Below are 46242 nucleotides of genomic sequence, written 5' to 3'. Positions count from 1 at the left end.
TCCGCAGCCGCCGTCCGCAAGCAATCCACCACTGAAGCACAATGCCGATTTCAAAGCCCCCAACAGGGCGGTCGCGCTAACCAGGTCATTTCGTCCTATGGTACGGCAATGGCTACACTAACTTTCTGGCACAGTGAAGAGTACATGTTTGTTCCCCTGCGGCTTACCTTGCTGACTTGTATCCCTCCGATCAGGTTATCGCGGGGTTCGCAGGGTCCATTGGCGAATGTAGTCTTGGCGACCATTCGGTTTCGCCAGCGATACCAACGGCCTAGGCGTTACTTCGGAGGGAATGCTGCCCGGAAGCGGCTGTTGTTGCGCAGTGCCTGAAACGCGGGTTCGCTGACGGGAGATTCCGGGTCACTGCCTCCCGCCGCAACCGCAGTCTGAATTGCCTGGATGCAGTCTTCGGCGGCCTGAGCCAGTTGGTCTTCCGGCGTGTCCGGCGCCGCTGCCAGAGCGGCATACCGGTGACCGCTGCTGATGGCCAGCCAGGACAGCAGTACCGGCTTCAGTGCCGCACTTTGACAGCTTTCGACGTCACTGCGCAGTTGCGGCAGGGCTTCGACAAACGCGGCCGAGTCGCCGTGATGTACGGCCTGCAGGTTTTCATACGCCCGGCGAGCACGATCAATGTCGGCGGCTGTTGCGTGAGTCGTCCCGTCGCTCACACCGGACAGAATGTCGATCAGTTCCCGAACGGTTCCGACAGCCGTCTGCAATTGAAAAGCGTCCTCAATCGGCTGCAGGTTCGACACGAAATTCGCCAGGCACTGCAAAGCGTCCGACGTGCGGCCTTCGCGCAGATTGATGCCGGCCAGAAGGTTCCAGCCGATCGCAATCTGCAGTCGCTGAACCGCGAGTTCCGGGCTGGATTCCACCGCGACGGAATAATGTTCGATGCTGCGCGCGGCCAGTTCCCGCGACCGTTCGAACTCCCCGGAGGCCATGACGTACTGAGCCAGACGCAACTGTGCCGACGCCAGCCGAAGTCGAAAACCAGGCCGTTCGGGTTCGGCGTCCACCAGCTTCTTCAGCCCGGCAACGGCTTTTTCCAGACCGCCGCGGGCTTCGGCATACTGCATGCGGGCGAATCGAATGTCTGCCAGGTCGCGAATCGTCTGGTAGTAGCGAGTGCGCTTCTGAACGTCTTCGGTGGTTTCGATGTCTTCCTGAGCCAGCAGCTCCAGAGCTCGCCCGAACAGCGGTTCCGCGGCGGTGCCCTCGCCCAGCCAAATGCACTGGCGAGCCGCATGACCTGCCAGGTCAATCACGAGTTCGCGCAGTGCCGGCTGCTGCGGATTGACGGCCAGCAGCGATTCCGCGTCGGCGAGCGCTGCCTGCGCCGTGGCGCGAGCGGAAGCGGCATCGTTCGTTCCGGCCTGAGCGGAAGCGCGGCGGTACATCGCCAGGCATCGAAGCCGCCTGAGTTCACCGTCGTCCGGATCGTGACTCAACAGGTCATCCAGAAGCCCGATCGCGTGACCGGCCGGTTCTTCGACGCGGTTGAACTCGGCCGTGCGTTCGAAGAAGTGCGCCAGATTGATGTAACACTGAGCCTGCGCGCGAACGGCTTGCGGACCGGTGACGGATTCCGCCAGCGAAATGGATTTCAGGTATTCGTCCTTCGCGTCGTCGTAGCGAGCCTGCTGAGTCAGGATGTACGCATAGCGGTTGCGAGCCGTCGCCATCGTCAGACGCGTGTCGTCCCGGTCACCTCCGTCGTCCATAATTTTCTGTAGTCCGTCGATCGCCGACAGCAGCACTTCTCCGCGCGCCGCGACGCTGGCTTCGCGTTTTTCGAGATCGTCGTAAACGCGATACACAAGATCGTTCATGGCGGCGATCGCGACATCGCGCTGGCGGCGTTCGCGGTCCAGCGACCTGTTTGTGGCGGTCAACGCGTCCGATACGCGGCGCTGTGACACGGTCGCCACGATCGCGGTCGAAATCAAAGCCAGCGCGACGGTCCCCAGCAAAGCCGCGATGACCGGATTTCGAACGCACCACTTGACAGCGCATTGCAGGCGACCAACCGGTCTGGCGATAAGCGGCTGTCCGTTTTGAAATCGGCGCAAGTCGCCGGCGAATTCGGCGGCCGTGTCGTATCGCCGCCGCGGATCCTTCTCCAGACACTTCGCGCACAGCGTTTCCAGATCACGCGGCAGGGCGGTGTTCAGTTCCCGCAAACGAGGAGCATCGTGGCGAATAATCTGATTCAAAACATCCCAGGTGGTGGCCGCCTGAAACGGCGGCCGGCCGCTGAGGCATTCGTAAAGGATCACTCCCAGCGCGTACACATCGCTGGCTGCGGTGGCCGGTTCGCCCCGCGCCTGCTCCGGCGACATGTACCGCGGCGTACCAACTACATGGCCGGTTGAACTCAGGCTGGAGTCGACGACGCGCGCCAGTCCGAAGTCTGTCACAAACGGCCGGCCGTGGCGGTTCAGCAGGATATTGGCTGGCTTCAGATCGCGATGAATGACCTGATGTTCGTTGGCGCACTGCACGGCGTCTGCAATCGGCAGCAGCAGATCCACCGCGCGATCAGTCAGCAGCGGGCCGTCGCGCAGCAGATCGGCCAGAGTCGGGCCGTCGATGAACTCCATCACAAGAAACGGAACACTGCCGGCCTGGCCAACCTGATGAATCGTCACGATCCGCGGATGCTGCAGCCGTGCCGCGGACTCCGCTTCACGCCGCAAACGGGCGACTTCGTCCGGGCTGGCGTGTCCGCCGCTGATGAGCATCTTCAAAGCCACATCGCGCTGCAGACGCAGATCGCGGGCTTTGTACACGACACCGCTGGCTCCGCGACCGGCCAGTTCCAGCAACTCGAACCCTTCGATGGAAGGCAGCGACGTCAGCGGCTGTTCACGCGCGCCGGCAGCGAACGCAGAACTCCGATGTCGATCGATGTCGATCGTGCTGACGTCGTGGAAATCCGCTTCCACCGTCGCGTCGGCCGCACCGGCGGTCAGAGCTGCATGCAGAGCAAACTGGCGTTCCAGGGACTCCCGGTATTGCGGAAATCGGTCGAGATACTCCGACGCTTCAGGCTCCTGGCCGGCTTCGTCGCGCAACACGAATTCGTGATAAATCAGGTCCAGCCGCAGCGAATCGTCGATGCCGGCGGCATATTCCGTCAGATACAGCTCCACGCCTCGCAGCGTTCCGTGAGCGGCGGAGCGGCGCTGATCTTCGGAAATCAGAATCGCCCGATCATCAGGGGACAGCGCGTCGAACTCCGGAATCACCTGGCGCAGATCCGGAGGCTGTCCGCTTTCCCAGGCGCGTTTCAGACGTTGCAGCAGGTTGTCCGTCATTGTGGAGAATCCTGAAGGCTTCGACCTGGGAAACGAAAATCGCCATGACATCCGGACACAAAAGCGCAAAGTTCCGATTTGTTCGGTTTGACGCAGCAGCACCGGAACGCGACTACGGAGGATCCGCCAGGCCAAGGTCCTCCCGGACGCGGTCCAGGGCGCGTTCCAGCTTCTTTCGCAGGGCGTCCGGGCTTCCGCCGAGTTCCTTCGCAATCATCGGCCACGACTGGCCCTGGCCCCGACGGTCGGCGAGATCTCTTTCGGTCGCGTCCAGGCGGTTGTGAATCTGAGCCAGCAGTTCACGGCCTGTCGCATCGGACAGCGGTCCGGGGTGAGGGTCGGGATGCGTCGCAAGTCCGCCCGCACCGCCAGTGTCGCGCCGAACATCGCGCCGCGCGGCCTGCTGATGCCGAGCCAGATCGGTGACGCGATTGCGAGTCATTGTCACCAGCATCGCCAGCAACTGTTCCGGGCGGTCCAGGTCCAGAGTGCCGCTGGCCGCGTGGACAAAAAACCGGCCAAACACCGACTGGCAGATGTCCATCGAATCCACAATCCGGCGCAGCTGAGGATCGGACAGACGTACGCGAGCCGCGCGACGAATCTCCGGCTCAAACAGTCGCACACATTCTGCTGCGGCGGACTGATCGCCGCTGCGAACGCGCTGAATCAGAGTGGAGAATTCAAGCCGGTCCAACATCGGAATCCAGTCCGGGAATACATCGGTGAATCGGAATTCGCGAAAAATCGTGCCGCAGCCGCAATTCGCCAATTCTGGCCGTTCACGTTGGTGAGGAGACGAGTCTACCGTGGCATCGAAGCGAAATCTTGCCATTTTCTGTCCGCACCATGTGTGCGCCGACGTTTTTGACGGAGGTCAGTCTCAATCAACAAAGGGGCCAGATGTGAAATCGCGAAATCCGAATGTCCGCGGGGTGCTCGCCGAACTGTTCCGAAACTGCTTTGCAAAGAATGCCGTTATCGGCCGTCGTCCTACTGATAGTCGTCGCAGATCACTGCGGCGGAAAGCCCGCACGACCGGGCGTGTCAGTTTCACCGCTGCCCCTGCCGTTGAATCGCTCGAAAACCGCACTCTGCTGGCGACGATTACCTGGAACACCGATGCGAACGGCTTCTGGGACGATGCGGCCAACTGGGATCTCGGACGCGAGCCGGTTTCGAGCGACGAAGTCATCATTGATCGCGGTGCGGCGAATCCGGTCGTCACGGTGAGGACAGCGACTGGGCGATTTTTTCAAGTGGCCAGCGAAGAAACGATCGTCATCGAAGCCAGTGGCGGCCTCGGCACCAGTGATTCGACGTTCAACGGACTGGTGCAGATCAACGGCGGTTCGCTGTTTGTTGAAGGCGGCGGCACGGTGACGCTGAACGATGTCGAATGGTCGGGTGGCAACATTGGCGGCGCGGGGACCGGCGGCGGCTCGTACACGCTCAACGGGACGATGACGGTTTCCGGCAGCGACGGCAAGTCGATCGGCGGCGGCCTCACGAACAACGGCACGGTCAACATCACCGGCAACGGCAATTTGATCGTCAGCACGACGATCAACAACGAAGCCGGTGCGGTGTGGGACTTCCAGAGCGACGCGGATTTCGTCACCTCGACGATGACGTTCAACAACCGCGGCATGCTGCGCAAGAGTGGCGGGACCGGTGAAACGACACTCGCATCGACGACCAGCACACAGGTCAACCATTTTGGCGGCACGGTCGAAGTCACGAGCGGCAGGCTGTCGCTGGCTAGAGCAGGTGCCAACGTCAACAATGTGCCCAGCACCGGTGCGACGTTTGTCGCCGGTGCCGGTGCGGTGCTCGACCTGAGCGGCGGTGCACACTCGCTGTTCTATGCCGGCACGTTCACGGGCAGCGGCGACGGCCGCGTCGAACTCTCCGCCGGAACACTCGACACCCGCAGCGACGGCGGCGTGACGTTCAACTTTCCGGACGGCCTGCTTCACTGGACCGGCGGCTCGATTGTGACCGACGCTCCCGGCGGTGACTTCTTCACGAACATCGGTTTCGTGACGCTCAGCGGTGACGGTCACAAGGCTCTCAGCAGCAATGGTACGTTCGTGAACGATGGCACGGTCTTCGTCGACGGTGGTGGAACGTTCGGCGGCGGCATCGTCGACAACAACGCCGGAGCCGTCTGGGATTTCCGCAGCGACGCCGACTTCGCTGTTGCGACAACAACCTTCAACAATCGCGGCACGCTGCGAAAGTCCGGCGGGACGGATGTGTCGACGATGAACGTGGCGGTGAATTCGCAGGTGAATCATCTGGGCGGCACCGTCGATGTCAGCAGCGGAACGCTCGCGCTGGCGGGGTCGGATCGCAACCATGTCGCGGAACACGGCGCGACATTCACCGTCGCAACCGGAGCCGTGCTCGATCTGACCGGCGGCAACACGTCGGCGTACTTCACCGGTTTGACGACCGGCACTGGTGCGGGCCGCGTGGAACTGTCGAGCGGCACACTGCGCACCGATCGACTTAATGGCGGCGATGCGACGTTCGACTTTTCCGACGGCCTGTTTCACTGGACCGGCGGTGCGATCGTCAGCACGGCCGCCGATCCGTTCATCAATGTCGGCTCGATGACGCTTTCCGGCGGCGATCAGAAGACGCTCAGCAACGGCTATCTTGTCAACGAAGGCACACTGCGGCATCGCGATTCGGGAGTCTTCAGCGGCGGCATCGCGGCAACGATCGACAACCGCGCGGGCGGTGTGTGGGACTTCGAAACAGACACAACGACGGACCGCCTGCGACTCGTCAACGCCGGAACCGTCCGCAAGTCCGGCGGTACGAGTGAATCGCTGCTGGGCGGAACGAACTCCGGTCTGGCAATGGTCGGCGGTACGATCGAAGCCCAGTCAGGGCGGCTGCAGATTGCGGGAGTCCAGAACGTGTTCGGCTTCGAAAGCACCGGCGGGCACTTCATCGCCTCAGCCGGTGCCGTCGTCGAATTCGCCCCGGCGAACATCACGCTGGGCGGCACGTACACCGGTTCCGGTGCCGGCCGAGTGGAACTCACGACGTTCATTGGCGGCAATACCGTGAATCCCGCGCGGCTGGATTTCCCCGAAGGTATGTTTCACTGGATCGGCAACGACAGCACGAATTCATTCGGCTCGATCATCAACGACGGTTTCGTCACGATCGATGGTCCGGAAGCCGTCCGCGCGCGGGCCGACATTCGCAACTACGGAACTGTGATTCAGTCGGACGGCAGTCACTTCACGCTGCTGCAGACGGTGAATATCGTCAATCAGGGAACGTGGGATCTGCGGGGCGACGCGGATCTGGAAATCGTCGACTTCAGCAATCTTGGTTCGACGTTCTATAACTTCGGAACGCTGCAGAAGTCGGCCGGACTGGGCACGTCGCGGCTGTTCGCTCGGTATTCGGCGACGTCGTTTCTCAGCAATCTCGGCACGGTGGATGTGCAGTCGGGAACACTGGACATCGACCTGCGTACGAAGCAGTTCGACGTGGCGATTGGCGACGACATGCTGCACGGCGGCACGTGGCGAGCCGGTCCGTTTGCGACGCTGCGGCTCCTGGACAGTACCGGATCCGTGCCCGACATCACGTCCAGCGCCGCTCACATCATTCTGGACGGAACGGCGTCTGCGTTTCCCAACATCAATGCGCTGGCGGTCAATTCGGGAGTCTTCGAGCTGCAGAACGGCCGCGACTTTTCCACCGCCGGCAACTTCACCAACGGAGCGGAGCGGTTTGATCTTCCGGTCGACGAGGTCTTCATCCGCAACGATTTGCGTTTGATTGCCCTGGCGGTCGACGAAGCCAGCGGCAACCTGTATTCCATCCGAGCAGGTCAGGACATTCGCCGATTCACTCCGGAAGGCGTCGAGATTCTTCCCGCGCTGCCACGACCCGATGCACAGCCGGATTCGTTTTCCGACTTGGACGCAACACCCGTCGCGCTGAATGTCGGAGGGACGAGTATTCCTGCCGGAAGTCTGATCTACATCAGCGGTCAGGTCGCACCGCCCATTGTCTACGCTCTTGACAGCACAACCGGAGCCGAACTCGCCACGGTAACCCTGGCAACCGTTTCTGCAGCCACGCCCGGCGTCGCGGTGCATCCGACCCGCGGGACGCTGTATGTGCTCAACCAAACAGGCGACATCCACGAAGTGAATCCGGCCACGGGAGCAACACTGGCCACGTTCTCCATCAACCCGAGTGGCAATCCCGGCTTCAGTCTGAACTGGGGCGACGTCGACGTCATCGGTTCGACTGGAAACCTGCTCGTCGCCGGCTCGAACGTGGAGTTCCTCCGCGAACTGACCGCCACCGGCGAATTCGTGCGAGACATCGACCTGTCGCATTCCGGGATCAGCAGCACCGCCGCGCGACTTTCGCCGGCCGCTCTGGCCTACAACGATGCAACCGGCGAACTGTGGGTTCAGAACGAAAGCTCGACGATCGCTCGTCTGTCATCGATCGACTTCGGCACGTTCGGCACGACAACGCTCGGCCCCGGCAGCACGCTCACCGTCAACGGCGACTTCACCGACGCCAGCCCGAACACCGTCAACATCCAGATCGGCGGCCGTCCGGCCAGCGGAGACTTTGGCAACCTGGACATCACCGGCGCCGCGGATTTCACTTCCGGCCGAATCAACGTGGAACTCGCGAACGGCTTCGGCCCGACGGAAGGCGATCAGTACGAAGTCATCACCTACGCCTCCCGCACCGGCGACATCGGCCAGTTCAGCGGTCTCGCCCCGTTCTTCAGCGCCGCGGTGAATCCGACCAACGTCCTTCTGAACGGCGAGATGACGGCGCTGTCCGGCGACCTGGCCGTTGACGTCACGGGTTTCACGTTGCCGGCGACAGCGATGCCGGGTGAAGAATTCACACTGTCTTACATCGTCAACAATCTGAGTTCGAACGCCCTGAGCGGTACCTGGACCGACTCGGTTTATCTCTCTGACGATACAACCTTTGACGCCGACGACGTGCTTGTCGCCCGCGGTGATCATGTCGGAGGAATCGCCGGAAACGGTTCGTACACGGAATCCGTGACAGCAACGTTTCCCGGCGTCGACGTCGGCGACTGGTTCGTGTTCGTCGTGGCCGACAGCCGCGGTTCTGTAAGCGACACCGACCGCACCAACAATCGCGGCGTGTCGTCTTCCGCGATTGAATCCACCGTGCCGCTGCTGCCGTTCGATACGCTGGTTTCCAACACCGTTGCGAATGGTCAGGACGTTTATTATCGCGTTGACGTTCCCGACGGTCGTGGCGACCTTCGATTCGATCTGTCGTTCGAGCAAGACGAACAGGCCGAAGTGTTCGTCAGTCGAGCTGTCCTGCCGACTCGATCGATCTTCGACTTCACCGCGTCGAATCTGCTCGAACTCAATCGCACAATTACAGTCCCGGCGGCGCAGGCGGAAAGCTACTACGTTCTGATCCACGGACGCGAAGGCACTGGAGGCGGAACCGGGTTTGACATCAAGGTGCATCGCGTCGAGTTTTCCGTCGATTCAATCACGCCAGCCCACGGTGCGAATTCCGGGCAGGCCAGCACGCTGATTTCCGGCGCCGGATTTACCGATTCCGCCGTCGTGACACTGCGTTCCGCGACCGGGTCCGTTGTTGCCACGGCGACTGTCGTGCAGAACGATCCGAATCACTTGTTTGCGACGTTCGATCTCGTTGGGATCGATCCCGGTACTTACGACATGCATGTTGCCGACGGCTCGTCGTCCGGTTCGCAATCGGCGGCGTACGAAGTTGTCGTGGGCAATCCGGGCGATCTGCAGGTTCGCCTCGTGACGCCCGGCAGCCTGCGCGGCGGCCGACTGTACACCGGCTACTTCGAATACACGAACATCGGCGACACGGATCTGGTTTCGCCAATCATCACGATCACCAGCACGCAGCCGCTGACGCTTGATCTGCACGGTGATCCATCGACGAATGTCCTGCGACAACTGGCCATCAGTCCCGCTGGAACCACCGGACCGGCCGGAATTCTGGCTCCCGGGCAAACGGTCCGTGTGCCGTTCCGTTTCCGCGGCGCGGACATGACGATCGAAGCGACATCGATGAGTTCCGACATCGCGGAACCGATGGACTGGGACGCCCTGCGAGCTGAGATTCGCCCGGCATCGGCGGATGCCGCCTGGGACGCAGCCTTCGACGGCGAATTCGTCTCCGCCGGTTCGACGATCGGTGACTACGTCCGACGTCTCTCGGAAGGAGCCACGCTGTACCGACTTCGCAACGGCATTGGCGAAGCGGACTTGAACAGTCTTATGACGTTCATCCTCACCGAAGGCATCACCGACCAGCAGACCAGCCTGCAGGCACAGGTCGCGCTGGATGAACCGAACCGTCCGGCAAGCGGTGTTCTCGCGCGAGCCGTCAATGATGTCACCGGCGAAACGTTTGCCGCTCGCGCTGCAGACGACGGGCTGCTGCGCTGGATCAATCTTCCCGACGGCAACTATTCGGTTCACTTCGAAGAAGTCCTGCCGCCCGAGAACCTGACGTCGGTCGAAGTCACTTCGATTGCCGTTGCAGACCTCGGCCTGCTGGTCACGCGCACAGGCGGTGGCATCATCGGCCGTGTCGCCATCGATGACAGCGTGCCGATGCCCGGTGCCGATGAGGCACTGACCGTCACGGCCGCACATGCTGACGGAACACGCTACACGGCCTTCGTTGACGAACGCGGCGTTTACGAATTCGCAGGCCTGCCCGACGGCCGGTATCTGCTTGAATTCAGCACGGACACTGCGATTCCAACAACCGCCGTCGTGGACGTTGTCGCCGGTGCCGTCGCCGGGCTCATCGATCTTGCAACGACCAGCGGAGGAACCGTCAGCGGCACGACGCTCGATGCGACGACCAGTCAGCCTGTCGCCGATGTGACGGTAATCGTCGATTCGCTCGACGGCAACGTTCGCACCGTCCGTTCGGACGAAAACGGGTTCTACTCGATTGAAGGCGTCACTTCGGGGACCGTGACCGTGATCGCTCGAATTACAGGCGCCGCCGAAACTCGCATCGACAACGTTGCCGTCATGCAGAATGTGACAACGGCGAACGTCAATCTGCCGATCGATTTCAGCACGCTGGGCACCGTCACCGGCACCGTCACTGCCGGCGGACAGCCCGTCGCCAACGCGGGCGTCGATCTCGAGATTTCCGCCACGATCATCATCGCCGGCACAACGGACGAGAACGGCCAGTTCACGATTCCGGGCGTCGAACCGGGAACGTACGACATAGTTGTCACAGCGCTCGGATTCGCGGAAGCGACGACATCGATCGCGGTTGCTGCGAATTCCACAACGACACAGGACGTTTCGCTCGATCCCGTCGCCTCCGTTCAGGGGACGGTGACTCAGACCGGCATCAACGCATTCAATCCGCTGCCCGACCTGCCGCTGGTGCTCGTGAATCCGGCCGGCGACTTTGTTCTTCACTACACCGATGCCGATGGGCGGTTTGAAGTGGATCGGCTCTCTCCGGGCAACTACTCACTGATGTTGCCCGACGGCTCGCACCGCCACGACTTCACGGTAACCGGCAACACCGACGAGATCGCGATCGACTTCGAAATCTCAGCCGGTGCTGTGCTCGGTCAGGTCTTCGACACAAACGGCACATCGGCGCTGGAAGGCGTCCGAGTCTCGCTGCTCGCCGATGGACAGGTCGTCGCGACGAGCATCACGGACAGTGTCGGGTTGTATGTGTTCCCGCTGGTCAGTCCCGGTACATACGCTCTGAGATTTTTCAGCGAAGCAGCTTCGATCGCGCGGCAGAACGATGTCGTTGTTTCCGCCGGTGGTTTCGCGGTTGTGAATGTCCAGGCGTCCACCGCGTCGATGACGCTGACAATTGTCGACGAAACTTCGGCGCTGATCACATCCGACCTGACAATCGCCCTGTCGCCGGCCGGTGACACGTCTGCGGTGCCGCGCGTTGCTTCGACGTCTGCGGGAACGGTGACGTTCGACAACCTGAGTCCCGGCGACTATCGCGTGCGCATCACCGACGCGATGGGCACGTCACAGCGCATCGTGACGATCGTCGACGGGCTGAATTCGATTGAGCAAACGATCGGCCCGAAGACGACGCTCAGCGGAGTTCTCACGGACAGCTCCGGCTCGCCGGTGTCCGCAGCAACGGTCGCCATTTACGACGCGGCGCTGCCGGAATTGCAGTGGCTGGTCACGACGGATGCGTCCGGAGCCTGGCAGATCATGCTGCCGGACGGGACATACCGCATTACACCGACTGAACAGGGATCGGACATTGAACTGACCGGAGTGCCTGCGACTCCCGCGACGGTAACGCTCGGCGGCACCCCGATCGTTCAAAACCTGCAACTGGCGGCACCGACGTCCGAAATCACGGGCACGCTTGCGGCAGCCGGTTCAGAACCGGAAGCCTCGGCCCCTGTCGCGGCCATCGTCACACTTTCCAGCGAAGACGGAATCGAAATCGCCAGCGTTCTGACCAATGCCGACGGCAGCTTTGCCTTTGCCGGTCTTCAGGACGGAACGTACTCGATGACGGCGACCGCTCCGGGGTATTCGTTTGCGTCGTCGACCATAACCGTCGTCGGCTCGATGGCCGTGACGATCAGCGGGACGTGGCACGTGCCCGCCTACGGCTTGACTCCCACAGTAGCGCCGGCTCCTTCGGGATTCGCAAGCGCCGCACTGCCCAGCTTTGGCGAACTGGCATCCACGATCACCGCGGGAGTGAATCGTCTGCGTGAAATCGTGCGCGAGGGCCTTGGGGAACCCGAGGCAGACGGAACTCGAATTCGCGCGATTCCGATTCCCGCAGAATGCGACCCGGCCATCGCCGAAGCTGCTCGACGTGCTCTGCGAAAAGCTCTGGAATGGCAGCGTGCGGCGGACGGGTTCTTCGACAACTGGGTCGAACGCTGGGAAGGTCAACAACAGACGCTGTGGGCAAATATCGGCCTTTTCGGTGTCAACCTGCTGCAGTTTGCGAGTGAGTTAATTGTCAATGCGCGCGTCGTTTCGCGGCTCGACGAGATCGCGTCAACTCAGTATCGCCTGCTGGACTTCCTGGTCGACAACCCTCAGTTGGAGAACGAAGTCTATGCCGTCTACAACCAGCTCCAGCGCCAGTATGACAACATTCAGGCTTCACTGACGCTCGCAGTCTCGACCACGCAACAGGGACTCCGCAACGTCGGGGCGATCGGCACCGCTATCGGGACAGGGACAACATACTTTGTCGAAGGTGCCGCGACATCGATCGGCGATGTCTGGAACTCCATCGTTCGGCTTGGGACAGCACGTGACCTGAACGCAGCATCCAATGTCGTGTCAAAGCTCACGGGCTTCGCAGGAACACTGGGAACCTATGCATCCGCCCTGACAACATTGATTCCCAGACTGGCAACGCTGGCAGAACGGGTGCCCGCACTCGATCGTCTGGTCTCGAATCTCGGTCCGATCACTGCAGCGCTCAACACTATTAGTGCCGCCGCTCAGGGCGTCACCGATCAGCTTGGTGACATCGAACAACTGAACCAATTCGAAGAAACCTATCGCAACGCGATCAACAATCGTGACGGCTGGTTCGAAGGCTTTCTCGATCTGATCTCACAGTGCCGCGAAGACGATGACGACACCCATGAGCCTGATATGCCGAATCGCCGGGAATTTTTCCGGGCACTGGCAACCGTGCGGTCCCGCGATCCCAACGATATTGCCGGCCCCGATGGCTTCGGTGATCAGCACTTTGTCCAAAGCGACCTGGTCTTCCCCTACCTGATCCTGTTCGAAAACAAACCGGAAGCCACGGCTCCCGCGCAGGAAGTTTTCATTACACAGCAGCTTTCAGGCGACCTCGACTGGACAACGTTCGAACTCGGAAACTTCGGCTGGGGCGATCTAACATTCGATGTTCCGCCCGGACTTCGAACCTATGACACACGGATTGATCTGACGGAAACACTCGGCTTCTACGTTGACGTCCATGCCGACATCGATCTCTCCACGGGAATCGCGTCGTGGGCATTCACCTCAACCGATCCCGAAACCGGCGACCTGATTTCCGACGCCCTCGCCGGATTCCTGCCGCCGAATGCGACCAGTCCCGAAGGTGAAGGCTTCGTCGAGTATTCGATCCGCCCGATGTCCGACATCGCGGATGAATCACAGATCGACGCTCAGGCGCGAATCATCTTCGACCTGAACGAACCGATCGACACGCCCGTGTATTCCAACACGATCGACGATACACCGCCGTCGAGCTCGGTTGAAACACTGCCGGTCCTGACGAAAACTCAGTCGTTCGCAGTATCCTGGAGCGGCGACGATGGTACCGGTTCCGGGATCGCAAGCTTCGACATATACGTCGCCGACGACGGCGGCCCGTTCGTCCTGTGGTTTGACGACACGACGGGGACTTCCGCAATCTACAATGGTCAGGACGGTCATACCTATCAGTTTTACAGCGTCGCTCGCGACAATGTGGGGCTGACGGAAGCGGATTCGGGCGGGGATGCTCAGACAACGTTGAGTGTGTCCGTGCCGTTCGTGACCGGTCCAAACGTCCGCACGTCCGACGCGACGCCGGCCGTCACCTGGAGCGATGTTCCGGGAGCGGCGCTGTACGAAGTCTGGATCGGTGACCTGACAAACGGACGCGCGCCGGTGATTGCTCAGACGGCGCTGACGTCGTTTGTTCCGGCCGATCCGCTGCCGATCGGCCGCTACCGGGCGTGGGTGCGAGTCAAGGACGGTTCGAACGGCGAAGGCGGCTGGAGCACCGGTCGCACGTTTTCCGTCACGACGCCGACAACGCTCAACAGTCTGCCGTTCCACGCGAATGCTGACCGCACGCCGGAGATCTCCTGGCAGCCGGTGGACGGAGCCGCCATGTACGAACTGTGGGTCAACAACGTCATCACCGGCCAGGCTCGCGTGATTCACGAAACGTCGCTGACCGACGCGTCGTTCACTCCGACGGACGACCTTGGCTTCGGCATTCACCAGATCTGGGTGCGAGCCGTCGATGCCGCGGGCGGAAGAAGCGACTGGTCGGTTCCCGTGAACATCTACATCGGCCCGCAGTTGGTGAATCCGCAGAGCCCGACGTTTGACGTGCAGCCGATGTTCGAATGGACATCGCTGGCCGGCATCGCGTCGTACGAAATTTTCGTTCGCACCGTCGACGGCGACATCCGCGAATCCGGCCTGACCGGGACGAGCTGGACTCCGCCGACACCGCTGCCAGACGGACCGATGCGGTGGTGGATTCGTCCGACGGCTGACAACAACCGCGTGGCTCCCTGGAGCGACGTTGCAACGTCCGACATCGGCGGCCGAACAACCGTGCTCGCTCCGACGGGAACGGTTTCCGACACGCTGCCGACGTTTGCCTGGCAGGCCGTCGACGGAGCCGCGCGATACATCCTGTACGTCGAACGAATCGGCGACGGACTTGTGTTCCGCAACGACAACGTCACCACAACAACGTTCACCGCGACAACGCCGCTGTCGGCGGGAACATACCGAGTCTGGGTGAAGGCGATCAGTTCGTCCGACAACGTCAGCGGCTACTGGAGCCGCCCGCTGGAATTCACGGTCGCCACCGCCGGAGCCACAGCATTACCTCCGGCAACTCCGGCCGGCATCCTGGAAGATCTGGACCAAATCTTCCTCGGCGACCCCTTCGCCACTCTGTGATTATCCAGCGGCCGAAATCCAGGATTCCGTACAGATGAAGAACCCGTCGAGGTTTGCTTCCGATGAGGCCACACCAGCCATGGAATGCCGTCAGCAAAGATCAGCCGTGGCGGCGGCTCACTTGAACCTGTGTATGTCCCTTAGAGTCATGCGCTCCGTTCCGGCAGCGCGGTGACGTGTGGCAGATGTGTTCGCGGAGGTGAGTTTTCGCGAACGGACTACTGACGCTTCCCTGCCACCGGTTGAAGAGTCGGGGAGATTCAGGCGGCGGTGGCTGGGATTTCTGCACGGAAGTTGTGCTGCCCGGCGTTTCGCGGCTTACTGCTTTAGTCAGCAGGCGAAGTCGAAATCGGGCGATTCGTTGCTGTGGGTTTGGGGCGTGGTCAGGGAGTGATCTCTCCGCCGCTGATTGATCCGAAGGCGCGGTGGAGGCTGACATCCAGGCTGTAGGCGATCGGGCGGACGGAGCCGTCGACGAAGGCGGCGTTCCAGGCATGGCTGTGGGCGCTGCCGAATGTGTGACAGTGGCGGCATTCGCCGCGTTGCTGATGATCCGGTTTTGGCGGGAGGGCGGCAAAGCGGACGTGAGTGGCGTTCAGTCCTTTCCTGATGGAACCGGCGGCCATGGCCGGTCCCCGGTCGCCGTTGCCCTGGCCGTCTTCCCAGTGATTCGGGTCCAGAGATTTCTCACCGATCAGGTAGGTGTTGGACGTGCCGTCACGGACATCGCTCAGCCGGGTCAGCCGGCCGAGCTGATAGACACCGTTTTCCGTGATTCTGAGATAACCTTTGTCGGCATGGACCGGGTCTTTCGTCCCGGCACCGGCGTTCATGGCGTAATCCGTGCGGGCCGCCGCGGGGCCGTAATGCGAGGCGAACGATATGCCCTGCCCGACATCCATCAATGGGTACGCTCGCGCCGAGCGGCGTGACGGACAGTGCAGGACCGGCAGGCCGGTCTGAATGAGCTTCTGATCGGCTGCGCCGGTGATGGGATCCCGCTGCATGCCGAGACGTCCCCACTCTTCCGCCAGCCGGGGCTGTTCAAGAAAGGACAGGCTTCGTGAAACCCAGTTCCATCCCCACATCTGAGGATTCTCCCGGCCGGAAACGATCGTCTCTTCGTGGCCATACTCGCCGGAGTAGCCCGGCAGGTATGCATAGGAACTCTCATAGTTGTGACAGGCCAGTGCCAGTTGTTTGAGATTGTTTTTGCACTGAACGCGGCGTGCCGCTTCCCGTGCCTGCTGCACGGCCGGCAGCAGAAGGGCCAGGAGGACGCCGATGATGGCCAGCGTCACCAGCAGCTCGATCAGTGTGAATGCGCGAGATCCGGGTTTGTGTCGCAGCGTCATGATGTTGTCCGTCAGAGGTGAAATGGAGTGCTTCCGGTCGACGGGCCGGAGCCGTCGGTGTGTCAGCGGATCAGTGTCCGTCGTCGAGCAGATCGACCAGCCGGAGCCGTTCGATGGCCGTGGCATTCTGCGAGAGCAGCAGCAGTTCGTTATCGCCGCCGCGGCGCAGGCGCTGTACGGGCGATGACAGCGTGATGTCGGACCGCAGCACGAGCCGTGCGGCTGCGTCCTTCTGCTGCCAGATCCTGAGTTGTTGTCCGCGGGACGTGGCCGCCAGTTCGGGATTCAGCCAGACGACGGAAGACATGCCGGCCGCCGTTTCGTCGTGGGCCGCGGTCGACGCCGTCTGCTGTTCCGTGAGCACATCGACGAGATGCAGTCGGCCGGCCGCGTCCGTCGCGGCGATCAGCCGGCCGTCGGGCGAAATATCCAGATCCGTGAGTGCCGAGTCGCTCAGGTGCCGTTGGTTTGTGCGGCGGATCGGGGGCTGCTGATTCACGAAATCCAGCGTGCCGCCGTTGGTGGCCAGGACCAGCGTGTCTCCCAGGGATCGCGCCGCGACGAAGCGAGTGTCTTCGTCCATGCTGCCCCACACCGACTGACTCGCACCCGCATCCCACTGCAGCACGCGGCTGTTTTCTCCGAACAGCACCTGCCCGCGGTCGTCGATCAGCAGGGCATCGATATCGCGGTAGCTGGTCTCGTCCGTCGTCCCGGCACCGCCGCCGTCAAGAGGCCGCCGAAGCAGCCTTGCGTCGCGGCGGTTTTCCATCAGCGTGGTCACCAGAAAAGCGGCTCCCGGCGACACCTCAAGAACCGGTTCCAGTGCGGCCGGCGGCAGTTCGAAGAGCGAACGCTCACCATCCGCGAGTACGTGAACGATGGCCCGATCGTCGAACGCCGTCAGGGCGGCGACGGTTCCGGCGGCCGCATCGAAGTCGCGAATGCCGGAGTCACACAGCAGGACCGTGGACGACGCCGGCATGTCCGGTCGCCACACCAGAGTCTGCTCACCGTTGGAAGCCGCCAGCACGGACCCGTCCGCGTTCAGCGAATACGGCAGAGCTTCGTTGCCGCCGGACGGAGGCAGAGCGACAGACTGCAGCCACTGCCAGGTCGACGTTGACCACACATGCAGCTTCGGCGACGCGGTGCTCAGGTCGGCCAGGATCAGCAGGCTCCCGTCACGCGAGAATCCCAGTTGCCCCGGCAGCGCAGGCAGTCCGGTCGGCGGAGCTTCGGCCGTCGCCACGACGGCGCGAGCAGATTCGCTGTAGATCTGCAGTGCCGGCTGCGGAACACTGGTTGAGCGATCCACCGATGCATAGGCGATGCAGCCGTCGGCCCAGGCCACCTGACCGCCGCTGGACGTGGTCGTCACTTCCCATTCAACCTCCAGCGTTTCGGCAGAGACCAGCCGCAGCAGTCGATTGACCGAGACAACGACGCGGCCGTGTGCTGCGGGAGCCATGTTGTAGATATCCTCCTCCAGCCGTTGACGCCGCTGCACGACACCGGTTGCCGCGTTGATTGACACCAGCTCCTGGCCATCGGGCCGGTCGTTGCTGATCGGTCCGCACACGATGAGTCCGCCTTCGTCGTCCGTCAGCACGAACTGGTTGACGCTGCCCGTGACACGCGTCTTCCAGGCCGCCTGTGGCTCCGGTTCCAGAATCTCTGTGAACGGCCAGGCCTCGACCGATCCGGCTTCCGTCCCGAGATACAGCCACCGGCCGTCACGGGAACACGTCAGGCACGTGATCCCGTTACGACTCGGATTCGCCTGTTCCATCAGTCCCCGGCTGTCGACGAATTCGATCGTGTTGAGCCGTTCGCCGGTGTTCGTGTCGAACACCGGCAGGCGGCAGAAGAATTCCGGTGTCAGACCATTGATCCGCCAGTCACCCGCGGCGCTGCGGGATGGTGCCACCAGCAGCCACGGTTCGCTCGGATGCACAATGACGGCCCGCGTGTTGTCCACAGTCGGCAGATCAAGGTCCGCAGCCAGGCCGATGTCCGGCTTCATCCGCGCCGTTGCCAGCAGTCCCGTGAGGCGAGCCGTCTGAGCTTCATCCAGCGTCGAACGATCGACGGAGGCCAGCAGATTCCGGACGGCCGTCTTCCAGCCCGGACTGCGTTCCGTCAGCAATGAGTCCGCCTCCCGCACCGTTCCGTCGAATGCGGTGTTGACTCCCGCCAGTGGTGTCACGGCACTTGTCGAGGCCGCGTTCGCGACGTCAGCGTGCAGCGTTCCCGGCTTCGATGGAGACTCGTTCGACCGGGGAGGCAGCAGCGCGGCCGCGCCGACGATCACGGCGGACAGGGAAACCACCGCTCCGACGGCGAGCCGACTGCGGGTGGCCGTGGCGGCGAACCGACGGTTCACCGCGTGCGATCCGTCGTCCGTTGTCTGGCCGTCTGACGCTTCGGCACTGCTGAGCACATCGGTCGCCGCGAGCTCGCTGGTACTCGCGTCGATGATCGGTTCAGGAAGTTCGATGGACCCGTTGGACGTCTCTGCGTCCACATCGAAATTCCTCTCCGTTACGTCCCGGTCGAGACTGAAACTCAGCCCCGGATCGCTCAGCAGAGACTGCCATTCCAGTATCGCGCCGTTGTTGTCATACAGGCGGCACCACCAGGCGTCATCGCGGGCGACGGCATCGCTGCCGAGCGTGGCCAGCAACTCCGGTCGCTTCTTCTCGCAGCACATTCGGCCGTACGTCAGATCCCACTTTGTCAGAATGCAGATCACCTGACAGAATCGCTTGAAGGACTCCAGCTCGACGCCCTTCTGGCTTTCCGGGGAATTCGGCTTCCGGGCGAATCGCTCCCACTGGGATCGATTCAGTCCCGAACCTCCCGGTGCATGGGCCGTCATCCGCAGCACCGCAGCCGTCTTTAGCCGATGGCGCTTGGTCAGTTCATCCCGGATGTCTTCTGCCAGCCAGTAGACCGCAGCCATCGCTCGCTCCAGGTTGTGAATCAGGGTGTCATTCGGCAGCAGGAACTGCGGGTGGACGGCAGCCATCGCCGTTGCTGCCACAGTGCCGCAGACCGTTCACTCGGGTGCCGCTTCCTGGATTGCGTCCAGGGAACATGACCGTACTCTTCTCAGTGGCATCGAATTGCGTCCGCATTTTGCCGAGCGTGTGCCGGTCCTGGCAACTGATCGATGTCCGTGGCGTGGCATTGCCGGAAGTCACTGGGTAAGGCTTTTCCGTACTCCCTTAAGCTGTCATAGCGGTCGATTGAGATCATGCCGGAGCGGCAGTGAAGCCCCGCTGCCTGTTCGTCCCTGCCGGCGGCGGAGTCCTCCGCGATGCCGCCTCTCCCCGCCATCGTCACGTGCGCGGTTGGGAAGCTGTGCCGGCTGTGTTCTCTGGTCGAGTCCCTTATTTCCTGTGAGTGGTGTCTCGCGGTTCGCCACCGGGCGGCCTGATGGTTGGCGGAGCTAAAGCCGCTGCCGGTCGGTTCAAGCAGAAAATCGGGACCCCCTGAAGGTCTCCCCCAATTTTCCGCTGGAGCCGAACGCGGTCGCAGGCGACCGCTCCGGCGGCCGCGGCTTTGTGTGCTCGCCGTCAGGCCGCTGTGGTGGCGACCGGCAAACCAACAACAGAAAGGACTCTTTATGTCAAACAACACAGCCAATGGCTCATCCAAAAAACCGTCACTGTATGCCTACAGCGTGCGGGACGCCGGCAACGGCAAGGGCTTCTGGACCCGCATCGGAGCGGCCTGGACCAACAAAGACGGCGGCTTCAACCTGCAGCTCGACTGCATCCCGCTTGATGGCCGCATTGTCTGCCAGCCTCCCAAGGCCGAAGACGACAGTGCTCCGGGCGACTCCGCTCAGTAGCCGCTCAACCCGCGGGGCGGGCCGGATGACGGCTCGTCCCGCACAGCACCATTGCCACCGGGTCACCCCCGCAGCTTTTTTCCCTGGCCATCCGGGGGATTGTGTTTTAAGTGGAGGTTTGAATGACGAAAGGAGTCGTACGATGAGACGCAATGTATCTGTGACGGTGCAGTTGAAGATGGACCTGGCGGTTGATCTCGGAAAGGCGGAGTTCCCGCGGACTCTGGAATGGCTGCTGCGGAGTGGTCTGGGAGGTCTGCTCAATGCTTCGCCGGACAGTGTGGCCCTGATTGCGGCGGATGATCCGCTGGGCGAATTGACGAAGGCTCCGGATCTGACGCCGGTGCTGGAACCTCGCGGTGAGATCGCTGTCATCTGGGCGGCCGACGATGTCCGGCGGCTGCGGCCGGAGCTCAGCCGCGACCAGGCGATTCAGGTGCTGCGGTTCTGCGAGCAACACCACAACCCGGACGACGGCATCAACTGGCACTGCCTCGATCTGGTTGCCGAGCAGTTGTTCGGCCGGTCTGCCGAAGGGGTCATCCCGTGACGGATCTCGACAGCATTCTCGACGATCTGTTCCACGGCGTGGCGTTCAAAGCCTTCGTCGAAGAAGCCCTGCTGACCGGCGGACCTCCCTGCCCCGAACGCACCCGCCAGCGTGCCTATCGCTACTACGAAGACGAACTCGCACGGCGAAATGCCGAGCCTCGCGGTGCGGAATGCTCTTGGTGACGAACGTTACGGATAGGACGCCGGTTCGGCACCGTGTTCCAGCACGTCGATGAGACCGGTGTAGACGTAGAGCCGTTCCTTGCCGCGGCCGCTGGTGTCGGTGACGATTCCCAGGCTTTTCAGATTCAGCAGCGCCCGCCGTGCCGCGGGAGTGCTGACGCTCAGCACTTCCGCAGCATGCTTCGCCGTGAGCACGGCCCGGTGACGCAGCAGTTCGTGAACGGACGTGGCCGTGATTCCCGCGCGTTTCAGCGTGGTGATTCTGTCGCGGTCGGCGGCAAACAGTTCCGAGATCTTCCGGGACGTCGCCACGACCTGGTCGGCCGTGTGGGCCACGCCGTGCAGGAAGAATTCCAGCCAGCCTTCCCAGTCGCCGGCCTGCCGCACGGCATTCAGCCGGCGGTAGTACTCATCGCGGTTATTGCGGAAGAACAGGCTCAGGTACAGCCACGGCTGCTTCAGGTCGCCGGTCAGCATCAGAAAGAACGGAATCAGCAGCCGTCCGATTCTTCCGTTGCCATCCAGAAACGGGTGAATGGTTTCGAACTGAACGTGGATCAGGCCCGCCTCGATCAGCGACGCATAGGGTCGCGCGTCCAGGTGCAGATACTTCTCGAACTGATCCAGGCACTCGATCAGACGTTCCGGAGGCGGCGGCACGAAGTGAGCGTTTCCGGGACGCGTGCCGCCGATCCAGTTCTGCGACGTGCGGAACTCGCCGGGATGCTGATGACTGCCGCGGCCCCGCGACAGCAGCTCGGCATGCATCTCCCGAATCAGGCGCAGCGACAGCGGGAAGCCGTCCCGCATCCGGCTCAGCCCGTGGTCCACCGCCGCCACGTAACACGATACCTCGACGACATCGTCGACCGGCACCTTCGGGACTTCGTCACTTTCAAACAGCAGCAGGTCCGACAGCGACGACTGCGTGCCCTCAATCTGCGACGACAGCACCGCTTCCTTGCGAACGTAGTAGTACAACAGCAGGCTGCTGTCCGGCAGAATGTCGGCGACGCCGTCAAGCCGTCCCAGAGCGGCGGATGCCCGAGCCAGCCGCTGCGCCAGGGGCACCAGATTAAGCGGCGGATTCGGCGGCAGCGGCGGCGGCAGAAATGCGTGAAACGTCTCGCCTCCGGCCGTGCGTTTGAGATAAGTGCCGATTCTCGTGTTGGTGTCCATGCGTGTTCTTCTGAGTTGTAATCAGGGACATTTAAGACACCATTCGTTCTTTGCAAAGCGTAAATGCAACACAAAGGTGCGAAACACGGAGTATTAGGAGCACTTGGAGCTGCAAACGTTCTTTGCGTGCATCACAGGGAAACTGGCGTCAGACACCGCTCCTGAACAGAATCCAGCAGACTCTCGGCCAGATCCGGCAGTCCCGCGTCTCGAAGGACTACCCGGAAAACTGCCCAGAAAACTGCCCAGAAAACTGCCCAGAAAACGGCGGATCGGATTCTCGAACTGCTGAGGGCAGATTGTGCGGATCGGGCCCGCCAAAGGCGGGCGATGGCAGGTGCAGGACTGATCCGGCGTAGCAGGTGCCGGTCATCGTGAAGCGTCACTGACGCCGACCGTTGATGGCGGCGATAGGCCGTTCACGGCGATTCGTCGTCGTCCCGCAGGAAGCCGATGCGGCGTTTCTTCTGATCGGGCGTCGGCGGGGCGATCAGTTGTCGGATCAGTTCAAACACCTGCCGGAACTGCCCTTCGTAGCGGCTTTCGAGTTCGTCCAGTCGCCTCACCAGATCCGCGTGCGACGCGATCATCTCGCGGAGGCGGACGAAGGTCCGCATGATCTCCACATTGACGTCGATGGCTCTCTCGCTTCGCAGCACGCTGGACAGCATCGCGACACCCTGCTCGGTGAATGCATACGGAGGACGACGCAGTCCCATTTTCGCCCCCGGATTGGAGATCACAATTTGTGATCTCCATTCTGCAAACTCTTCGCTCGACAACTGAAACATGAAGTCGTCGGGAAAGCGGCGCACGTTACGCTTCACGGCCTGCACGAGAGTTCGCGTTTCGACGCCGTACAGCTCGGCCAGGTCGGCGTCCAGCAGCACCTTGTGGCCGCGAATCAACAGGATCGATCGTTCGATCCGTTCCGCGGGGATCAGCAGTTTCGAAGGTGTCTTCTTCTTCGCCATCGTGGCCGGACACTACCGCGAACAGGCCGGTTGGGCAACAGATCACGGCGGCCCGCTGACAGCGAATCTGCGGCTGCTGTCGATGATGGGTGCTATGCGCCGATGCTACCAATGCGGCAGATCTCCGTTTCGTCGCAGTTGATTCGCAGTTCCTTCCAATGGCTGCACCGATGCGTGGTGACGTTTGCGGCTGTCGCGGGGTCCGTCCCGCTCGACGGCTGATCTGAGTTCCCGACGTCGCATTCCTGCCGTCCGTTGAGTTTCCCGGCCAATCATGATGCGGCGGTGGTCGGTTGTTTTGGCGGGCAGGGCCGGGGCGTGCCAGGGGACCTGTCACTGGCCTCCGGCTGAGTCCTGCCTGTCGCCGCCACGCCCTCGCGCCGCCGCCCGTGCTCCCGAACGGGGTTTTCGTGCTCTCAGCCCCGGGCGAAGAGCCACTCAAACCCCTTTTTCAACAGGAGCACTCTCAATGGCCAGTCAACCCAACCAGCCGGTCGCCGAATTTCGCATGGGACTCGTCAAAGCCGTCGTGTGGCGGAACGAGACCTCCGCCGGGCCCAGGCACAACGTCACGTTCGCCCGGCTGTATCAGCAGGAAGGTCACTGGAACGAAACCGCCAGCTTCGGCCGCGATGACCTGCCGCTCGTGCAGCGAGTCGCCGAGCAGGCCCACTCGTTCATCTTTGACCAGAAGCCGGTACCCCGCGGCGAACAGCCGGCCACCGGCAACTGATCCTTCCCACAACCTGCACCGGCCGGGTGGAACCGGTCGGTGCCGCTTTCCGAAAGGCCATCACGATGGACCCCACCACGACCTATCGCAACCTTCTGACCGCCTTCGACAGTGACGATCACGACACGGCTCTCGAACTCGCCGAAGCACTCGCTGAGTGGCTGGAACGCGGCGGCTTCTGGCCCGAACGCTGCAGCCGCACCGTCGTCCGGGCGTGCCTGGAGAAGATTCTCGGCCGGCCGCTGAACGTTGCTTCGGCGGCGCTGCCGCTGTTCGAACTCGGCAGCACGGTCATCACTCCGGCGGCTCTCGACAGACTGCCGGCGGCCGAAGTGCAGTCGGCCCTCGCACGGCACGTCACTGGCGACTGGGGCGATCTCGACGACGACGACCTGGCTGCCAACGCCGCTGCAATCGCCGACGGTTCGCGGATCTTCTCGGTGTACCACGCCAGCGACGGCACGAAGTTTTACGTGATCACCGAAGCCGACCGGTCCTCAACCTGCGTCCTGCTGCCCGAAGACTACTGACGCCGGCTCGGTCGGTGCCGGCTCATCCTCGGCCGGCACCGCCTGCGGCCGTTCACTTCGTGGTGGACAGCCGCACGGTTTTCGTGCTATCGCGGGAGCATGAAACGTGATCCCATCACCGACGCCGACCTGCTCGAAGCCGCCCGCGAAGTCCGAAGCATTCTGGAAGCCGGCTTCGCTTCGCTCGGAGCCAGCCTGCTGAACGTCAACAAGCAGCACCGCGAGGACTTCGCCGAAGTCGCCGACGCGGTCCGCACGCTGTCCGATCAGGTCGAAGTCCTCCGCATGGCCATCGACGATGTCCGCTCCGACATCCAGTGGAGCCTCCACAACGACCGACCGCTGCGAATCCTGCCGACAATGCTCGAAGATCAGACGGGCCATTCACCGGCTTCCGAAACCGTCAATTCGCGAACGCCCACCGCCGATCGAACGCCGCCCGTCGCCGATGCAACGCAGGCCGAAACTCCACCGTTCACGTCCCGCCTGAACGCTGGCGACACCGATCCCAATCCCGCTCCCAGAGGCCGGCTGTTCTGACGCTGCCGCAGCGTCCATTCTTCGCACGATTCCCAGCGCCGAATCCATAGCGCCGAAAAGCGCCGAACCAATGCGCCGACGACACCGGCCGGAAGTCAGTCAGTCGCCTGACTCAGTTCATAGTTTCTTACAGACGTCTTCCCTTATGCCTGCATAAGGACTGTTTGACGGTCAAACGGCCTGCCAACAGGCTCGCTGACCGGCTGAATTGTCTACATGTCAACGTGCTGACGTGCCAACATGCTGACATGTCAACAGGCTGATCTGCCGGCCTGTTTTTCTGCTGACCGATATGCTGTCCAACTTGCCGACACATTGGCCGGCCAACGAGTCGGCGAACCTTCAAGACTGCCTGCCAGCAGACTCGATGACCTGCCAATACGATGGCTGCACTTTCTGCTTGCCAGCCTGCTGAATTGGTGATAGGCCGTTGGCTCATGACCATCATCGCAGTCACCAACAGCAAAGGCGGAGTCGGCAAGTCCACCGTGGCCGTGCATCTGGCGGCGTGGCTGCACGAACAGGGCCACCGCGTGATTCTGGCCGATTGCGACACGCAGCACAGTTCGTCCGAATGGCTGAAGGAAGCCTGTCCCGAGATCCGCACGGTCATCCTGCACGACCCGGATCAGATTCTCAACGAACTGCCGCTTCTGAATCAGGAAGCGGATTTCGTCATCGCCGACGGTCCCGGCAGCCAGACCGAAACCAGCCGGGCTCTGCTGCTGCGAGCCGACTTCGGCATCGTTCCCTGCAAGGCGTCGATGCTGGAAGTGCGTGCTCTGGCCAAAGCCACCGCCGTGCTCCGGCAGGCGCAGGACATTCGCAGCGGCCAGCCCGCAGCCGTTGTGGTGCTCAGCATGGTCGGCAAGAAATACCGGCTGACGCAGGACATGATCGACGCGGCGTCGGCGCTCGGCCTGCCGATGGCCAAAACGCCGATGGTCCTGCGGCAGATCTACGCCGACGCTCCCGGCCAGGGAGCCGTCGTCTGGCAGCTCGGTTCACGGGCCAAGGAAGCCTCGACCGAAGTGAAACGGCTGTTCTCGGAAATCCTGCCCGCATCCCGGGCCGGTCAGCAAACCACGAAACGCAACTCCCGGAGGTCGTCATGAAGGAACGCCGCTCTTTGATTGAAGGTCTGAAGGAAACCCCGCCGGTCGAAGACACCGAACGAGCGTTCGTCTACGGCGACAGGCCCGCAGCCCGGCCGATCGAAGCTTCTCCGGAAGCCCATGCCGACAAGCACACACCGGCAGAGACCAAGCCGCCGTCCGCTTCCAAAGTCCTCCCGCAGATGACCGGCCGAGTCCCCGTCACCGCCCGCTGCCGGACGGACATCGCCTCCAACCTCAAGCGGGCTTCCCTGGAACGCCAGCTCGCCGGAGTCGAACCGTACTACACGCAGGACATCATCGAGCAGGCCCTCGAACACTGGCTCACCGAACACGGCTACCTGGCCAACGAATAGGCCCATTCGCCGCCTGCGTTTTCCATCTCTGATCGTCATAGACTCGCCCCGCGAGTCGGAGCACCGCTCCGCGTGATCTGTGACGATCGGAATCTCGCCCATGACCCCTCCGCCACGGGACACCGGGGAGAAACAGATCCCACTTCCATTCCATCCCATTTCCAAAAAACACCACCACAACGGCCGCCCACTCCGTGCCCTCCGTGTCTCCGTGGTCACCTTTCCCGCGCGCGCCCGCGTTTGATGTTGTTTCTTCTTGTTTGTATTTGTTTATTCTGTTTAGGGGCCGAATTGGCCCTGGAAGATCAACAGCTTGCCGGCCGTTTTCTCCCCCGGTTCCCGGTATTTCCTCCCTCGGTTCCCGGTAAGTTCTCCCCCAAGTCCCGGTACAGTCTCCCTCCGTTCCCGGTAGTCTCTCCCCCGAGTCCCGGCAGTCCTCCCTCGGTTCCCGGCACCCGTCACTTTTTGCTTGCCAATTTGCAGTTTCGCTGGCAGTGGTCGATGGATGACCTGCGAATCCACACTGCGAGCCCGCATTCTGCCGTTCCCGATCGATTCCACGAATTCCCGGGACGAACTGAACCTGTGCGAATTCCCGCTGGCCCTGCTGTCCGACCGCCGCTCGGCCGGCAGGCTCGAACTGTGTTTCACCGATTCCCTGTGGGACGAAGCCGCCGGCCAGCAGATCCGGCGTTCGCTGAGAATCTCTGCACCGCCGAGCTATGGCCTGCCGACCGCCAAGGACGAAGAAGTCCTGTTGGCCCTGATCCACTACACGGACCTGGTCAATCAGTTCTCGTCGCCGACCGTGCCGTTCACACGTTATGAACTCATCAGGCTGCTCGGCTGGGACGACGGAGGCAAAAGCTACCAGCGGCTGCGGGAATCGATGGCCCGCTGGAAAAGCATCACGCTGGACTACCGCAACGCGTGGCGAGACCACCGCGCGAAGTGCTGGGTTTCGGAAGTCTTCTCGCTGATCGACAACGTCACACTCTATGACGCCGCCGAACAACAAAAACGCGGGCCTCCGTCGCAGTTTGATCTGCCGCTGTCCAGCTTTACATGGAATCGCATCTTCTTCGATTCGATGCAGGCCAAATACTTCAAACGCCTGGACTTCACGTTCTATCAGCAGCTCAGGACCTCAACGACCAAACGCCTGTTCCGGTTTCTGGACAAACGCTTCGGCAGCGGCCGCAGTCACTGGGAATTCGATCTGCACGAATTCGCCTTTGAACACATCGGCCTGTCCCGCAACTACGACACCGGCAAGATCAAGGAAAAGCTGTCGCTGGCCATTGCCGAACTCGAAGCCTGCCATTTTCTGCAGCCGCTTCCCCGCGAAGAACGCTACACGAAACGCGGCAATCAATGGCGAGTGACGTTTGCCAAAGGCACCGGCAAACCTCCGCTGACAATGGAACTCCGGCCCTGCCTGGACCTCCAGCCCTGCGAAGTCACCCAACTGCTGCTCAACCGCAACATCAGCCCAAAAACCGCCGCAAAACTCGTGGCCACCTTCGACGAGCACCACATCCGCCGCCAGCTCGACATCTTCGACTGGATCCTCAACCACCATCCGGACTCACTGAAAAACCCCGCTGGCTTCTTCACCGAATCCATCCGCTCCGGCTTCAGCCCGCCTCCGGGCTACCAGACCCCGGAACAGCGGGAACAGGCCAAAGAACGTCGGAGCCGGTTGAAGTCCACACAGGCCGATCGAGAGCAGGAATCAGCACAGGAGAAGCTGGCACTGCTGCGGGAACGCGAACACATCGCCGCCATTCGACAATCACTGACCGCAGACAGGCTGGCCACACTGGAACACCAGGCCATGACCGCGGCCGACGTCGCCCAGCAGAAAGCCCTGAACACGCCGGCCCTGCGTGATTTTCAGCTGCGACTCATGGTCGACGCGATGCTGCTGAAGCAGTTTCCGCTCGCCATGAGCAGCGACTCCGGCAATTCGCGAGTCCGTCCCATGGCCACCGCCCCGCAATCGCGCCGGCCAACCACGCCTCATTCACATTCTCGTCGCCGCTGAACTGTCAACTGACAATTTCCGCTACCAACCCAGCCAATGAATGCGACTTCGTGCTGTACAGGCACATTCAAGACGATAATTGCGACATCCCGGTCCGCGTCCGCCGTGACGAAATGCAAGACGCAAGTGTTGATTTGTGGCCGGCATCGGACGCGGAGGATTCAGGCGACGAGGTCGGCCAACATCCTTGGCTGCAGGAGCGATTGTTCGTGCTCATGTCCCGAAATCCGCCCTCCACACTACTGACGACAGGATGATGGGTCCGTGTTTGCGGCCGTAGCCCCCACCGCACTCCTATGGTATCGTGGCATTTCGGTGGCCCCTCGTTTCCCGCGCGCTGAATACTTCGAATGCTTCCCGAACAACTTGCCCGTCAAAACATCGACAATCAGTTGCTGCAATGCGGCTGGCTGGTGCAGAACCGTGATGACATGAACATCATGGCCGGTGTGGGAGTGGCCGTTCGTGAATTCCCGCTCAAGACTGGGTTCGCCGACTATTTGCTGTACGTTGACGGCAAAGCAGCGGGCGTGATCGAAGCCAAGCCGGAAGGGCACAGCCTGACGGGAGTTGAAATCCAGTCGGCCAAATACACCAGCGGCCTGCCGAAGACGGTGCCTCACTATAGCCTGCCGCTTCCTTCGCCTGGGAATCCACGGGCAAAGACACGCGTGGATCACCAACACGCTGGAACCCAACGCTCGCAGCCGCGAAGTATTTAGCTTTCATCGACCCGAAGATTGCTGCGACTTGTCCGCCAGGAAAGCCAGCTCCGGCGAAAACCTTCGGGACATGCCCGAACTGGATACCACCGGACTGTGGGACGTCCAGGTTCGAGCCATCACCAATCTGGAAAAGTCACTGTCAGACAACCTGGACATCTTCTGGCTGCGTGACGAAACCCTGGAAGAATCCGACAACCTGCCCGACCCCGAAATCCTCGCCCAGGAAATCGTCGACGACCTGCAAACCGCCCTAGAACAATTCGCGAGTATCGCAAGCGAGGTTAACGGCAGTTCCGCGACAATTTGTTTTCCCAAGGCTACCGATGTCTAATTGCGGCCGAACGACTGCCCTCTCGCCCTTCCGCAACAATTGCCAAGCTGCAATGCCAGTCTGTCTACTTCGCCAGTGCGTTCTCTTGATTGTGGTTGAACCAAAGCCGAACGTGTTCGCTGACTCTCAGCAACTGGGCATCGGCTATGCGTTGTCGATAGACGCCGGCCATCGACTGGTCGATGTGGCCCATGATGTGGTCGACGGTGATCTGGTCACCCGTCTCCGCCGCGACGGTCTCAAATGTCCGTCGCAGTGAGTAGAATCCCAGTCCTGGTCGCTTCACGCCCCAGCGTTCTAGCATTTTGGAAAACGCACCGCTGATCCCGTCGGAAAACTTGCCGGGACTCGTCTCACGAATGTACCGATTTCGGTATGTGGTAAGAAACACCAGTTCGGAATCACCAGAGTCGACCGGAAGACGCCGATGAAGAAGTGAGTCACGCAACGCAGCGATTGTCTCCGGCCACAATGGACAGCGACGATCGATCCCGGTTTTCTGTCGGCCGTAATCGATCCAGCCACCGGCTAGATCGATAACGTTTCGAGGCAGGTTCGCGATGTCGCTGTTGCCGAACGCGCAGTTCGCTCCCAGAAGAATCATTGCGTCCCACGGACGCCGGGCCTGTGCCACCATCGACCGCAGTTCAGCCGCTTCGAACATCAATTCGCCGTGAGCGTTCCGCTTCTCCTGCCGCAGACGGCGCAGAACCTTCACTCCCGGTTGTTTAAAATTGCCGCCGAAATTCGGTAGATGATCGACGAGTTCTTCTTCGGCCGCGAACCTAAACAGAGTCTTTGTTTGCCTGATCTCGCGACCTGCCATCCGTGGTCCCCACGTTGACGGGAACGACTGTCGAAACGCTGAAAAGTTTGACGGTTTCAGTGTCGCTGCGACGGTTTCTTTTCCGAAGAACCCGATGACGCGTTCGCAGGTCTTCATGTAGTCGGCGAACGTTCTCGGCGACAGTTCGCCGGAGTCAACCTTCTGTCGCTGAACGGTGAGGAAGTGATTGCAGACATCGCGGACGGTGTGTCCACCGGGTGTACTACTCCCGGTCAGCAGCCGTGGGTTCTCACCAGCCTGAATGTGATCTCGCTCAGCCAGAAATTGCTTGAGCGCAGTGTCCGGATCGTCCCACGAACCGAAGTACCAGGTCTTTCCCCGGATTTTCTTCGCCCACTGGCCGCTGCCGTGTGGAAAAAGCGGGAAATCACGATAAGGTTTCGCCGGCTTTGATCTGGGCATCGAAATATCCCTCGCGTCGTCAGAAATCTCAGACAGCGGGTGTAGTGCGGGTGTAGTGCGGGTGTAGTGCGGGTGTAGCACCATTATTTCGATGCGTTGACGAAAGTCAATATTCCAGTAAAAATCAAGGCAAGAGGGCGTAGCTCAGTTGGTAGAGCAACGGACTTTTAATCCGTAGGTCCAGGGTTCGAGTCCCTGCGCCCTCACTTTTTTTGGACTGGCGGCGGATAGTGAATTCATTGTGCGGGATCGGTCGTTTGCGGGGTGGCAGGCGATTTCCTGGTGGCGATCGCAAGTGGGCGACTGGTCGTGTTCGGTGAGGCGCGTGGCGGAACTGGTGGAACTGACGGCTCAGGGTCGGGGCTGAGGGCCGTGGTGTTCGGCGGCCATCGTCAGTTCTGTGGAATTGTGTCGGTGGAAGCAGCCTGTTCCAGGATTTCCATTTCCTTGTGTTCGTGCGTGTTGAGAGCGTCCAGGATTTCGTTGAGATCCTGACACGCTCGCTGCCAGCTTTCGAATGGAGGGGGCGATTCCTGCAGGCGGCAGATCAGTGCGTCGAGGGCCGTCAGCAGGCGTGAATGCTCAATCCGCAGGTCATCGGCGTCATCGCTGAGATGCGGAAGCAGGGCAATGGCTTCCGCCAGGAACCCGCGCACTTCCTCGTGAGCGAAGTGTTCGCAGAGTTCGGCGTAGAGCGGCTTCATCCGGTCGCCCATTTCTCCGAAGTGCGGAATGCCCAATTCGCTGACTTCGTCAATCCACGATCGCAAATCGGTGATCCCCGATTTCAGATGCGAGTGTTCCTGCGCGAATCGCCGCAGGTCGCGCTGCATTGCGGTTTCGGTCATGCTCTCAAATCCGTGGCAAACGATCGGTCATGGGAAATGAATCAACGATCCGGCGGCGACGGTTTCCACTGCCGACGATCGCCGTCAGTGCAATCATCACCAATCAGGCAGGCCGTTCGCCTGGACGAAACCCGGCCGGGTGATTCCGTACTGAAGGACTCCGCAATCATTGTACCAGCGCATGCGGTCGGACAATGTGGATTGCTTACCACACTTCCGAAACAATCGATCAGCGGACCTTAATCCGCGGCGCTGTCGCCTGACTTGCTGATGTCCGCGACTGTGCCGTGCGAAGGACGTTTTGGGCGCAGCGTTCGATTTCCCCGGCGCGCCGAATCGCGTGTCGAGTGTGCCAGCTCGCACATGCGCTGCGAGCACCTGGAGAGGCGTGAATTGCGTGCCGTGGCGACATCAGGCGCTGAATGCAGGGCTGTGACGTTCTTTTGAATTGTCGGCGGCATACGAATTGCGTCTGGTGGGAAGTGCTTCGTATTTCAGGAGACCAGCCATGACTCAATCCGTCGACTCTCCCCGCGCCAGTGACTTCATGAAGACACATGTGAAGACCGTTTCGCCGGATATGCCGCTGGACAAGCTGATCCCATTCCTGCTGGATCATCGGGTTTCCAACGCACCCGTGATCGAAACTGCGGGCGGGCGAAAGAAGCTTGTGGGATTCATTTCCGAGCGGGATTGTCTGGCGGTGCTGTCGGACGAGAGCTTTTTCGGGAGTCCGTCGCCTCCACAGACTGCTCGAACAATCATGCGACGGCACCCTGTGTGCGTGACGGCGGATACGGAACTGTTCACGCTGGCATCAATTTTCGTAAATCACGGGTTCCGACACCTGCCCGTGACGGATGGCGATACTCTGCTGGGAATTGTCAGTCGTCGCGACGTCCTGCGAGCGATGAACGACTACTATGACCATTCGCTTGACGAAAAGCACCGTCGTCGGTTTCCTCCCGACCTTTCGCAACTGATTTACCATCGCTTTCTGGTTGCCGATTAGTGAGTGCCGTGTTCCCATCGCCGGCGGGTTCCATAATGCCGGAAGCCGGGGCGTTGTCGGCAGGATTGGAAGCAAACGGATGCCGGTGTTTCCGGTGGCCGTCCGGTTGTTCGATGCCGATCTGCAAATCGACGGCCGGTGGTCGTGAGGTTCAGTGGTTTCGCCGATATGAAGAAGCCCGCTGTGAGCGATCAAGTTGAAATCGCATGTTCCGGTTGCCTTGCCGTGAACCGGATTCCCGCCGCGCGGCAACAGGATGAGCCAGTGTGCGGACGATGCCGGAAATCGCTGCTGCCGGGAGTACCCGTCGAACTCGACGACAGCTCGTTTCGAAAATTCGTGAGCCGGACGCAGGTTCCGGTGCTGGTGGATTTCTGGGCTCCGTGGTGCGGACCGTGCCGAATGATGGCGCCCGCGTTCGAGCAGGCGGCCGCGAAACTTGCGTCGGAGGCAATTCTGGGAAAGTTGAACACCGGGGACTCACCGCGCACGGCAGAGTTGTTCCGAATCAGCGCCATTCCCACGCTGATCTGTTTTCAGAACGGACGGGAAGTTGCGCGGCAATCGGGTGCCCTGACCGCTCAGCAGATAGTTCAGTGGGTCCGATCGCTCACGTAGCGCGGGCGCTGCGTGTCTGCGGCCGGCATGTCATCGGGTGTCTGACGCGCGGTCGACGTTTTCCGAAGAGACGCGTGCAGTGCCAGTTGTACGTTGGCTGTCCCGGAATGCCTGGCGAAAGCGCGATGACGGTATTTCGGACGATCGCGTTTTTTTCCAAACGGCCGCTGAACCGCGAAGACGCCTTGAGTTCCCGGAACTCCACAACAAACGCGGGCCGCTTGCGCCTTCGCAGTCGTGCGATGCCGCGCGCCGTGCCGTTTTCGCACGGCGACGCGTTCCGGTCCGAGCGACGCCGGACACGTTTTACGGACGGCGACGGGTCGGTACGGCGTGAAACCGCAGTGCGGCCAACTAACGGCCGAGGCTGCTTCAGTCTGCCTGCCGCCAGCGGCGTCCGGGAATGCAGCGGAACGGCAATTGCAAACCGGTTCAGCATCAGCCATCGGTCACAAGCCTGACCGGAAGTTTTTTGGGTACATCGAACCAGAAGGAACCTCCAAATGTCAGCGACTTCAACGGCAACCGATCTTGTTCGATGGTTCGATCAGATTGGCATTGATGATGTGCCGTCCGTCGGGGGAAAGAATGCGTCCCTGGGAGAAATGTATCGCGAACTGACCGGCGAAGGCGTCAAAGTTCCCAACGGATTTGCCACAACAGCGGATGCCTATCGTCGGTTTCTTCACGAAACGGGACTGGAGGAAAAGATCCCGCAGATTCTGGCGGATCTGGATACCAGCGATATCGAGAATCTTCGTCAGCGAGGCAGCCAGGTTCGACATGCGATTCTGGAAAGCGAGATGCCCGCCAACCTGCGCACAGCCATCGTCGACGCCTACAACGAATTGTGCCGGGAACGCGGAGACATCGCGGATGTTGCCGTCCGCAGCAGTGCCACAGCGGAGGATCTTCCGGACGCCAGCTTTGCCGGTCAGCAGGAAACGTACCTGAATGTTCGCGGGCCGAATCAACTGCTGGACTGCTGCCGGAGGTGTTTCGCGTCACTGTTTACCGACCGGGCGATTTCGTATCGCGAAGACAAGGGCTTCGATCACTTCCGGATTGCTTTGTCCATCGGCGTTCAGTTGATGGTCCGATCGGACCTCGGCACGTCCGGTGTGATGTTTTCGATCGATACCGAAAGCGGCTTTCGTGACGCCGTCCTGATCAACGCCGCGTACGGTCTGGGAGAAAACGTCGTTCAGGGTTCCGTCAATCCCGACGAATACTACGTTTTCAAACCGACGCTGCGGGAAGGCTTCCGCCCGATTCTGAAGAAGTCGATCGGCAGCAAGGAATTCAAGCTGGTTTACGACGTCGGCGGCGGGCGAATGACAAAGAACGTTCCCGTGCCGCCGGAGGATCGTGCCGCATTTGCACTCGCTGACGACGAGATTCTGACGCTTGCCAGATGGGCCTGCATCATTGAGGACCACTATTCCGCGAGACGCGGTCAGCCGTGCCCGATGGATATGGAATGGGCCAGAGACGGCCGAACGGGCGAACTGTTCATCGTCCAGGCTCGCCCGGAAACCGTGCAGTCGCAGAAGGTTCGGGACAGTCTGGAATCGTTCCGGCTGACGGCTGCGGGGAATCCGATCGTGCGAGGCCGTGCGGTCGGCGAACGAATCGGGCAGGGACCGGTCCACGTCATTACGAACGCCAGCCAGTTGGGAGACTTCCGCGCAGGCGAAGTGCTGGTGACCGACAAGACGGATCCCGACTGGGAACCGATCATGAAAATCGCCGCGGCAATCGTCACCAACCGCGGCGGTCGCACCTGTCACGCGGCCATTGTCAGCCGGGAGCTGGGTCTGCCGGCGATCGTCGGCACGATCCAGGGCACGGAACTGCTTCGCAACGGTCAGCAGGTGACCGTGTCGTGTGCCGAAGGCGATACGGGCGTGGTCTACGAAGGGCTGTTGCCGTTTGAAGTCGAAACAACAAGTCTGAAGGATCTGTCCCGTCCGAAGACAAAGGTGATGATGAACGCCGCGAATCCGGAAGAAGCCTTCGGGCTGTCGCAGATTCCGAATGACGGAGTCGGGCTGGCTCGCATGGAGTTCATCATCAACAACCACATCAGAATTCATCCGATGGCGCTGCTGCGTTTCGATCGGGTGACGGATCCGGAAGCTCGCCGTGAGATTGCCAGACTGACGGCCGGCTATGTCGACCGGTCTCAGTTTTTTGTCGATGAGCTTGCTCAGGGAGTCGGCATGATCGCGGCTGCGTTCTATCCGAAGGACGTGGTCGTTCGCATGAGTGACTTCAAGTCGAACGAATATGCCAATCTGATCGGCGGGCGGGAATTCGAACCGACCGAAGAGAATCCCATGATCGGATTTCGCGGTGCTTCCCGGTACTACGATGAACGTTACCGCGAAGCGTTCGGACTGGAGTGCCTGGCGATGAAGAAGGTCCGCGAGGACATGGGGCTGACGAACGTCAGACTGATGATTCCCTTCTGTCGCACGGTCGAAGAAGGACGCAAAGTGCAGCAGGTCATGGCGGACTACGATCTGGTCCGCGGGCAGAACGGTCTGGAGATTTACGTCATGTGCGAAATCCCCAGCAACGTGATTGCCGCGGAAGCGTTCGCCGAAATCTTCGACGGCTTTTCGATCGGGTCAAACGATCTGACGCAGTTGACTCTGGGCGTCGACCGCGATTCCGAAATCGTGGCTCACATTTTCAACGAACGCGATGCAGCCGTGATGAGCGCCGTTCGCTCGGCGATCGCATCCGCAAAGAAGACCGGCCGCAAGATCGGCATCTGCGGCCAGGCTCCCAGTGACTACCCCGAGTTCGCTCAGTTCCTGGTCGAACAGGGCATCGACAGCATCTCGCTGAACCCCGACGCCGTCATGAAGACAACCGTGAAGATTCTGGAAATCGAACGGAAGCTGGCGTGAGTTGCCGGTCAGCGATTTCGGCGCGAGCGGAAAGCAGCCGCGGTCGCAGCGTTACTGCTGCTTTGCTGACTGCAGCCACTGTCGAAATTCGCCGACAAGCGATGTTTCGTCGATCTGCATCCGGCGCTGTAATGCGCTGCGGAGTTTTTCCAGCGGAATTCCCGGCAGCGCTTCGCTTTCGTTGCGTTCGACATAACCGCCGTCGACCAGGCGGTGGACCGTCAGCGTTTCATCGTGCCAACGCCAGACTTCGGGAACTCCCAGCCGTCCGTAAATCGGCATCTTGTGAATCGCCGCTGATCGATGTTCAACCTCGATCGCCAGATCCGGCGGCGGAGCCGTATTGAGATCAACGCTTTCAATCCCTCGGACATCCTGCTCGTGCTGAATGTAGTAACTCTGGTCACTTTCCAGCCCACCCTTGCTTTCCCCGCTGCGCAGCGTCATGGAACCTGCCGGCCGAACCGGAATTCTCCGGGCAACACGCCATTCCGTAATGAAATCATGGATCAGGAGTGCCACCAATTCGTGAAAACTGCTCAGCGTCATGATTTCCAGGAGTCCATCGTCGAAGGTCATGCGCAGACCGCGATTGTCCGGATTGTCGCGGAGCGTCACGTAATCGGTCCAGCCGGCCGACAGCATTACGGCGCTTTCCGCGGCAGACACGCATTCCGGCGGCGCGGTGTCTTCAGCGACAGCTGATGATGAAGTTGTGGGCAATGTGTCGGTTGACATATCGTTCTCCGATTCGGCGCAGGACAGCTCTGCTGTCCATATTCTATGCCGGTGTCGACCTGGAGTCGACGCCGTGTATGCGCTGCCGCGTCACTCGCGTCACTCGCGTGACTTCGTCTCCGTTTGCGGGCAGGGCTCCCGGAACGAATCAGCGAATCAGGCTTCGCCCTTGCCGCCGTACAGCAGCCAGTAGACCGTTGGGATCACGATCAGCGTGAACAGCGTCGACGTCAGGATTCCGAAAATGATGGCCCAGGCCAGGCCGGAGAAGATCGGGTCCAGTGTGATGACCCAGTTGCCCAGCAGCGTCGTTCCGGCCGTCAGCAGAATCGGCCGCGTACGGATGGCGACACTTTGAATGACGGCTTCGCGCAGAGCCATGCCATCGGCCTGAGCGTGCTGGATAAAATCGATCAGAACCACTGAGTTCCGGACCACAATTCCCGCAAGGCCGATCATGCCGATCATGGCGGTCGCCGTAAAGAACACGGGATTCGCGTAGCCGCCGATCGGGCGGTCCACGATCACGTTCAACAGCCAGAATCCGGGAAGGATGCCGATTAAGGTCAGCGGGATGGCCAGCATGATGATCATCGGCAGTGCTCGCGATCCGGTCTGGAACATCAGGATCACGAAGATTCCCATCAGCGCTGCGGCGAACGCCAGGCCGAGGTCTCGGAAGACATCCAGCGTGATTTTCCATTCGCCTTCACCGGCCCATTCGACGCTGAATTCGGCGGGAATGCTCCACGGATCACCGCCGCCGGGATTCAGCCACGTCCGTTCGCCGACCGGTCGCGGGGTGGCGCCGTTGCCGCCGATCGGAACGTCGCTTTCGACTCGGTCGAATTCCATATCCAGAATTGCGTCCGCGGGAGAACGTCCCGCGACTTCGCCGTAGACGTAGGCGACTCGCTTCAGGTTCTTGTGATAGATCGTCTGGTCTTCGCGGCCTTCAACAAACCTGCCGACGGCACCCAACTGCACCATTTCGCCGCTGCGGCCCTGCACGTACATCTCTTCCAGATCATCAATCGCGGAACGCTGGTCGCGCGGCAGGCGCAGTTCCACAGGCAGCGGATCCACTTCACTGGGTGCGTGCAGAATGGTGGCTGTTTCGCCGTCCAGCGCGAGTTTCAGAGTTCGGCTGATGTCGGCCGTCGAAATTCCGGACAGCGCTGCCTTTGGTTTGTCGGTTTCAAAGACCCAGCGAACCTGTTCGGCTTCAGCAACGCTGTCGACATCGACGATTCCCGGTTCGCGGGCCAGGCGAGCTTCGACTCGCCGAGCCGCGTGAACAAGCTGACCATAGGTCGCGTCGTCCGGACCGTACACTTCTCCGGTTACGGTGGCGATCACCGGCGGACCGGGCGGAACTTCCACCAGCTTGATATTGGCGTTTAGCGAACGGCTGAGTGCGTCCAGGTCGGAACGAATTCGCAGGACCAGTTCATGAGACTGCTGCTGCCGCTGTTCCTTCGGCAGCAGGTTCAGTCGGATGTCCGCGGTATTCGGCGACTGCCGCAGGAAGTAATGACGCACCATTCCATTGAAGTCCATCGCCGATGCCGTGCCGACATAGACTTCGAAGTCGTGAACTTCGTTGATGCCGGCCAGGTATCGGCCGACTTCCAGAGCCACGGAATTCGTCCGGTCCAGAGTCGTTCCTTCCGGCATATCGATCACGATCTGCAGTTCATTCTTGTTGTCATACGGCAGCATCTTCAGCGGCACCAGCCGGAACATTGGCAGCAGCATCGCCGCCAGCAGCAGCACAACAACGCCGGCCAGCACCAGCAGGCTCAGCCAGCGACGATCGAGAATCGGTCCCAGCAGCATTCGAAAGAAGCGGTACAGAGGCATCCGCGTGATGTCGTACGCGTCGCCGTGTTCCGCGGACGATTCGTCCAGCGTGCGCAGCGAAACCATGGCCATCCACGGCGTCATCAGAAACGCCACAAACGTCGAGACAACCACCGTCAGCGGCACATTCAGAGCCATCGGGCCCATGTACGGGCCCATCATTCCGGTGATAAACGCCAATGGCAGAAAGCTGGCGATGATGGCCAGAGTGGAAAGGATCAATGCCGGACGAACTTCCTGCACGGCTCGCAGAGTCGCTTCGCGCGGCGGCAACACTTTCATCGCAAAATAGCGGGCGATGTTTTCGACGTCGGTGATGGGATCGTCAACGAGCAGTCCCAGCGCCAGAATCAGAGCGAACATCGTGACTCGGTTGATTGTGTACCCCGCCATCAGGTTGATGAACAGAGTCAGGCTGTAGCACACGGGAATCGCCAGCGCGATGACCAGGGCAGGCCGCCAGCCCAGAGTCAGCCCGATCAGTCCGATGACCGTCAGCACTGCGATCACCAGGCCTTCGACCAGTTCGTTGACCTTGTGGTTGGCGGTTTCGCCGTAGTCGCGAGTAATCACCCACGACACGCCGTCCGGCAGATGGGTGCGAGCGAGTTCTTCCATGCGAGCATGAACGTCCTCGGCCACACGGACGGCGTTTGTGCCTTTCTGTTTCGCGACGGCCACATGAACCGCCGGCAGGACGTCGCTTCGGGACTTCGACGCCGAATCGCTCGCCGGGCCGTATCCGATCCACGAATAGCTTTCCACTTCCGCGGGGCCGTCGATGATTGTGGCGATGTCGCCAAGGTACACCGGGCGGCCTCCCGCGACGTTCACAACCAGATCCTGCAGCTCGGTCGCATCCTTCAGAAACGTGCCGGCTTCGACAATACAGTCCTGGTTCTGCTGTTCGAAGCTTCCGGCTCGCAGGTTAACGTTGCTGGCCTGCAGCGCCGCGGCCACCTGCAGCGGCGACGTCTGTCGCGACGCCAGCCGGATCGCGTCCAGTTCGACACGAATGCGCCGCGGACGTCCGCCGATCACCGCCACTCGATTCGTGTTCGGGATGGATTCCAGTTCCACCTGAATCTGCTCAGCCAGTCGCCGCAGTTCGTGGTCGGAATATTCATTCGGCCGATCAGATTTCAGCGTCACATTGACGATCGGCACGTCGTCGATTTCAATCGGCTTAATGACCCAACTGGCGACACCCGGCGGAATCTGGTCCGTGTTCGAATTGATCTTGTTGTACAGTTTGACCAGCGAATCCTCGCGGTCTTCGCCGACATAAAACCGGACGGTGACAACCGACTGCCCCGGTCGTGACATCGAATACACGTACTCAACGCCATCAATCTGAAACAGCAGCTTTTCCAGACGAGACGTGACTTTGTGTTCGACTTCGGTTGCCGAAAGGCCGGGAGCATTCACGAACAGATCGGCGATCGGAACAACGATCTGCGGTTCTTCCTCGCGCGGCGTCAGGTACAGCGAAGCGGCACCGAGGATCAGCGACACCAGTGTCAGCAGAATTGCAACGTCGCCGCGCAGAAAGACTTCGACGACGCGAGTCAGAAAGGGCGTCTGCTGTGGATTCGGGGTTGAAGCGTCACTCATCGTGCGCTCCGCCATTCGAATCGTGTGTGTGATCGGAACTGCCGGAATGCACGATGACGTTTTCTCCGGCTTCCAGGCCGCTCAGCACTTCGATCTTGCCCGGCAGGCCTTCGCGGCCCGTCTTGATGAAGCGGCGTTCCAGCGTATCGTCGCTGCGCACAACGTCGACGAAATCAAGCTGCCCGATCGACTGAATCGCGGTGGTCGGAAGGCACAGATGCCGCCGTTCGCCCGCCGGAATCAGCAGTCGGCCGAACATGCCTTCGAACAGTTCTCCCGACTGAGGCACGTCGACCTTGACCAGAAACGACCGACTGGATGCTTCGGCCTGGGGAACTCGCTGAGCCACCGTGCCGGCGAGTTCGCGGTTCAGGGCATCGATGCCGACGGTCACCTTGTCACCGATCTTCAGCTTCAGCGCCAGATGTTCCATCACGGGAACTTCCAGCCGCAGCGTGTTGGGGTCGTACATCGTCAGCAGTGGCTGTCCGGGAGTCGCCATGTCACCCGGTTCGGCCAGGCGATCCACGACGCGCCCGGCTTTTGGAGCGGCAATAACCGTGTAGGACAGCATCGCCGTGGCTTCAGCAACCGACTGTTCGGATCGGCGAAGGTCCGCTTCCGCGACCTTAAAACGAGCGAACGCTTCGTCGTACACAGCCTTGCTGGTGGCGTCTTTTTCGTACAGCGTCTTGATGCGATCAAATGCCGACTGCGCTTCCGTGGCGCTGGCCGTCGCCGCCTGGACCGCTTCGGTGGCCTGGTTCAGACGGGCTCGAAGTTCGCCTTCTTCCAGTTCGACAAGTACCTGCCCCGCTTCGACTTCTTCGTCGGCCTGAACACTGATATCTCGGATCCTGGCCAGCACTTTGGGTGAAATCACCGTGCGGTCCGCAGCCCGCAGAGTTCCCAGCGCTTCTTCGACGTACTCCTTCAGCACTTCGCCAACGGCGGCGACCGGCTGATCGGGAGCACGCCTGCGAACGGCGACTTCCTGTTCTCCCGGCGCGACTTTGTCCACAAACGCGCCCGACATCCACGCGATGATGCCGACCAGCACGGCCAGACCCAATACCAGCGGAAGACCGCGGGTGATGGCGAGCGTCAAGAGATGCGTAATTCTGGATGTCTTCGTTGCCATGTCGTATCCGCTGGCGATTGCCGTTTGTCTCGATGGCCGCGCTGCGAATCACGTGCCGCGTCAGTTCGATCCGTGATTCGCACGCAATGACGTGCGATATTGCGCAGCACGAGGATTGTGTGACATCGCGACACGCTCGAACAGGACAGTAGCTCGCCGGACCGTCACGATTCTCGGAAATCGCTTTCTCGATCCACCGTTTGAACTGCAGAACTCGCAGTGCCAGGAACTGCCGAACGAAACTCGCGATCACGCTTCCGCCACGTTCCCGGAAAGCGCTGCCTTGTTGATGTGAGTCGGAAAGTAGTCAACCGTCGAGGCAGCGACCACAGCGGGCCACACCTCGTCGCAGAACGAACATCGCGCCGCGGCTGAAAATCGCCGACAGCGACCGTTCGCCAATGTGACGCACGATCGAAGCAGCGCATTACAGCGAAATCCCGGCGGCTCCAGGCCATCCGTTATGAGAAGATGCCGTACCCGCACCTTCTGCCGATTGCGAAAATTCGGCACCGTCCGGCCGGGATCGTTTTGAAGAACGAGTGCCGTAACTCGCTCCAACGTCCGGCAACCGATCGCGGGGCAATTCACGGTAATCGGGACGGCAATTGCAGTATCGATTCGCAGCGCCAACGTCAAATGCGACCGTAGAATCTGAGTCTCGCCGACGAAACACCACCCGCGGAGGAAACCTGTGTTTGAAATCGTTGAGGCTGCCTGGCTGGCGGAGAACGTTCGCAACCTTCACGTACTTGCTCCGCGGGTTGCGAAGAAGCAGCAGCCGGGGCAGTTTGTGATTGTGCGGGTGCATGAACACGGGGAACGCATTCCGCTGACAATTGCGGGCAGTGATCCGGAACGCGGGACGATTCGGCTGATTGTGCAGGGTGTCGGCAAGACGACTCGGCTGCTGAATTCGCTGGACGCCGGTCAGTTCATTCTGGACGTCGTCGGTCCGCTGGGAAAGCCGTCTGAGATCCGAAAATACGGCACGGTCGTGGTGGTTGCCGGCGGAGTCGGTGCGGCGATTGCCATGCCGACGGCGAAGGCTCTGAAACAGGCCGGCAATCACGTGCAGGCGATTCTCGGCGCGCGGAACAAAGACCTGGTCATTCTGGAAGACGAATTGCGCGACGCGGCGCACGAATTGTTTGTGATGACCGATGACGGCAGTTACGGTCAGCAGGGACTTGTCACGGACAAGCTGCAGGAACTGATCGGCACTGTGACAGAGATGCCGGAGAGGGGCAGCCCCCTTTTCTCAAAGTCCCTCAAACGAAAGCATCGATCTGGTGCTGGCGATCGGTCCGATTCCAATGATGCGGGGCGTGGCCGAAGTGACTCGGGCGGCCAAGATTCCGACGATCGTCAGTCTGAATTCCATCATGGTGGACGGAACGGGCATGTGCGGCGGATGTCGTGTGATCGTCGGCGGAGAATCTCGTTTCGCGTGTGTTGACGGTCCCGAATTCGACGGCATCAGGTGGACTTTGACGTACTGGCTCAGCGAAACGCCATGTACCGCGACACCGAGCGACAGGCGCTGCAGCAGTTTGAAGAACATCCGCAGCAGGACTTGTGTGAAGTCGATCACGTGTGTCGGCTGGCGAAAGCTCATCCGGAACTCGCCGTTCATCAGAACCCCACGGGACGCGAATCATGACGAATCCGTTATCTCCGAAAGATCGAATCCGGCTGCCTCGTCAGGAAATGCCCGTCGAACCGGCCGACGAACGCCGTCACGATTTCCACGAAGGTGAATCTCGGCCTGTCCGTGATTCAGGCCAAATCCGAGGCGGCGCGGTGTCTGGAATGCAATCATCCGAAATGTGTCGAAGGCTGTCCGGTCGGCGTGAAGGTGAAGGAGTTCGTTCACCTGATTTACGAAGGCGACTACGCAGCGGCCGCGGCGAAGATTCGCGAAGACAACGTTCTGCCCGGAATCACCGGCCGCGTGTGTCCTCAGGAAGACCAGTGCGAAGGCGCTGCATCATCGGCAAACGCTTCGCACCGCTGGGGATCGGTTATCTGGAACGTTTCGTGGCCGACTACGAACAACAGCACGGCGGCGCGGTGTTGCCGCAGAAAGCTCCGTCCACGGGCAAACGCGTGGCCATCATCGGCAGCGGTCCGGCCGGACTGAGCGCCGCGGGTGATCTGGTGCTTAAGGGACACGACGCCACCATCTTTGAAGCGCTGCACGAACCGGGCGGCGTGCTGATCTACGGCATTCCCGAATTCCGGCTTCCCAAGGCCATTGTTCGGCAGGAAATTGAAAACCTGCGGACACTGGGCGTGAAGTTTGAAACCAACGTCGTGATCGGCAAGACGATTACCGTCGACGAACTGCTGGGCGAAGAAGGATTCGATGCCGTGTTCATCGCCACCGGTGCCGGCCTGCCGAAGTTTCTGGGGATTCCCGGTGAGTACCTGGCGGGAGTGTATTCCGCCAACGAGTTTCTGACGCGCGTCAACCTGATGCATGCGAACGAACATCCGGTTTACGACGAACCGGTGTACGACTGTCGTGGTCGAGTCGTCGCGGTCGTCGGCGGCGGCAACACGGCAATGGACGCCGTCCGCACAGCTCTGCGTCTGGGAGCCTCCGCGCGATGCTGCTGTATCGCCGGACCAAAGCAGAAATGCCGGCGCGTGCGGAAGAAGTTCGTCATGCGGAAGAAGAGGGCGTCGAGTTTGTTGAGCTGACGGCCCCGACTTCGTTCGTTGGTGACGATTCCGGGCGACTGACTGCGGCGGAATGCCGGCGAATGCAGTTGGGAGAACCGGATGCCTCCGGTCGCCGCTCGCCGGTGCCGATAGCCGGATCGGAATTTCGCATCCCGATCGACATGGCCGTTATTGCTCTGGGAACCGGAGCCAACCCGCTGGTTCAGTCGTCGACGGAAGACCTCAAAACGAACTCCCGAGGTTACATCGTCGCCGACGAGAAGACTCTGGCGACATCAAAACCGGGCGTCTTTGCCGGCGGCGACATCGTCACCGGCGGAGCCACCGTAATTCTGGCCATGGGAGCCGGCCGCAAAGCCGCCGCGTCGATTCATGAGTATTTGACGGGTGTTGCCGCGTCGAACGACAGTGGCAGCACGAAGTAAGGCGAATGGTCAACTTGCTGCTACCGCGGATGACCATTTCACCCTCCCGCGCAGTGGGAGGGTCGATGGCGAAATCGGCGTTCAGCCGATTCGACTCGGGGAGGGCTGTTCGCAGGGGACGCGACTTGCGACGTCACTCGCCGTTCCCGGCCCTCCCCTTGTCGATCCGCTGAACACGGATCAACGTCGACCCTCCCCGGCTTCGCCAGGAGGGTGATGAATCCTGCTCCATGTGCGATGGTTTCTTCACAATGGCCACTCGGCTAACTACTGCGGGCGGTTCACCACCAGCACCTTCGCGCCGCGGACGTTTCGGTGTTTCAGGTCCGTCAATGCGCGATTGGCGTCTTCCAGCGAATACGTTTCGACTCGCGGCTGCATCGGAATCTCCGCGGCGATCGGCAGGAATCCGCGAATGTCATGTTGAGTGATGTTGGCCACTGTTTTGATTTCGCGTTCCATCCACAGGTGATCGTGGTAGCTGAGCCCAAGCAGCGCGTCCCTGTCGGCGTCTTCTTTTCGAATCGCGTTGATGACCAGCCGGCCGCCGGGTTTCAGGCTGGCCATGGCTTCGACGATCGGTTTCCAGGCCGGCGTCGTGTCGATGATGGCATGCAGCGATCGAGGCGGCCGGTCTTCGGTGTGCCCGGCCCAGACGGCTCCCAGTTCCAGCGCAAACGCGCGCGACTGTGCGTCTCTGGCAAACACATACACGTCGGAGCGGGGATACAGGTGCCTTGTCAGTTGCAGCACCAGATGAGCCGAACCGCCGAATCCCGTCAGGCCCAGTCGTTCGCCGTCGGCCAGTTTCGTCAGCCGCAAAGCGCGGTAACCGATGGCTCCTGCACACAGCAGCGGAGCGGCCTGTTCGTCGGTAAACGCATCCGGAATTGGGTAGGCATAGTCTTCGGGAATCGTCATGTAATCGGCATAGCCGCCGTTCACGTCGCGTCCCGTTGCCCGGAAGTCCGCCGCCAGGTTTTCGTCTTCGCTTCCCGTTGAGGAATAAATCCAGCCGACGCCAACTCGATCGCCGACCGCATGCTTCGACGCCCCGGGGCCATTACGTTCGACGAGACCGACGACTTCGTGACCGGGAACCACAGGGAATCGCGGCGGAGGCGTGCGGCCCTCAATTTCGTCCAGCTCCGTGTGACAGACTCCGCAGGTCAGAACCCGAATGAGGATTTCGCCGAAACCGGGTTCGGGCTGCGCCAGATCGACGAGTTCCAGCGGCCGATCGCACTCACCCAGCGAAACAACGCGAGGAAGAATCATCGCCTTCATCGTCGCAACTCCGTCTGATCGTGACCGCCGAATGACTGCGGAGGTCTACGTGGTCGGCCACAGAAGATTTTCGGCTCATCCGGAAAATGGGGGGCGTAGATTGAACAGCGTTTCAGGCCCGGCGGGCCGACACAACCTCAGCCGGTGGCGTGAGCCACCGGTCAGATGCCGAATTCCTGTCCAAAGCCCCGGAGGGGCGATACAGCTTTCGCCGCAGCGGATGTGTCGGCCCTTCAGGCCTGCGGACGCGGAGACACCAGCTTCCGGAGCCTGGCGGCTCCGGCTGACG

At 61.2% G+C, this 46242-nt stretch carries 31 protein-coding genes and 1 tRNA gene; 20 read left to right on the top strand and 12 right to left on the bottom strand.

Translation table 11 applies throughout. The features are described from left to right. Positions 1–278 precede the first annotated feature (278 nt). Together R3C19_25405 and R3C19_25400 are read right to left on the bottom strand one after the other, a co-directional pair. Positions 279–3326, bottom strand: a complete 3048-nt coding sequence (locus tag R3C19_25405) for a serine/threonine-protein kinase (protein MEZ6063700.1) — start codon at positions 3324–3326, stop codon at positions 279–281. A 112-nt stretch (positions 3327–3438) separates the two neighbouring features. Further along, positions 3439–4026 (bottom strand): sigma-70 family RNA polymerase sigma factor, encoded by a 588-nt coding sequence (locus R3C19_25400; protein ID MEZ6063699.1) that lies wholly within the window; start codon positions 4024–4026, stop codon positions 3439–3441. Between the two features lie 205 nt (positions 4027–4231). On the opposite strand from R3C19_25400, the gene R3C19_25395 reads away from it, so the two are divergent. Beyond that, complete coding sequence (locus tag R3C19_25395) at positions 4232–15073, top strand: carboxypeptidase regulatory-like domain-containing protein (GenBank protein ID MEZ6063698.1); 10842 nt, start codon at positions 4232–4234, stop codon at positions 15071–15073. A gap of 383 nt (positions 15074–15456) precedes the next feature. On the opposite strand, the gene R3C19_25390 is transcribed toward R3C19_25395, so the two are convergent. Both R3C19_25390 and R3C19_25385 read right to left on the bottom strand, forming a co-directional pair. After that, a complete protein-coding gene (locus tag R3C19_25390) occupies positions 15457–16428 on the bottom strand; it encodes a DUF1559 domain-containing protein (GenBank protein ID MEZ6063697.1) in 972 nt (323 codons plus the stop codon). A gap of 70 nt (positions 16429–16498) precedes the next feature. Further along, entirely contained in the window at positions 16499–19459 is a 2961-nt protein-coding gene (locus R3C19_25385) for a hypothetical protein (protein MEZ6063696.1), read from the bottom strand. Positions 19460–20059: 600 nt separating this feature from the next. Between R3C19_25385 and R3C19_25380 the strand changes: the two genes are divergently transcribed. From R3C19_25380 to R3C19_25370, 3 genes are all read left to right on the top strand, one after another. After that, positions 20060–20287 carry a hypothetical protein gene (locus R3C19_25380; protein MEZ6063695.1) on the top strand — a complete coding sequence of 76 codons (228 nt, stop codon included), beginning with the start codon at positions 20060–20062 and terminating at the stop codon, positions 20285–20287. 142 nt (positions 20288–20429) lie between these two features. Continuing rightward, entirely contained in the window at positions 20430–20837 is a 408-nt protein-coding gene (locus R3C19_25375; protein MEZ6063694.1) for a hypothetical protein, read from the top strand. Then, a complete protein-coding gene (locus R3C19_25370; GenBank protein ID MEZ6063693.1) occupies positions 20834–21022 on the top strand; it encodes a hypothetical protein in 189 nt (62 codons plus the stop codon). The genes R3C19_25375 and R3C19_25370 overlap by 4 nt, the downstream gene beginning before the upstream one ends. 6 nt (positions 21023–21028) lie before the next feature. Here the strand turns inward: R3C19_25370 and R3C19_25365 are convergent, their stop codons facing one another. Both R3C19_25365 and R3C19_25360 read right to left on the bottom strand, forming a co-directional pair. Continuing rightward, entirely contained in the window at positions 21029–22201 is a 1173-nt protein-coding gene (locus R3C19_25365; GenBank protein MEZ6063692.1) for a Fic family protein, read from the bottom strand. 419 nt (positions 22202–22620) lie between these two features. Then, on the bottom strand, positions 22621–23175 hold the full coding sequence (locus R3C19_25360) for an ORF6N domain-containing protein (protein MEZ6063691.1): 555 nt from the start codon (positions 23173–23175) through the stop codon (positions 22621–22623). Between the two features lie 469 nt (positions 23176–23644). Here R3C19_25360 and R3C19_25355 point away from each other — a divergent pair, with 469 nt between their 5' ends. The 8 genes from R3C19_25355 to R3C19_25320 all read left to right on the top strand — a co-directional run bounded on the left by R3C19_25355 (position 23645) and on the right by R3C19_25320 (position 29552). After that, positions 23645–23908, top strand: a complete 264-nt coding sequence (locus R3C19_25355) for a hypothetical protein (GenBank protein MEZ6063690.1) — start codon at positions 23645–23647, stop codon at positions 23906–23908. Positions 23909–23973: 65 nt separating this feature from the next. Beyond that, positions 23974–24438 carry a hypothetical protein gene (locus R3C19_25350; GenBank protein ID MEZ6063689.1) on the top strand — a complete coding sequence of 155 codons (465 nt, stop codon included), beginning with the start codon at positions 23974–23976 and terminating at the stop codon, positions 24436–24438. 99 nt (positions 24439–24537) lie between these two features. Further along, positions 24538–24978, top strand: coding sequence for a hypothetical protein (locus tag R3C19_25345; GenBank protein MEZ6063688.1), 441 nt, complete (start codon positions 24538–24540; stop codon positions 24976–24978). Between the two features lie 437 nt (positions 24979–25415). Next, entirely contained in the window at positions 25416–26093 is a 678-nt protein-coding gene (locus tag R3C19_25340) for a ParA family protein (GenBank protein ID MEZ6063687.1), read from the top strand. Further along, the gene (locus tag R3C19_25335) at positions 26090–26449 is read left to right on the top strand and encodes a hypothetical protein (protein ID MEZ6063686.1); all 360 of its coding nucleotides are present in this window, start codon (positions 26090–26092) and stop codon (positions 26447–26449) included. The genes R3C19_25340 and R3C19_25335 overlap by 4 nt, the downstream gene beginning before the upstream one ends. A 505-nt stretch (positions 26450–26954) precedes the next feature. Further along, the gene (locus R3C19_25330; GenBank protein MEZ6063685.1) at positions 26955–28496 is read left to right on the top strand and encodes a replication initiator protein A; all 1542 of its coding nucleotides are present in this window, start codon (positions 26955–26957) and stop codon (positions 28494–28496) included. A gap of 350 nt (positions 28497–28846) precedes the next feature. Then, on the top strand, positions 28847–29218 hold the full coding sequence (locus tag R3C19_25325) for a hypothetical protein (GenBank protein MEZ6063684.1): 372 nt from the start codon (positions 28847–28849) through the stop codon (positions 29216–29218). Between the two features lie 70 nt (positions 29219–29288). Next, complete coding sequence (locus R3C19_25320) at positions 29289–29552, top strand: hypothetical protein (GenBank protein MEZ6063683.1); 264 nt, start codon at positions 29289–29291, stop codon at positions 29550–29552. A 64-nt stretch (positions 29553–29616) separates the two neighbouring features. Here the strand turns inward: R3C19_25320 and R3C19_25315 are convergent, their stop codons facing one another. Beyond that, positions 29617–30801 carry a tyrosine-type recombinase/integrase gene (locus tag R3C19_25315; protein ID MEZ6063682.1) on the bottom strand — a complete coding sequence of 395 codons (1185 nt, stop codon included), beginning with the start codon at positions 30799–30801 and terminating at the stop codon, positions 29617–29619. A 133-nt stretch (positions 30802–30934) separates the two neighbouring features. Here R3C19_25315 and R3C19_25310 point away from each other — a divergent pair. Then, positions 30935–31007 (top strand) — tRNA-Lys (locus R3C19_25310). A 186-nt stretch (positions 31008–31193) separates the two neighbouring features. Here R3C19_25310 and R3C19_25305 read toward each other — a convergent pair. Further along, positions 31194–31649: a hemerythrin domain-containing protein gene (locus tag R3C19_25305; protein ID MEZ6063681.1), complete on the bottom strand. Its 456-nt coding sequence runs from the start codon at positions 31647–31649 to the stop codon at positions 31194–31196. A gap of 508 nt (positions 31650–32157) precedes the next feature. Between R3C19_25305 and R3C19_25300 the strand changes: the two genes are divergently transcribed. The 3 genes from R3C19_25300 to ppsA all read left to right on the top strand — a co-directional run bounded on the left by R3C19_25300 (position 32158) and on the right by ppsA (position 36197). After that, on the top strand, positions 32158–32661 hold the full coding sequence (locus R3C19_25300; GenBank protein MEZ6063680.1) for a CBS domain-containing protein: 504 nt from the start codon (positions 32158–32160) through the stop codon (positions 32659–32661). Between the two features lie 183 nt (positions 32662–32844). Beyond that, positions 32845–33279: a thioredoxin gene (gene trxA, locus R3C19_25295; GenBank protein MEZ6063679.1), complete on the top strand. Its 435-nt coding sequence runs from the start codon at positions 32845–32847 to the stop codon at positions 33277–33279. A 503-nt stretch (positions 33280–33782) separates the two neighbouring features. Next, on the top strand, positions 33783–36197 hold the full coding sequence (gene ppsA, locus R3C19_25290; protein ID MEZ6063678.1) for a phosphoenolpyruvate synthase: 2415 nt from the start codon (positions 33783–33785) through the stop codon (positions 36195–36197). Between the two features lie 51 nt (positions 36198–36248). Here the strand turns inward: ppsA and R3C19_25285 are convergent, their stop codons facing one another. The 3 genes from R3C19_25285 to R3C19_25275 form a co-directional block, all read right to left on the bottom strand. Further along, entirely contained in the window at positions 36249–36935 is a 687-nt protein-coding gene (locus R3C19_25285; protein ID MEZ6063677.1) for a Uma2 family endonuclease, read from the bottom strand. 156 nt (positions 36936–37091) lie between these two features. Beyond that, positions 37092–40412: an efflux RND transporter permease subunit gene (locus R3C19_25280; GenBank protein MEZ6063676.1), complete on the bottom strand. Its 3321-nt coding sequence runs from the start codon at positions 40410–40412 to the stop codon at positions 37092–37094. After that, on the bottom strand, positions 40405–41553 hold the full coding sequence (locus R3C19_25275) for an efflux RND transporter periplasmic adaptor subunit (GenBank protein MEZ6063675.1): 1149 nt from the start codon (positions 41551–41553) through the stop codon (positions 40405–40407). The genes R3C19_25280 and R3C19_25275 overlap by 8 nt, the downstream gene beginning before the upstream one ends. A 694-nt stretch (positions 41554–42247) precedes the next feature. Between R3C19_25275 and R3C19_25270 the strand changes: the two genes are divergently transcribed. From R3C19_25270 to R3C19_25255, 4 genes are all read left to right on the top strand, one after another. Beyond that, positions 42248–43012, top strand: a complete 765-nt coding sequence (locus R3C19_25270; protein ID MEZ6063674.1) for a sulfide/dihydroorotate dehydrogenase-like FAD/NAD-binding protein — start codon at positions 42248–42250, stop codon at positions 43010–43012. Positions 43013–43036: 24 nt separating this feature from the next. Beyond that, positions 43037–43216, top strand: coding sequence for a hypothetical protein (locus R3C19_25265; GenBank protein ID MEZ6063673.1), 180 nt, complete (start codon positions 43037–43039; stop codon positions 43214–43216). A 311-nt stretch (positions 43217–43527) separates the two neighbouring features. Then, the gene (locus R3C19_25260; GenBank protein ID MEZ6063672.1) at positions 43528–44259 is read left to right on the top strand and encodes an FAD-dependent oxidoreductase; all 732 of its coding nucleotides are present in this window, start codon (positions 43528–43530) and stop codon (positions 44257–44259) included. Beyond that, the gene (locus R3C19_25255) at positions 44196–44666 is read left to right on the top strand and encodes an FAD-dependent oxidoreductase (protein MEZ6063671.1); all 471 of its coding nucleotides are present in this window, start codon (positions 44196–44198) and stop codon (positions 44664–44666) included. Before R3C19_25260 ends, R3C19_25255 begins: the two co-directional genes overlap by 64 nt. A gap of 267 nt (positions 44667–44933) precedes the next feature. On the opposite strand, the gene R3C19_25250 is transcribed toward R3C19_25255, so the two are convergent. Next, a complete protein-coding gene (locus R3C19_25250) occupies positions 44934–45953 on the bottom strand; it encodes a zinc-dependent alcohol dehydrogenase family protein (protein ID MEZ6063670.1) in 1020 nt (339 codons plus the stop codon). Positions 45954–46242 lie beyond the last annotated feature (289 nt).

Source organism: Planctomycetaceae bacterium (assembly GCA_041398785.1).
Classification (GTDB): domain Bacteria; phylum Planctomycetota; class Planctomycetia; order Planctomycetales; family Planctomycetaceae; genus JAWKUA01.
Note: the sequence above shows the minus strand (reverse complement) of the source record. Positions and strands in the feature narration are given on the sequence as shown.

Bases quoted from the DNA above. Each gene is read 5' to 3' on its own strand.
- R3C19_25405 (MEZ6063700.1), bottom strand. From the start codon at position 3,326: ATGACGGACAACCTGCTGCAACGTCTGAAACGCGCCTGGGAAAGCGGA.
- R3C19_25400 (MEZ6063699.1), bottom strand. From the start codon at position 4,026: ATGTTGGACCGGCTTGAATTCTCCACTCTGATTCAGCGCGTTCGCAGC.
- R3C19_25390 (MEZ6063697.1), bottom strand. From the start codon at position 16,428: ATGACGCTGCGACACAAACCCGGATCTCGCGCATTCACACTGATCGAG.
- R3C19_25385 (MEZ6063696.1), bottom strand. From the start codon at position 19,459: ATGGCTGCCGTCCACCCGCAGTTCCTGCTGCCGAATGACACCCTGATT.
- R3C19_25380 (MEZ6063695.1), top strand. From the start codon at position 20,060: ATGTCAAACAACACAGCCAATGGCTCATCCAAAAAACCGTCACTGTAT.
- R3C19_25375 (MEZ6063694.1), top strand. From the start codon at position 20,430: ATGAGACGCAATGTATCTGTGACGGTGCAGTTGAAGATGGACCTGGCG.
- R3C19_25365 (MEZ6063692.1), bottom strand. From the start codon at position 22,201: ATGGACACCAACACGAGAATCGGCACTTATCTCAAACGCACGGCCGGA.
- R3C19_25360 (MEZ6063691.1), bottom strand. From the start codon at position 23,175: ATGGCGAAGAAGAAGACACCTTCGAAACTGCTGATCCCCGCGGAACGG.
- R3C19_25355 (MEZ6063690.1), top strand. From the start codon at position 23,645: ATGGCCAGTCAACCCAACCAGCCGGTCGCCGAATTTCGCATGGGACTC.
- R3C19_25350 (MEZ6063689.1), top strand. From the start codon at position 23,974: ATGGACCCCACCACGACCTATCGCAACCTTCTGACCGCCTTCGACAGT.
- R3C19_25345 (MEZ6063688.1), top strand. From the start codon at position 24,538: ATGAAACGTGATCCCATCACCGACGCCGACCTGCTCGAAGCCGCCCGC.
- R3C19_25340 (MEZ6063687.1), top strand. From the start codon at position 25,416: ATGACCATCATCGCAGTCACCAACAGCAAAGGCGGAGTCGGCAAGTCC.
- R3C19_25335 (MEZ6063686.1), top strand. From the start codon at position 26,090: ATGAAGGAACGCCGCTCTTTGATTGAAGGTCTGAAGGAAACCCCGCCG.
- R3C19_25330 (MEZ6063685.1), top strand. From the start codon at position 26,955: ATGACCTGCGAATCCACACTGCGAGCCCGCATTCTGCCGTTCCCGATC.
- R3C19_25325 (MEZ6063684.1), top strand. From the start codon at position 28,847: ATGCTTCCCGAACAACTTGCCCGTCAAAACATCGACAATCAGTTGCTG.
- R3C19_25320 (MEZ6063683.1), top strand. From the start codon at position 29,289: ATGCCCGAACTGGATACCACCGGACTGTGGGACGTCCAGGTTCGAGCC.
- R3C19_25315 (MEZ6063682.1), bottom strand. From the start codon at position 30,801: ATGCCCAGATCAAAGCCGGCGAAACCTTATCGTGATTTCCCGCTTTTT.
- R3C19_25305 (MEZ6063681.1), bottom strand. From the start codon at position 31,649: ATGACCGAAACCGCAATGCAGCGCGACCTGCGGCGATTCGCGCAGGAA.
- R3C19_25300 (MEZ6063680.1), top strand. From the start codon at position 32,158: ATGACTCAATCCGTCGACTCTCCCCGCGCCAGTGACTTCATGAAGACA.
- ppsA (MEZ6063678.1), top strand. From the start codon at position 33,783: ATGTCAGCGACTTCAACGGCAACCGATCTTGTTCGATGGTTCGATCAG.
- R3C19_25285 (MEZ6063677.1), bottom strand. From the start codon at position 36,935: ATGTCAACCGACACATTGCCCACAACTTCATCATCAGCTGTCGCTGAA.
- R3C19_25280 (MEZ6063676.1), bottom strand. From the start codon at position 40,412: ATGAGTGACGCTTCAACCCCGAATCCACAGCAGACGCCCTTTCTGACT.
- R3C19_25275 (MEZ6063675.1), bottom strand. From the start codon at position 41,553: ATGGCAACGAAGACATCCAGAATTACGCATCTCTTGACGCTCGCCATC.
- R3C19_25255 (MEZ6063671.1), top strand. From the start codon at position 44,196: ATGCCGGCGCGTGCGGAAGAAGTTCGTCATGCGGAAGAAGAGGGCGTC.
- R3C19_25250 (MEZ6063670.1), bottom strand. From the start codon at position 45,953: ATGAAGGCGATGATTCTTCCTCGCGTTGTTTCGCTGGGTGAGTGCGAT.